General features: G+C 39.8%; 47 protein-coding genes (2 of these 47 only partly in view). 29 read left to right on the forward strand and 18 right to left on the reverse strand.

Annotation, left to right across the window (positions count from 1 at the left end; genetic code table 11):
• Positions 1 to 67: the start of an alpha/beta hydrolase gene (locus tag L5B83_RS00595; protein WP_265777225.1), read on the reverse strand. 620 nt of this gene lie to the left of the window's left edge; 67 of the gene's 687 nt are visible here — the first part of the coding sequence; it begins with the start codon at positions 65 to 67; its stop codon lies off the left edge, out of view.
• A 154-nt stretch (positions 68 to 221) separates the two neighbouring features.
• Complete coding sequence (locus tag L5B83_RS00600; protein ID WP_265777226.1) at positions 222 to 917, reverse strand: GNAT family N-acetyltransferase; 696 nt, start codon at positions 915 to 917, stop codon at positions 222 to 224.
• 95 nt (positions 918 to 1,012) lie between these two features.
• On the opposite strand from L5B83_RS00600, the gene L5B83_RS00605 reads away from it, so the two are divergent.
• The 12 genes from L5B83_RS00605 to hflX all read left to right on the forward strand — a co-directional run bounded on the left by L5B83_RS00605 (position 1,013) and on the right by hflX (position 12,478).
• Positions 1,013 to 1,378 (forward strand): MmcQ/YjbR family DNA-binding protein, encoded by a 366-nt coding sequence (locus tag L5B83_RS00605; protein WP_250350590.1) that lies wholly within the window; start codon positions 1,013 to 1,015, stop codon positions 1,376 to 1,378.
• A 180-nt stretch (positions 1,379 to 1,558) separates the two neighbouring features.
• Complete coding sequence (tyrS, locus tag L5B83_RS00610; protein WP_265777227.1) at positions 1,559 to 2,746, forward strand: tyrosine--tRNA ligase; 1,188 nt, start codon at positions 1,559 to 1,561, stop codon at positions 2,744 to 2,746.
• A 223-nt stretch (positions 2,747 to 2,969) separates the two neighbouring features.
• Positions 2,970 to 3,899: an aminoimidazole riboside kinase gene (locus L5B83_RS00615; protein ID WP_265777228.1), complete on the forward strand. Its 930-nt coding sequence runs from the start codon at positions 2,970 to 2,972 to the stop codon at positions 3,897 to 3,899.
• Positions 3,900 to 3,910: 11 nt separating this feature from the next.
• Entirely contained in the window at positions 3,911 to 5,362 is a 1,452-nt protein-coding gene (locus tag L5B83_RS00620; protein WP_265777229.1) for a glycoside hydrolase family 32 protein, read from the forward strand.
• Positions 5,363 to 5,421: 59 nt separating this feature from the next.
• Complete coding sequence (locus tag L5B83_RS00625; protein ID WP_250364335.1) at positions 5,422 to 5,670, forward strand: type II toxin-antitoxin system HicA family toxin; 249 nt, start codon at positions 5,422 to 5,424, stop codon at positions 5,668 to 5,670.
• Positions 5,667 to 6,008 carry a type II toxin-antitoxin system HicB family antitoxin gene (locus tag L5B83_RS00630; protein WP_250364334.1) on the forward strand — a complete coding sequence of 114 codons (342 nt, stop codon included), beginning with the start codon at positions 5,667 to 5,669 and terminating at the stop codon, positions 6,006 to 6,008. The genes L5B83_RS00625 and L5B83_RS00630 overlap by 4 nt, the downstream gene beginning before the upstream one ends.
• Positions 6,009 to 6,103: 95 nt before the next feature.
• Positions 6,104 to 6,598 carry a tRNA (adenosine(37)-N6)-threonylcarbamoyltransferase complex ATPase subunit type 1 TsaE gene (tsaE, locus tag L5B83_RS00635; RefSeq protein ID WP_265777230.1) on the forward strand — a complete coding sequence of 165 codons (495 nt, stop codon included), beginning with the start codon at positions 6,104 to 6,106 and terminating at the stop codon, positions 6,596 to 6,598.
• 9 nt (positions 6,599 to 6,607) lie between these two features.
• Positions 6,608 to 7,870 (forward strand): N-acetylmuramoyl-L-alanine amidase, encoded by a 1,263-nt coding sequence (locus L5B83_RS00640; RefSeq protein ID WP_265778351.1) that lies wholly within the window; start codon positions 6,608 to 6,610, stop codon positions 7,868 to 7,870.
• 8 nt (positions 7,871 to 7,878) lie between these two features.
• A complete protein-coding gene (gene mutL, locus L5B83_RS00645; protein ID WP_265777231.1) occupies positions 7,879 to 9,786 on the forward strand; it encodes a DNA mismatch repair endonuclease MutL in 1,908 nt (635 codons plus the stop codon).
• On the forward strand, positions 9,786 to 10,712 hold the full coding sequence (miaA, locus tag L5B83_RS00650) for a tRNA (adenosine(37)-N6)-dimethylallyltransferase MiaA (protein ID WP_265777232.1): 927 nt from the start codon (positions 9,786 to 9,788) through the stop codon (positions 10,710 to 10,712). The genes mutL and miaA overlap by 1 nt, the downstream gene beginning before the upstream one ends.
• 108 nt (positions 10,713 to 10,820) lie before the next feature.
• Complete coding sequence (gene hfq / locus L5B83_RS00655) at positions 10,821 to 11,114, forward strand: RNA chaperone Hfq (protein ID WP_250350597.1); 294 nt, start codon at positions 10,821 to 10,823, stop codon at positions 11,112 to 11,114.
• Between the two features lie 2 nt (positions 11,115 to 11,116).
• Positions 11,117 to 12,478 (forward strand): ribosome rescue GTPase HflX, encoded by a 1,362-nt coding sequence (hflX, locus tag L5B83_RS00660; protein ID WP_265777233.1) that lies wholly within the window; start codon positions 11,117 to 11,119, stop codon positions 12,476 to 12,478.
• 25 nt (positions 12,479 to 12,503) lie between these two features.
• On the opposite strand, the gene L5B83_RS00665 is transcribed toward hflX, so the two are convergent.
• Positions 12,504 to 13,448 (reverse strand): sigma 54-interacting transcriptional regulator, encoded by a 945-nt coding sequence (locus L5B83_RS00665; protein WP_250364330.1) that lies wholly within the window; start codon positions 13,446 to 13,448, stop codon positions 12,504 to 12,506.
• Between the two features lie 193 nt (positions 13,449 to 13,641).
• Here L5B83_RS00665 and L5B83_RS00670 point away from each other — a divergent pair, with 193 nt between their 5' ends.
• The 6 genes from L5B83_RS00670 (at position 13,642) to L5B83_RS00695 (ending at position 21,652) form a co-directional block, all read left to right on the forward strand.
• A complete protein-coding gene (locus tag L5B83_RS00670) occupies positions 13,642 to 14,406 on the forward strand; it encodes an ABC transporter ATP-binding protein (RefSeq protein ID WP_250364329.1) in 765 nt (254 codons plus the stop codon).
• Positions 14,407 to 14,415: 9 nt separating this feature from the next.
• On the forward strand, positions 14,416 to 15,285 hold the full coding sequence (locus tag L5B83_RS00675) for an ABC transporter substrate-binding protein (protein ID WP_326938222.1): 870 nt from the start codon (positions 14,416 to 14,418) through the stop codon (positions 15,283 to 15,285).
• Complete coding sequence (gene fhuB, locus L5B83_RS00680) at positions 15,279 to 17,192, forward strand: Fe(3+)-hydroxamate ABC transporter permease FhuB (RefSeq protein WP_265777234.1); 1,914 nt, start codon at positions 15,279 to 15,281, stop codon at positions 17,190 to 17,192. Before L5B83_RS00675 ends, fhuB begins: the two co-directional genes overlap by 7 nt.
• A 184-nt stretch (positions 17,193 to 17,376) precedes the next feature.
• Positions 17,377 to 18,171, forward strand: a complete 795-nt coding sequence (locus L5B83_RS00685; RefSeq protein ID WP_250350602.1) for a DUF4198 domain-containing protein — start codon at positions 17,377 to 17,379, stop codon at positions 18,169 to 18,171.
• Between the two features lie 48 nt (positions 18,172 to 18,219).
• On the forward strand, positions 18,220 to 20,304 hold the full coding sequence (locus L5B83_RS00690; protein ID WP_442780617.1) for a TonB-dependent siderophore receptor: 2,085 nt from the start codon (positions 18,220 to 18,222) through the stop codon (positions 20,302 to 20,304).
• Between the two features lie 94 nt (positions 20,305 to 20,398).
• Entirely contained in the window at positions 20,399 to 21,652 is a 1,254-nt protein-coding gene (locus L5B83_RS00695) for a DUF2254 domain-containing protein (protein WP_265777235.1), read from the forward strand.
• A gap of 76 nt (positions 21,653 to 21,728) precedes the next feature.
• Here L5B83_RS00695 and L5B83_RS00700 read toward each other — a convergent pair whose 3' ends face one another.
• Positions 21,729 to 22,283 (reverse strand): YtfJ family protein, encoded by a 555-nt coding sequence (locus tag L5B83_RS00700; protein WP_265777236.1) that lies wholly within the window; start codon positions 22,281 to 22,283, stop codon positions 21,729 to 21,731.
• Positions 22,284 to 22,452: 169 nt separating this feature from the next.
• Between L5B83_RS00700 and L5B83_RS00705 the strand changes: the two genes are divergently transcribed.
• Positions 22,453 to 22,782 (forward strand): zinc ribbon domain-containing protein YjdM, encoded by a 330-nt coding sequence (locus tag L5B83_RS00705; RefSeq protein ID WP_265777237.1) that lies wholly within the window; start codon positions 22,453 to 22,455, stop codon positions 22,780 to 22,782.
• A gap of 904 nt (positions 22,783 to 23,686) precedes the next feature.
• Here the strand turns inward: L5B83_RS00705 and L5B83_RS00710 are convergent.
• From L5B83_RS00710 to L5B83_RS00725, 4 genes are all read right to left on the reverse strand, one after another.
• A complete protein-coding gene (locus L5B83_RS00710) occupies positions 23,687 to 24,184 on the reverse strand; it encodes a hypothetical protein (RefSeq protein WP_265777238.1) in 498 nt (165 codons plus the stop codon).
• 397 nt (positions 24,185 to 24,581) lie between these two features.
• A complete protein-coding gene (locus L5B83_RS00715; RefSeq protein ID WP_265777239.1) occupies positions 24,582 to 24,827 on the reverse strand; it encodes a hypothetical protein in 246 nt (81 codons plus the stop codon).
• Entirely contained in the window at positions 24,805 to 34,488 is a 9,684-nt protein-coding gene (locus tag L5B83_RS00720) for a two-partner secretion domain-containing protein (RefSeq protein WP_265777240.1), read from the reverse strand. The genes L5B83_RS00715 and L5B83_RS00720 overlap by 23 nt, the downstream gene beginning before the upstream one ends.
• Positions 34,489 to 34,579: 91 nt before the next feature.
• On the reverse strand, positions 34,580 to 36,343 hold the full coding sequence (locus tag L5B83_RS00725) for a ShlB/FhaC/HecB family hemolysin secretion/activation protein (RefSeq protein WP_265777241.1): 1,764 nt from the start codon (positions 36,341 to 36,343) through the stop codon (positions 34,580 to 34,582).
• A gap of 366 nt (positions 36,344 to 36,709) precedes the next feature.
• Between L5B83_RS00725 and uhpT the strand changes: the two genes are divergently transcribed.
• The 4 genes from uhpT (at position 36,710) to uhpC (ending at position 41,600) form a co-directional block, all read left to right on the forward strand.
• A complete protein-coding gene (gene uhpT, locus L5B83_RS00730; protein ID WP_265777242.1) occupies positions 36,710 to 38,080 on the forward strand; it encodes a hexose-6-phosphate:phosphate antiporter in 1,371 nt (456 codons plus the stop codon).
• Between the two features lie 130 nt (positions 38,081 to 38,210).
• Positions 38,211 to 38,813 (forward strand): response regulator, encoded by a 603-nt coding sequence (locus L5B83_RS00735; RefSeq protein WP_265777243.1) that lies wholly within the window; start codon positions 38,211 to 38,213, stop codon positions 38,811 to 38,813.
• Between the two features lies 1 nt (position 38,814).
• Positions 38,815 to 40,326 carry a signal transduction histidine-protein kinase/phosphatase UhpB gene (gene uhpB / locus L5B83_RS00740; RefSeq protein WP_265777244.1) on the forward strand — a complete coding sequence of 504 codons (1,512 nt, stop codon included), beginning with the start codon at positions 38,815 to 38,817 and terminating at the stop codon, positions 40,324 to 40,326.
• On the forward strand, positions 40,326 to 41,600 hold the full coding sequence (gene uhpC, locus L5B83_RS00745; protein ID WP_265777245.1) for an MFS transporter family glucose-6-phosphate receptor UhpC: 1,275 nt from the start codon (positions 40,326 to 40,328) through the stop codon (positions 41,598 to 41,600). Before uhpB ends, uhpC begins: the two co-directional genes overlap by 1 nt.
• Before the next feature lie 65 nt (positions 41,601 to 41,665).
• Here uhpC and L5B83_RS00750 read toward each other — a convergent pair whose 3' ends face one another.
• The 4 genes from L5B83_RS00750 to dsbC all read right to left on the reverse strand — a co-directional run bounded on the left by L5B83_RS00750 (position 41,666) and on the right by dsbC (position 45,505).
• Positions 41,666 to 42,355 (reverse strand): 5'-methylthioadenosine/adenosylhomocysteine nucleosidase, encoded by a 690-nt coding sequence (locus tag L5B83_RS00750; RefSeq protein WP_265778353.1) that lies wholly within the window; start codon positions 42,353 to 42,355, stop codon positions 41,666 to 41,668.
• Complete coding sequence (locus tag L5B83_RS00755; RefSeq protein ID WP_250364316.1) at positions 42,355 to 43,014, reverse strand: thiol:disulfide interchange protein DsbA/DsbL; 660 nt, start codon at positions 43,012 to 43,014, stop codon at positions 42,355 to 42,357. Before L5B83_RS00755 ends, L5B83_RS00750 begins: the two co-directional genes overlap by 1 nt.
• 11 nt (positions 43,015 to 43,025) lie before the next feature.
• A complete protein-coding gene (gene recJ / locus L5B83_RS00760) occupies positions 43,026 to 44,747 on the reverse strand; it encodes a single-stranded-DNA-specific exonuclease RecJ (RefSeq protein WP_265762130.1) in 1,722 nt (573 codons plus the stop codon).
• 71 nt (positions 44,748 to 44,818) lie between these two features.
• Positions 44,819 to 45,505, reverse strand: a complete 687-nt coding sequence (dsbC, locus tag L5B83_RS00765) for a bifunctional protein-disulfide isomerase/oxidoreductase DsbC (RefSeq protein WP_250350631.1) — start codon at positions 45,503 to 45,505, stop codon at positions 44,819 to 44,821.
• Between the two features lie 161 nt (positions 45,506 to 45,666).
• On the opposite strand from dsbC, the gene prfB reads away from it, so the two are divergent.
• From prfB to ushA, 6 genes are all read left to right on the forward strand, one after another.
• A protein-coding gene (prfB, locus tag L5B83_RS00770; RefSeq protein ID WP_265762133.1) for a peptide chain release factor 2 occupies positions 45,667 to 46,765 on the forward strand; the annotation gives its coding sequence in 2 pieces (ribosomal slippage) (positions 45,667 to 45,741 and positions 45,743 to 46,765; 1,098 coding nt in all).
• 169 nt (positions 46,766 to 46,934) lie between these two features.
• The gene (lysS, locus tag L5B83_RS00775) at positions 46,935 to 48,443 is read left to right on the forward strand and encodes a lysine--tRNA ligase (protein WP_265777246.1); all 1,509 of its coding nucleotides are present in this window, start codon (positions 46,935 to 46,937) and stop codon (positions 48,441 to 48,443) included.
• A 65-nt stretch (positions 48,444 to 48,508) separates the two neighbouring features.
• Positions 48,509 to 49,264, forward strand: coding sequence for a Nif3-like dinuclear metal center hexameric protein (locus tag L5B83_RS00780; RefSeq protein ID WP_250364311.1), 756 nt, complete (start codon positions 48,509 to 48,511; stop codon positions 49,262 to 49,264).
• A gap of 186 nt (positions 49,265 to 49,450) precedes the next feature.
• On the forward strand, positions 49,451 to 50,239 hold the full coding sequence (locus L5B83_RS00785; RefSeq protein ID WP_250364310.1) for an SDR family oxidoreductase: 789 nt from the start codon (positions 49,451 to 49,453) through the stop codon (positions 50,237 to 50,239).
• Positions 50,240 to 50,308: 69 nt separating this feature from the next.
• Positions 50,309 to 52,285, forward strand: a complete 1,977-nt coding sequence (rnb, locus tag L5B83_RS00790; RefSeq protein WP_265777247.1) for an exoribonuclease II — start codon at positions 50,309 to 50,311, stop codon at positions 52,283 to 52,285.
• A gap of 372 nt (positions 52,286 to 52,657) precedes the next feature.
• Positions 52,658 to 54,316 (forward strand): bifunctional UDP-sugar hydrolase/5'-nucleotidase UshA, encoded by a 1,659-nt coding sequence (ushA, locus tag L5B83_RS00795; RefSeq protein WP_265777248.1) that lies wholly within the window; start codon positions 52,658 to 52,660, stop codon positions 54,314 to 54,316.
• Positions 54,317 to 54,411: 95 nt separating this feature from the next.
• Here the strand turns inward: ushA and murA are convergent, their stop codons facing one another.
• The 6 genes from murA to mlaE form a co-directional block, all read right to left on the reverse strand.
• The gene (gene murA, locus L5B83_RS00800) at positions 54,412 to 55,689 is read right to left on the reverse strand and encodes a UDP-N-acetylglucosamine 1-carboxyvinyltransferase (protein ID WP_265777249.1); all 1,278 of its coding nucleotides are present in this window, start codon (positions 55,687 to 55,689) and stop codon (positions 54,412 to 54,414) included.
• Positions 55,690 to 55,705: 16 nt separating this feature from the next.
• Positions 55,706 to 55,963, reverse strand: coding sequence for a BolA family protein (locus L5B83_RS00805; protein WP_250350651.1), 258 nt, complete (start codon positions 55,961 to 55,963; stop codon positions 55,706 to 55,708).
• Positions 55,963 to 56,325 (reverse strand): STAS domain-containing protein, encoded by a 363-nt coding sequence (locus L5B83_RS00810; protein ID WP_250364299.1) that lies wholly within the window; start codon positions 56,323 to 56,325, stop codon positions 55,963 to 55,965. Before L5B83_RS00810 ends, L5B83_RS00805 begins: the two co-directional genes overlap by 1 nt.
• Positions 56,326 to 56,328: 3 nt before the next feature.
• A complete protein-coding gene (gene mlaC / locus L5B83_RS00815; protein ID WP_250364298.1) occupies positions 56,329 to 56,967 on the reverse strand; it encodes a phospholipid-binding protein MlaC in 639 nt (212 codons plus the stop codon).
• A 28-nt stretch (positions 56,968 to 56,995) separates the two neighbouring features.
• Entirely contained in the window at positions 56,996 to 57,499 is a 504-nt protein-coding gene (mlaD, locus tag L5B83_RS00820) for an outer membrane lipid asymmetry maintenance protein MlaD (RefSeq protein ID WP_265777251.1), read from the reverse strand.
• Positions 57,500 to 57,581: 82 nt separating this feature from the next.
• Positions 57,582 to 57,671, reverse strand: the 3' portion of a protein-coding gene (mlaE, locus tag L5B83_RS00825; RefSeq protein ID WP_265777253.1) for a lipid asymmetry maintenance ABC transporter permease subunit MlaE. 696 nt of this gene lie beyond the right edge of the window; 90 of the gene's 786 nt are visible here — the last part of the coding sequence; its start codon lies beyond the right edge, outside the window; it ends in the stop codon at positions 57,582 to 57,584.

Raw genomic sequence — 57,671 nt, forward strand, 5'->3', positions numbered from 1 at the left:
GTACAAGGTTCCAATGACTTGCCCCTCCCCAAAATCCATGCACTAAAACAATCGCTGGTTTTTCCATTTTGGGCTCCTAAATTTGTATAAAAGTTGTAATAAATCTTGCGCGATTATACGCTTGGCATATCTAAAGACAATCAGCGGTAATAGGATTATCCCTCTAAATTTAATAGGTTCTATCAATTAAAAACAATAAAAACACCATTTTTATAGCCATCTTAGCAATCATTTAATGAACGTAATTGCTTTCCTTCATCATCAAAATTATCCGCTGCAAGCCAACGTTCAAATTTCGGTTTCATTCTCTGCCATTCTTCTTTTAGCATTGAAAGCCACGCGGTATCACGATTACGCTCTTTATAAACTGCAGCACGTCTAAAAATCCCTTCAAACTGAAAACCAAGGCGTTTTGCCGCATTAAATGAGGCTTGATTTAAACTATCACATTTCCATTCATAACGACGATATTTGAGTTTATCAAACACATATTGCATTGCGAGATATTGTGCTTCCGTTGCCACGCGAGAATGTTTTAGCAAGTTAGAATAAATCACCCAGCCCATTTCGATAGTGCGATTTTGTGGGTCAATGCGCATTAACGAAAATATTCCCACTACCTTTTGGCTCGCCTTATCAATAATCGCTAAATAATAAGGATCAGCACTGTTCGCCCATTCTTGCAGAAGCTGTTGTGCGGCTTGCTCATTAGGTTGTGCGGAAATAGGCAGATAAGTCCATTGGCTTTCTGGGCTATCTGGCCCAATAAACTTATAAATATCCTTAAAATGACGATCGGCACAAAGGCGTTGCAAACAACAATATAGCCCTTCTATTAGATGAATATTTGGCAATTCCCCCCGCGTAAAATCGACAATAGGCTCTCCAATAGGCTGATTGAGATGATTAAGCGGCATTATTTTCTCCCTATAAAATTGCATATATCTTGCATAAAAAATAACATAAAATACAAGTGCGGTCAGATTTTTCACCATTTTTACAAGGACATTTAATGATAACGCCAAGCCAGATTATCCAATACATTGCCAAACATTATCAGGTTAATCCCGCCTATTTGTGGGCAAAATTTCCTGAGTATGGGGTTTTTCGCCACCTAAATAGCGGTAAATGGTTTGCCATTTTAATGAATATCCCCGGCAATAAAATTGGCTTATCTCATACAGAAACCATTTGGATTATAAATGTTAAAGCCCAGCCTGAAATGATTGGTGCGTTACGTATGATAAAAGGGGTTTATCCCGCCTATCATATGAATAAAGAACATTGGATGAGTCTCCATTTAGCGGAAATTTCCCCTTCATTATTATGGGAATGTATTCAAGACAGTTTTTCTTTAACTCAACAGAAAAAACGATAAACCAGCGCGTTATTCCGTTGAAAAAAACATCATAAAAAATGACCGCACTTTAAATATCGCGAAAATTTGCCATCATATTCTTTTTTCTTCAAAATTTCTCACCAATATTGCCTTTTCATTTGGCTAATATTATCTATAATAACCCACACATTACAGGATTATTTATTATAGGATACATCAATGACAGATCTCACAACTCAACTGGCTGAGCTGAAACGCGGCACGGATCAAATTTTTTCAGAACAAGATTTAATTGAAAAACTTAAAGAAAATCGTCCTTTACGCGTAAAATTGGGGGCTGATCCTACTGCGCCAGATATTCACTTGGGGCATACCGTGGTGCTAAATAAATTACGCCAATTCCAGAACTTTGGCCATCACGTGATGTTTTTAATCGGCGATTTCACCGCCACAGTGGGCGATCCATCAGGTAAAAACGCAACGCGTCCACCGCTTTCTCGTGAAGATGTACTACGCAATGCGGAAACCTATAAAGAACAAATTTTCAAAATTTTAGATCCCGAAAAAACTGAAATTGTGTTCAATTCTGATTGGTTAGGTGAATTAGGTACGGTTGGAATGATCCGTTTAGCCTCAAATTATACGGTAGCTCGAATGTTAGAACGTGATGATTTCAAAAAACGTTTTAGTAATAACCAACCTATTGCCATTCACGAATTTATCTACCCATTATTGCAAGGTTATGACTCGGTCCATTTGAAAGCCGATGTGGAATTAGGCGGGACAGACCAAACCTTTAACTTGCTAATTGGGCGTGAATTGCAAAAATCAGATGGGCAAAAACCACAAGTGGCGATCACACTTCCGTTACTCGTGGGCTTAGACGGTGAGAAAAAAATGTCAAAATCACTTGGCAACTACATTGGGGTAAACGAAGCACCAAATGAAATGTTCGGTAAAGTGATGTCTATTTCCGATCAATTAATGTGGGATTGGTATGATTTGCTTTCTTTCCGCCCATTAAGCGAAATTGCACAATTTAAGCAAGATGTGGCTAACGGACGTAATCCACGTGATATTAAAGTATTACTGGCAAAAGAAATTACTGCCCGTTTCCATTCCGAAGCCGACGCCAACGCCGCAGAACAAGCATTTATTAACCGTTTCCAAAAGGGGGCAATACCTGATGAAATGCCTGAATTTACCTTTGAGGGCGAAATTGGTTTAGCCAATTTATTAAAAGAGGCAGGGCTTGTAAGTTCCACCTCTGAAGCGATGCGTATGGTGCAACAAGGTGGGGTAAAAATTGATGGTGAAAAGGTAGAAAATGCCAAAGCCATTATTTATGCCTCCAGCGCTGTATATCAAGTAGGTAAACGCAAATTTGCACGCGTTACGGTAAAATAATAGGGCAAGATGTTAGGCGTATGAAAATACGCCTTCTTTTTTATCAATCCGCTAAATGGATTTTGCTATCAGTAAATAGCGATCTTTCATTTTAAAATTAAACACCGACAAATAACATTTCGCCTCATAGCAAAACATTATGCTAGTAATATGTGCTACATATTGGGCAAGGTTATTTATTGATGAAATTAACAAGATTTTATAAGACAAGAAAGGTGAAAAAATGTCAGAAAAAGTTTGGGTATTAGGTGATGCCGTTGTGGATTTAATCCCTGATGGCGAACAACATTATTTACGTTGTGCTGGTGGTGCGCCAGCCAATGTTGCTGTTGGTATCGCCCGTTTAGGCGGTGAAAGTGGTTTTATTGGTAAGGTAGGAAAAGATCCCCTGGGTGAATTTATGCAACAGACCTTGCAACAAGAAAAGGTGGACACCACGTTTATGACCTTAGATCCCACACAACGCACTTCAACAGTTGTGGTTGGTTTAGATCAAGGTGAACGTAGTTTTACCTTTATGGTAAACCCAAGTGCGGATCAATTTTTGCACGTTTCGGAACTTCCCACTTTCACTCAAGGACAATGGCTACACTGCTGTTCTATTGCGTTAATTAACGATCCTTCCCGCACGGCGACCTTCACCGCAATGAAAAATATTCATCAGGCGAAAGGCTATGTCTCTTTCGATCCCAATTTGCGTGAAAGCCTATGGCAAAGCCTTGATGAAATGCGTGAAGTGGTAATGCAAGCAGTCGCTTTAGCTGATGTGCTGAAATTTTCGGAAGAAGAACTCACCTTTCTAACAGAAACAGACAGCCTTGAAAAAGCCTTTGAAAAAATTACCGCACTTTATCCACAAAAGCTGATTATTGTTACGCTAGGCAAAGAAGGCGCACTTTATCATTTCAATGGCACAAAAGAAATTATTGCAGGTAAAGCCTTACAGCCTGTTGATACTACGGGGGCAGGCGATGCCTTTGTTGGTGGATTACTGGCTGGGCTTTCGCAAAAACCAAATTGGGACACAGATAAGGCAACATTAGTAGAAATTTTACGTCAAGCCAATGCTTGTGGTGCTTTAGCAACCACCGCAAAAGGCGCAATGTCTGCCCTGCCAAATCAAGCGCAATTAATCCATTTTTTAAATCAATAAGGAGAACGCTGATGATAATTTTCAACGAAGGAAAATACAAAAGCCTCTATGCTGCCGAACAAGGTGAGTTAGCAAAAATTGCTCAAACGGTCGCACAAGATCAGGATTTTCGCCCAGTTTATCATCTTGCTCCGCCAACAGGATTACTTAATGATCCAAATGGCTTGATTTTTGACGGAGAAAAATATCATCTTTTTTATCAATGGTATCCTTTTGATGCCCTTCACGGAATGAAGCATTGGCAACATTTTACCACACAAGATTTTCAACAATTCACCCAAGCCGATCTCCTTATACCCTGTGAATTGTATGAAAGCCACGGCTGTTATTCTGGTGGTGCGCTATTAATTGACGGCAACATTGCCGTGTTCTACACAGGCAATACCAGACGCCCAAGTGATAATCAACGTGTGCCTTACCAAAATCTTGCAATTTTCAGCAAAGCAGGAAAATTGTTGAGTAAACGCCCCCTGATTGACCAAGCACCAAAAGGTTATACCGAACACGTACGCGATCCAAAACCATTCCTAACCAAAGAGGGCAAAATCCGCTTTATTTGTGGCGCGCAACGGGAAAATCTGACGGGTACTGCACTGGTATTTGAAATGGATAATTTAGCTGATACCCCACGTTTATTAGGTGAACTTGCCCTGCCTGACTTTGACAATCAAGGCGTATTTATGTGGGAATGCCCTGACTTATCGCAAATTGGCGATCAATCCCTGTTTATCTGGTCGCCCCAAGGCAAAGCCCGTGAAAGCGAGCAATATCAAAATAATTATCACGCCGTCTATGCACTGGGCAATATTAACGATCGCCAATTCCACGCCGAACACATTGCTGAATTGGATCAAGGCTTTGATTTCTATGCACCACAAACCTTTTCTGGCACGCAAACGATGCTGTTCGGCTGGGTTGGATTACCTGATTTAAGCTACCCTACGGATTGCTACAAATGGCATTCAATGCTTTCATTGCCACGCCAATTACGTTTACAAAACGGTAAAATCTATCAGCAACCCATTGAAAATATTTATAAAAATATTACCGCACTTCAATCTACTCACGTTCAAAAAGAGACTGTTATTGCAAATTTAGATCGTGCTTATATCAAATTTGATGCTGAAGCTCAGCCATTCACATTAAACTTTTTTACTAATGCACAAAATCAGCATTTAACCTTAAGTTATGATGGCAAAGTGCTATGCCTAGATCGTCGCCAAACTGAACAAACCGATTCGATGAAATCCTTTGGCGACACGCGTTATTGCCGTATTGAAGGCTTGCATCAAGTGGAAATATTCTTTGATCGCTCGGTGATTGAAATTTTTCTTAATCAAGGTGAAAAAACAATGACTTCACGCTTCTTTATTTGTGCTAGAGAAAATCTAATCCGTACAAATAGACCGCTTGCATTACAAGTGGGCTATCCAAAGAAAATTGACGTAAATTATACAAAATAGAAAATAGATCTGTTTTTTTAGATTTATGTAACTATAATTAGTACCAAAAGAGCAAAACAATGGGAAAATCGAAAAAGCTATTAGAAAAATTAACTAATGCTAAAAATACCTTTATTTGGAGCGACTTGCTTACCTTGTTAGCGCAATTAGGCTATGAAAAACGTGAAATGGCAGGCTCTCGTGTCAGATTTTACCACGCAGAGCTTAATCACTTAATCTTGTTACATAAACCTCACCCAGAAAATTATATCAAAGGTGGGGCGTTAAAATCAGTGAAAGACGGATTAAAAGGAGTAGGATTACTATGACATTACTCAAATATAAAGGCTATGTAGGTACGATAGAAGCAGATTTAGAAAATAATGTGCTATTTGGAAAATTAGCATATATTCGAGATGTGGTTACCTACGAGGCAGAAACATTACCGCAGTTAGAGAAAGAATTTCAAACATCTGTAGATCTATATTTGCAAGACTGCCAAGAACTTGGGCGAACACCAGATAAACCGTTCAAAGGGGTATTTAATGTGAGAGTTAGTGAGGAACTGCATCGCAATGCTGTGCTCGCAGCAGGAGCTCTCAGCCTTAATGCGTTTGTTGCCGAAGCCATTAAAGAAAAAATCGAACGCACTGGGATAACAAATTAATACTATCTCGCATCATTCCCCTACAAAACAAAACAAAAGTGCGGTACAATTCCGCACTTATTTTTATCTAAAATTAACCAATCGCCGAGAAAATAATGGAAGCATTTAATCAATATATTCCTGATGAAATCACGATGTGTCGTTTTGGGGCAAAATTAATGCAAATTGCAAGCAATATCCCGACAGATAACGGCATTATTATTTATTTAAACGGCGATCTTGGGGCAGGCAAAACCACGTTAAGCCGTGGGATGATTCAAGGGCTAGGTTATTCAGGCAAGGTAAAAAGCCCCACTTATACGTTAGTTGAGGAATATCATTTAACGGAAAAATCAATTTATCATTTTGATTTATATCGTTTAAGTGATCCCGAAGAATTGGAGTTTATGGGCATTCGTGATTATTTTAATGCCCAAAGTATTTGCTTGATCGAATGGTCGGAAAAAGGGCGAGGTCTATTACCGCCAGCCGATCTCATTATCAATATTGACTATGTTGATGATGCACGTAATGTTGCACTCCTTCCCAACTCCAGAGAAGGTAAACAAATTTTACAATTAATGAAACAAATTATTTCGTCACCCAGTTAAATAAAAATGATGAAAAAATATTATTTATTTCTTACCGCACTTTGTTCCTGTGTATTGCTCACTACACCGGCATTTGCTGCTGCGTGGACTATTGCTATCGATCCCGGCCACGGTGGAAAAGATCCGGGAGCAATCAGCCGTACACAGAAAATCTATGAGAAAAATGTTACGCTTTCTATTGCCAGAGAGCTAAAAGCCTTATTGGATAAAGATCCCAATTTCCGTGCAGTTCTCACTCGCAAAGGCGACTATTATATTTCTGTCCCTGAACGTTCTGAAATTGCACGTAAATACAAAGCAAACTATTTGGTTTCTATTCACGCAGATTCCTCCGTTTCACCAGATTTACGCGGTGCTTCCGTGTGGGTGCTGTCTAATCGTCGTGCAAACAGTGAAATGGGGCAATGGTTGGAAGATCACGAAAAGCGTTCCGAGCTATTAGGTGGCGCAGGCTCAGTGCTTGCTTCACATAAAGAGAAATATTTAGATCAAACGGTGCTTGATTTACAATTTGGTCATAGCCAACGTGTGGGCTATGAATTGGGTTCGATTGTGTTACGCCGTTTTGCTCAAATCACGACGTTAAGCCGTAGCACGCCACAACACGCGAGTCTTGGGGTATTGCGTTCGCCAGATATTCCTTCGATCTTAGTGGAAACGGGTTTTTTATCTAACCCTGATGAAGAAAAAAAACTTAATTCTCTTGCATATCGCAAAAAATTAGCCCGTGTTATTTATGATAGTCTGGTTGATTTTCGTCGCCGTAATGTCAAAACGGAAATCAATGTGGCTAAAACGCCTAGTACAGAAAGTGCGGTCAAAAATACGCGTGAAACCACTAGCAACTTACCAAAAGATAGCGGTATTCGCCATAAAGTGAAAAATGGTGAAAGTCTTGGGGGATTAGCAAACAAATATAATGTCAAGATGAATGACATTATTGCATTAAATCAGCTTAAACGCCGTGAGCTTTGGATTGGTGAAACCATTAAAATCCCTGATAATGGTAAAAATAGCAAAACAGAAAACACCAAGTCGAACAGTACAAATACAGATAGCAGAAAAACAGATAAAACGGCGAATAAAAATACAAAAACTGAGAATAAAGGAAAAGATAAAACAACACCGAAATTCCATACAGTGAAAAAAGACCAAACCCTGTATGCGATTTCTCGTGAGTATAATATTCCTGTGCCTACCTTATTGAAATTAAACCCAAAACTCAAAGATGGGAAAGTAAAAACAGGACAAAAAATTCAGCTAAGGAATTAGGAAAAACAATGCCAATAAAAATTCTGCCACCTCAGCTTGCTAATCAAATCGCCGCTGGTGAAGTTGTTGAACGTCCCGCGTCAGTCGTCAAAGAACTGGTAGAAAACAGCCTTGATGCTGGCGCAACAAAAATTCAGGTAGATATTGAAAATGGCGGTGCCAATTTAATTCGTATTCGAGACGATGGTATCGGTATCGCAAAAGATGAACTCGCCTTAGCCCTTGCTCGTCACGCCACGAGCAAAATCGCCAGTCTTGAGGATTTAGAGGCCATTTTAAGTTTAGGCTTCCGCGGTGAGGCGTTAGCAAGTATTAGTTCCGTTTCTCGCCTGACCCTGACTTCTCGTACCGAACAACAAAAAGAAGCGTGGCAGGTTTATGCGCAAGGGCGAGATATGGAAACCACCATCAAACCAGCTTCACACCCAGTGGGAACAACGGTTGAAGTGGCTAATTTATTTTTTAATACGCCAGCAAGACGCAAATTTTTACGCACTGATAAAACTGAATTTTCTCATATTGATGAAGTGATCCGTCGTATCGCCTTAGCAAAACCACATATTGCCTTTACGCTTACCCATAATGGGAAAACAGTGCGTCAATACAAAAGTGCGGGGAATTTTTCGCAAAAATTAAAACGAATTGCAGCGATTTGTGGGGAAGAATTTGTTCAACACGCCTTACATATTGATTGGAAACACGATGATCTCCATCTTTCAGGCTGGGTTGCCGATCCTTTCTTTAAGCATACCCAAAATGATTTAAACTATTGTTATGTAAATGGCAGAATGGTACGCGATAAAGTGATCACTCACGCCATACGCCAAGCCTATGCTGAACATTTAGAAAGCAATGAATATCCTGCTTATATTCTTTTTATTGATATTAATCCCAATGATGTAGATGTTAATGTTCATCCAACAAAGCACGAAGTGCGCTTCCAGCAAGCTCGCCTTGTTCACGATTTTATCTACCAAGGCATACAAAATGCCCTGCTTACAAGCCTAGAACTCGGCGGAAAAATGCTTAATGCTGAACATAAACTAACGCAACAACCGCTCTCGTCTGAACTCAGCGAACAAGCTACATCACAAGTGCAAGAACCTGATGGGGTATGGCAACCTAATGTTGGAAAACTTAATCGTAGTGCAGCAGGAAGAAATATTTTTCAACCAACGGACTATTCGGCTTCCCCCTCGCTGAATAAAGAAAAAGCGACAAATCATCCCGCTATTCCACCAGCAGGTTATAGCAAGCCAAAGAGCGAAATCACTAAAACAGAAAGTCAGGCTTATGGCGAATTACTTCGCCCAGCCTCACCGACACAGGGAGAAAACCCAGTTTTAACCGTTCAAGCGACGCAAGAAAGTTCACTGCCAACTAGCCGAATGTTACGCGCATTAGCCTTAGTGCAAAATCAAGCGCTACTTTTACAGCAAGAGCAGGAATTTTATTTATTACCAATCAAAAAATTACAACAAATGCAAACGATGTTGTCTTTACAAGAAAAAGATATTGCCCAGCAAGCATTATTAATTCCTATACTCTTCCGTTTAGATGAAAAACAGCAATCGGCTTGGGAAAAACAACACACCTTTTTCGCTCAAATCGGTTTTCACTTTAATGAAAATCTTACTCAACATCGAATTAGCCTGATTAAGGTGCCTACCTGCTTACGCCAGCATAATTTACAGCAATGTGTAGGGAACTTACTCAATCAACAAAACGAAAATATGCACCAATTTTTGACCGCACTTTGTCAACAGCTTGATTATAAAACGATAGACGTATTTGGAGATGCGGTAAATTTACTCAATGAAACCGAACAATTATTACATCGACAGCCAAATCAATCGCTTTCTCAGCTATTTATTCCTATTGATTGGCAAATCTATTTAGGAAAGGAAAATAGCTAATGCACACAAAGCCACGAGCCATTTTCTTAATGGGGCCAACTGCTTCAGGGAAAACAGACTTAGCGATCAAATTACGCCAACATTTCCCAGTTGAAGTCATCAGCGTCGATTCTGCCTTAATTTATCGGGGAATGGATATTGGCACTGCAAAACCGAATGCGGCTGAACTTGCCCTCGCTCCGCATCGTTTAATTGATATAAAAGATCCCAGTGAAAGCTATTCGGCGGCAAATTTTCGCCACGATGCCTTACTGGAAATGGAAAACATCAGTAAACAGGGTAAAATCCCCTTGTTAGTCGGTGGTACAATGCTCTATTACAAAGCCTTGCTAGAAGGGCTTTCACCATTACCTTCGGCAGATGAACGTTTACGCCAAGAAATTGAGCAAAAAGCAGTGCAAATCGGTTGGAATGGCTTACACCAAGAGTTAGCAAAAATCGATCCTATTTCTGCGCAACGTATTAACCCGAATGACAGCCAACGGATCAACCGTGCGTTAGAAGTGTTTTATCTCACGGGGAAATCGCTCACTGAACTCACTGAGCAAAAAGGTGAGGCGCTGCCTTATGACATCACACAATTTGCCATCGCCCCACAAGAACGCCAAGTATTACACCAACGTATTGAACTGCGTTTTCATAAAATGATTGAACAAGGTTTTCAACAAGAAGTCGAAAAACTTTATCAACGTGGTGATTTACACGCTGATTTACCTTCTATTCGCTGTGTTGGCTACCGCCAAATGTGGGATTATTTGCAGGGTGATTACGATCATCAAGAAATGGTATTTCGTGGGATCTGTGCAACTCGCCAGCTGGCTAAGCGTCAGCTTACTTGGTTACGTGGCTGGAAATCACCGATAACTTGGTTAGACAGTCTCAGCCCTGATAAATCCTTTATGCAAATCGCGCAAACGTTAAAATAATTGAGGCATAGTGATGACATCTGTCAAGATTATTGCTATATTGGCTCACGGAGACGATTTTTGTTCCCCATAAAAAACCCTATAACTAATATAAGAAGGAAAATAACAATGGCAAAAGGACAATCATTACAAGATCCTTACTTAAACGCATTACGTCGCGAACGTATTCCTGTATCCATTTATTTAGTCAATGGCATTAAATTACAAGGACAAATTGAGTCTTTCGATCAATTCGTCATTTTATTAAAAAACACTGTAAATCAAATGGTTTACAAACACGCAATTTCAACTGTTGTGCCTGCTCGTGCAGTTTCTCATCATAATAATCAAGCTCACCAGCAACAACATAACGCAACGCAAGAAATGGCAACAGAAACCTCAGCAGAATCGCAGACTGAATAATTTTGGATCATTTAGCTTTTCCAAGTGCGGTGAAAAATTCAGATGAAATTTCTACCGCACTTTTTTCATCATCACAAAACCACTCGCAACGGGCTATTTCGCAAGATCGAGGCATTATTGTACAAGCCTTTTTTTCTGCTGATAAAAATCTTGATGACTTAACTGAATTCCAGTTGCTTGCTGAATCTGCGCAAGTAGATATTGCCACCATTATCACCACAAGCCGTGCCACGCCACAAGCGAAGTATTTCATTGGACAAGGCAAAGCAGAAGAAATTGCCCAAGCAGTAAAAGATCACAACGCCAATGTGATTTTGATCAATCATTGTTTGACACCCGCACAAACGCGTAATTTAGAAAGCCTATGTGAATGTCGTGTCGTAGATCGCACAGGGTTAATTTTAGATATTTTCGCCCAGCGCGCACGCTCTCACGAAGGGAAATTACAAGTCGAATTAGCCCAATTAAAACATCTTGCCACTCGTTTAATTCGGCGCAAAACAGGCTTGGATCAACAAAAAGGCGCGGTAGGCTTACGAGGGCCGGGAGAAACCCAATTAGAAAGCGATCGACGATTGATTAAAGTTCGTATTGCACAATTGCAACATCGCTTAAATAAAGTGGAAAAGCAACGTCATCAAAATCGTCAGACAAGAAAGAAAGCAGATATTGCCACGATTTCATTGGTCGGCTATACCAATGCGGGTAAATCCACCTTGTTTAATTTGCTCACCAAGGCAGAGGTTTATGCGGCGGATCAACTTTTTGCTACCCTTGATCCTACCCTACGCCGTTTAAACATTCCAGATATTGGCAACACAATTTTAGCAGACACGGTAGGCTTTATTCGAGATCTACCACACGATCTGGTTTCCGCGTTCAAATCCACCTTACAAGAAACCAGCGAGGCAAGCCTGTTATTACACGTTGTGGATTGCGCTGATGTACGAAAACGAGAAAATATTGATGCGGTAAATGAGGTTTTGCAACAAATCCAAGCCAATCAAGTCCCGACATTACTGGTTTATAACAAAATTGATCAAGTGGAAAACCTTGTTCCACATATTGAATATGATGATCAAAATCGTCCAGTGGGTGTGTATATTTCTGCCCATTTACAACAAGGTATTCCCTTATTATTTGAAGCCATTCGACAAAAATTAAGCAAAAGGATTGTGCAATTACAACTTTGTTTGCCACCACAAGCAGGCAAAATCCGTCATTGGCTGTATGAAATGGATTGTATTCGTGAAGAAAAAATCAGTGAGCAAGGGGAATTTTTACTCAAGGTAAATATTGAGCAAAGCGAATGGCAAAAATTATTAAAAAAACAACCGCTCTTAGCAAACTACCAAGATGAATAAAAGTTGCTTTTGCGGTATTTCTCCCTTATTTTCCTATGCCATATTGTTTTAATTTATTGGCGATGGCAGTATGCGAAACGCCTAATCTTGAAGCCAGTTTTCTGGTGCTAGGATATTCCTCATAAAATTTCTGCAACACCATTGCCTCAAAATTATTCATAATTTCATCAAGGGTTTGATTAGCAAATTGCTCTATACTTGGTAATGCAATTTCCTGTTCCACTAAGTGCAAATCCGCAATAGCAAGCTGATTATTCTCAGCCAAAGAACAAGCTCGATATAACGCATTGTGCAATTCTCGTACATTCCCCGCCCAAGTATAATGGGCAAGATAATTTAAAAATGCACCATCAAAATGGGGGACGGAAATCCCTAACTGTTGGCTAATTTGTTGGACAAATAATGTGGTAAGTTGTGGAATATCTTCTTTACGTTCACGTAGCGCTGGAATATTAAGACTTAATACATTAAGGCGATGAAATAAATCTTCACGCATTTTGCCTTTTTCTACATAATGACTAAGGGGAACTTGTGAGGTACAAATCACACGAACATTAGCATAATGCTCTTTTTCCTCGCCCACACGGCGAAAAGTACCATCATTTAAAAAACGTAATAATTTTGCCTGTAAACTAAGTGGCAACTCTGCCACGCTATCTAATAATACGCTCCCCCCATTCGCATATTCAAAAAAGCCTTGATTTACCGTTTCCCCATAAGCTCGCCCGAACATTTCACTTTCTGCATCTTCACTCGGTAAACCGGCACAATTGACCGCAATAAACTTATTTTCTCTTCTTTGACTAGAAAAATGGCAAGCTTTGGCGATAAGATCTTTCCCCGTACCGGTTTCACCTTGAATAAGCAAAGGCGCATCAAGCAGAGCAAATTTTTTGGCTTTTTCCACCACCTCTTGCATTTTGCGACTTTGTGTAACCACTTGTGAAAAAAGATTTTTTTCTGCTGGCATTACTGGCTTTCCATCCCATTTTTCTGATAAAACTGGCAAACATTGTAAACTTTTCCGTAAAAATGGAAAGAAAAATTTACAATCTTAATCGTCTTTTAAGGTAGCCGTTTATTTTTAAGAATAGACCTATTGAAATGATAACGGTTATCAATTAAAATCTTTCCCCTTTATTTATTCGCTCATAGGAAATATCGTGTTTGAATTAAACGCAGTGTCGTTCGCCTTGCCTGAAAAAGTGTTGTTGCACCCTATATCACTGCAATTTAACACGGGAAAAATCTATGGCATTATTGGACCAAACGGATCGGGAAAATCAACCTTAATCAAACTTCTCGCTCGCCAACAAATGCCAACCAGTGGGCAACTCAAATTTAATCAACGTGTCATTCAGCAATGGAAACATAGAGCCTTTGCGCGCGAAGTTGCCTATCTGCCACAATATTTGCCACAGGCAAATAACCTAACCACCAGAGGGCTGCTACAAATGGGGCGTTATGCGTGGAATGGACTATTAGGGCGTAACCTCAAACAAGACGAACAAGCCATTCAAAATGCGCTTGAATGGACAAATATGCAAAGCTACGCCGATCAATTTGTCGATACCCTTTCAGGGGGCGAACGTTCTCGTGTATGGCTTGCAATGTTACTGGCTCAACAAAGCCGTTTTTTATTATTAGATGAACCGTTAGCGGCATTGGATATTGCACATCAAGTGGAAGTGATGCAACTCATTCAAAAACTGGTGAAAAACTTAAATCTAGGGGTGATTATTGTGATCCACGACATCAATCTTGCCGCACGTTTTTGTGATAAGCTAATCGCCTTGCAGTCGGGCAAATTATTAATGCAAGGCTCCCCACAAAACATAATGACACCACAAGCCTTAGCACAGATTTATCATATTCATTTACAGGTGCAAGCTCATCCCATTGATCACATTCCTGTTGCATTTTTTTAAGGGGAAATAGTGAAAATACTGGCTTATTTCTTACACATTTTTCTACTTATTTTTACGACACCTGTGCTTGCTAGTGCGAAAGTAGCAACATTAGACTGGACCATTGCCGAAACCCTATTAGGGCTAGGTGTTTCCCCGACTGCGGTTGGTGATAAGCAAAGTTACCAAAATTGGGTGAATGAACCCAGCTTGCCTGCTACAACGATTGATTTAGGAACAAGATTGCAACCGAATAAAGAATTGCTTGCACAACTTGATATTAATGCCTTTCCTAATAGCGATATGTATCTTGCGACGGCACAGGCTAATTTACCTTATTTACGCAATATCAATAACATCCCCTTAGTCAATTTCTATAAAACAGGAGATTTTTGGCAGAACCAACTACAAGCAACACGCCAACTTGCACAAGTAATCAATGTTGATCCCACCGCCTTGATTACACAAACATTAACTACGTTTGCAAGCCAGAAAGCTACACTTCAAGAGGTGCGAGATCGTCCTTTATTAATCGTACAATTTATTGATGGTCGTCATCTGCGGGTGTATGGCAAACAAAGCCTACCGGGTGTCGTTCTAACACAACTCGGTCTCCAAAATGCGTGGCAAGGGCAGGTAAACTTATGGGGATTTAGCCTAATTAGCCTCAATCAACTGGCTCAATTTGCGCAAGCTAAACTGGTGATTATCAAGCCTTATCCCCAAAATGTTCCGAAAGAGTTAGCGAATAATAGCCTATGGCAAACGCTTCCTTTAGCGAAAGATCCTCTCATTCTTCCTGCCATTTGGACATTCGGAGCATTACCATCTGCACAGCGTTTAGCCATTGCATTAAGCCAAGGATTACGCCAACCACAAGGGGAACAAGCAAAATGGTAACACGCCGTTTAATGCCAAGCCTTGCTGTCATCGTAGTGATTTTATTTGTTCTCGTGCTTTTTCAACAACTCGGGCAAAGCGACACGAGTCAGCTACTCGTCTTTAATTTTACCTTGCCAAGAGTGTTAATGGCGATTTTATCTGGCGTGAGTTTAGGGATTGCTTCGTTGCTCTTACAACAAATAATGAATAATTCACTTGCTTCAGACAGCACACTTGCCGTCAGTGCGGGGGCGCAATTTAGCCTTTTTGTGGTAACACTATTTTTCCCTAGTCTATTACAATGGGGGGCCACACCCATCGCCTTTATTGGCGCATTATTTGCACTCAGCTTAGTCTTACTCCTCGCTTGGCGAAAAATGGTTTCCCCTTTGTTGATTGTCCTTGCTGGACTTGTCGTGAACTTTTATCTCGGCGCATTTTCCTCTTTACTCATTCTTTTTTATCCTGAGGAAAGTCGTGGTTTACTCCTGTGGGGAAGTGGCTCATTAGTTCAAGAAAGCTGGTATGATAGCCTCACTCTATTGCCATTACTGGCGCCAGCCATTTTGGCTGTCATCTTACTTAGCCCCGCTTTACAAGCATTACAACTCGAAGAAAGCAATGCACAAAGTTTAGGCGTGAATGTAAAAAAAATTCGCGTTATTGGTATTTTGCTCGCGGCTTATTTGGTTGCTATCGTGGTCAGCCGTGTTGGTATGCTTGCCTTTATTGGCTTAGCCGCAACTACGCTTGCTCGCCAATTCCCAGATTACCGCATTAAAACCTTATTATGGCGAAGTGCCTATTTTGCCAGCAGTTTATTACTTATCGCCGATCTCAGCCTGCAATTACTCGAAAAATGGCAAATGATGACCTTACCAACAGGCTCAATTACCGCCCTGCTCGGCACACCGTTATTATTATGGCTCGTCTTTAAACATCGCCAACAATATGGACGCGTACAAGAAAATGCCATAACGTGGAAAAATACGCCGCAAAAAAGCACCGCACTTTATTTACCTTTACTTTTACTGGCTGCGCTATCCTGTTCCTTATGGCTAGCGCAAGGAATAGATGGCTGGCAAATCTATTTGGACAATAACCTGTTTACCTTGCGTTTTCCTCGCATTGCCTATGCATTTTGTGCGGGAATAATGCTTGCCGTAGCTGGAACCCTATTACAACGACTAAGCCACAACCCAATGGCAAGCCCTGAATTGCTTGGCATTACCTCTGGGGTAAGCTTTGGTGTATTGCTTGCCATTTTTATCACCGGCACCACCTTACTCAGCCAATATGCCCTATGGGGAGGATTGGGAGCGTGCTTCATTGTCTGGCTGATTTGGATAATCAATCGCCGTAATGGTTTACAGCCCGATCAAGTATTACTCACAGGAATAAGCATTTCAGCCTTATTTGAAGCGGTACAACGAATACTGGTTGCAAGCGGTGATCCGCGAGCTTGGCAATTATTAAATTGGGGATCAGGTTCAACCTATTACGCAACAAATGATGTGGCGATCCCAATGCTGTTTATCGCGATTATCCTCTTTTTATTCTGCTTTATTTTCGTCCGTTGGCTAGATTTATTTGCACTAAATAGCATCATTGCCCAATCTCTTGGGGTAAATATACTCAAGGCACGCGGTATTTTATTTGCTTTTGCCATTTTACTCACGCTATTTGCTACCTTGCTCATTGGTGCATTAAGTTTTATCGGCTTGCTTGCGCCCCATTTAGCCTATCACCTAGGCTTTCGTCATAGTAAAAACCAACTCCTCGCCGCAGGATTATTAGGCGGAACCATTATGGTTATTGCCGATTGGCTAGGACGCCAACTGCTATTTCCCTATGAAATTCCAGCAGGCTTGATTGTAACCTTACTCGGTGGCAGCTATTTTTTATGGCTAATGAGAAAAATATAACGAATTTTACGGAAAATTCATAAGATGTTGTTACAGAGTTTTCCTCCCTTAAGTAAGCACATTACTTAAGTAATCCCTCGCCAAGGGCGAATTTGGAGGAATTTTATACCGCACTAAAAATAAGCCGTTATAAAGTGCGGTCAAAAAATTCCAATTTTTTGATGATAAAGATAGGAGAAATCCAATGAAAAAACTCACACAACTTACCTTAATTTGCGGACTTGCTTTGCCTTTTGCCAGCCAAGCACACGATCTATGGGCTTATGCCCAACAAGCCGAAGCGGGCAAAGATTTGCTTGCGGTACTTGGCTATGGCGATCACTTTCCTGAAGGAGAAAAAATTGCCGAGGGACGTTTAAATATCTTAAATCCGTTGGTGTTACACCGTGCGGACGGCACAAGCACAACCCTAACCCAAAAGGGCGAAAATTACCATTATGTTACCACCAGCCCATTGGCGAAAGCAGAATACAAAATTTCAGGTAGCTACAAACCAACCTTCTGGTCAAAAAATGACAATGGTTGGAAACGTGAAAACCTCAGTCAAATGAAAGATGCCAATTACTGTGAAGAATCCAGTATGTTTTCATCTACCTATGTGAATACAGGGGTTGAGGTTAGCGACTTTGCCATCAAACCTGTTGGGTTAGATTTAGAAATTGTTCCCTTAGTTGATCCAACCACCTTAAGTCCAATGGAAGTTTTCCCTGTACAGGTGCTATATAAAGGGCAACCAGCCAAAGGGATTACGGTGATTGGAACGACAAACGAATTTACCAAACTTGATGAAAAAGCGGTTTATGATCACCGTGAACCACAAGCATTTTCAGGTAAAACGGATTCACAAGGAAAAGTGAATTTTATTCCAGCCCTAAAAGGCACTTGGAAAATCAAGGCAATTTATGAAATGGATTACCCAGATCAAAAAATCTGCCAAAAACGTAAATTGTATAGCACTTATACATTTAGCATTAAATAATAAACGATCAGGCTAGCTCATCTTGCTAGCCTTTTACTCGGAGCTTTTATGACAAAAAAATTTTTTAAATTATCACTTATTTCCACCGCACTTTTCGCTACAAGTCAAATGGCTTTCGCGGACGACGTGGAACAGTTGGAAGAAATTCAAGTTAATGGCGGTTCAATGTACCGTATGGGTGAAGTGCCTATTTATCAAGCAAAATCGGCAGTGGCACTGAATGCGGAACAACTAGCCCAACAAAACATTACCAAGGCTGATGAAATTGGTCGCTACCAAGCGGGATTTTCTACCCAAGTTTTTGGTGAAGATACAAATACAAACTGGTTTCGAGTAAGAGGTGCTGAAGTCACTCAAGCGCTGAATGGTTTACCATTGACGTCTTACGGATTTTTTACCCCTTATGTCAATACATTTGCATTAGAAGCCGTGGAAATCACCAAAGGCGCTGATGCAATGACATTTGGTGCCGCCAATTCAGGTGGTTTACTCAACTATGTCACAAAACGTCCACATAAAGATCAAATTGGCAAAGGTGAATTTAAGCTTAACGCGGGAAATCATCATCAATATGGTATTGGAATTGATTACACTGATCGCATTGGAAATAATGATGATCTCCGTTACCGTTTAGTGAGCGCATTTTCCTCTAAAAATGGGCAATGGGATGCCACAAAAAATAAAACCGTTTATTTCGCCCCAACTTTAGAATGGGATATTTCTGACCATACTCGTTTAACCCTTTTAACCAGCTATCAATTTGATAAAGGTGTACCAAGTTCTAATTTCTTGCCACAAGAAGGTTCACTTGTACCTTTCCCAGATGGCAGTTATATTAGCCGTTCCACCAACCTTGGCGATCCAGTCAATGATCGGGAATACAATCGTCAATACAATATTGGCTATGAATTTAGCCATCAATTTGATAATAATTTAAGTTTTGATAGTAGCTATCGTTATACCTATGTCAATAATTATCACCGAGGTTCTTATGTCTACCCTTCTGCTTATAATGCAGATGGGTCACCCAAAGCACCGAGTGCAGCAAATTATGATCTAGCTAGTAACGTAGTATTTAACGATGGAACATCCATTTCTCATACGCTTGATAATCATTTCAGTTGGAAATATGGCAATGATTGGGTGAAAAATACCTTAGTGCTAGGAACAGATTATCGCCACCAAAAAGTGAAAGCGTACTATATCTTATCTGATAAGAGAATCACTTCTACGGTGAATTTAAAACAGGTTCGGTCAGGCTATAATCAAGCACAAAATATTAATGCACCTTATACCTATATCACCGCACGCCAACTTGGGCTTTATTTACAAAATCAAAGCCGTTTTATAGATAGTCTTGTACTAAACCTTGGTGTACGCCACGATCGTGCGAAACAAGATGAATACACTTCTTCACAAAAAATCAGCAATACGTCCTATTCAGCCTCATTAATGTATGAAGCCCCATTCGGTTTAAATCCATACATTAGTTACAGCGAATCCTTTAACTTACCAGTGGGATTAAGTGGCGAAAAAAAACTTTATGATCCAAATATCACACATCAATATGAAGTGGGGATCAAATATTTGCCTGATTGGTTAAATGGGTCAATCACTGTTGCGGCTTTCAAAGCCAAAGATAAAGGGGCATTGGTGTCAAATGGATTGGGTAAAACAGTAAGTAATACTGCTCCTATTTATCGTAAAGGTGTCGAAGTACAAGCTGATGTCAATATTATAAATAACTGGAATATGGGCTTAGCTTATACTTACTTAAAATCTATTACTCGTACAGATAATGGCGATGTGCGTAACCCGTTAATTGCAAAACATACTTTCGCTATGAAAACCGATTACACCTTTGCTAACGGTGCATTAAATGGGTTAACGCTGGGCGCGGGTATTCGCTATATTGGTAAAAGTGTTACCTCTCAAGGTTCACTTTATTCAGGCAAGGAAGTTCCATCTGCTACCGTGGTAGATTTAATGGCACGTTACACGTTTGACTCCAACTGGATCGCGCAATTAAATGTTGAGAATGTAGGCAACCGCCGTTATATCGCAGGCTGTGATTACAACTGCTACTATGGCGCAGAGCGTAATATCAATGCATCGGTGTCTTATAAGTTCTAATTTAAAATAATCTCAGGGCTGAGCAACTCAGCCCTTTTTCTTTCTACAAAAAATCTGCTATGGTAAGCTCTTCTCTCTCAATATAGGAAAACCGATGTTAAGCTATCTTAAAGAGCATTTTTTCATCCTAATTCTATGGTTAAAAAAACCAAGTAACGCCTTATGGCTCACCCCTATTTTAGGGGCATTATTTGCTGTCTTTCTGGCACTTTTCTCTGCATTGATTGAAAACAAAGCATTGCCGATAGAGATTATGCCTGACGTTAGCGAAGAATTACTCAATGACATTCTCAGCATTATGGCATCGAGTATGTTAGCGGTGAGTACCTTTTCCCTTTCTATTATGGTTTCGGCTTTTTCTTCTGCTTCTAACGGGGCAACGCCAAGAGCGACCGAATTAGTAATGGGAGATAACACCACGCGTCTTGCGATTTCAAGTTTTATTTCAGCCTTTGTTTATGCGGTGATTGCCAAAATAACCTTAGGAATGGGTTATTACAACGAGGCGGGGCGATTTGTGCTATTTATTGGGACGATTTGTGTACTCATTTATTTAATTACCACCTTGATTACGTGGGTGAGTGCGTTATCACAGCTTGGGTTATTAAATAATACCTTAGAAAAGATTGAAACTGCCTCACAGCAAGCCTTAAACAATTATTGGCAACAGCCAAATATGGGGGCAAAATCCCTTGAGAAAATTCAATTTTCCTACGCAATTCACGCGCATAAAACAGGCTATTTGAGCCATATAAATATGCAAAATTTACAAGATTTTGCTGATAATAATGATTGCGAAATTGAAATTGCCATTCAACCCGGAAAATTGGTTTATACGAATATGCCAATTGCCTATGTCAATAAGCCCATTGAACACATCGCTCAACTGCAAGAAAATTTTATCATCGAAAACAACCGCTCTTATGCGCAAGATCCTAAATTTGGTTTGATTGTATTAAGCGAAGTGGCGCAACGTGCCTTATCGCAAGCGGTGAACGATCCCGGCACAGCAATTAAAGTGATTAGCGTTTTATTACGCTTACTACTTGATAGCAAAGCAGAAAAACAAGCCGTGAAATATCATCGTCTGGCAATGTTAAATCTCAACGAACAAGAACTCGTTTTACAATCCTTCACCCCTATTTGTCGTGATGGTAGCGCAATGTTAGAAATTCACATTAAAGTACAAAAAGCACTCGCCATACTGTGGAGGCAATCAGATAATCAAGCCATTTGTAACGCCGCATTCAAACAAGCAAAAATAGATTTAGATTATGCCCTAAACGGACTTTCACTGGAAAGCGAAAAGGCACAAATCAACGCCTTACATCAAGCGCTTTTCCATTAAAAAAGTGCCGATTATTCGGCACTTCCTTTATTACTCGGTTTGAATATTCCGCATTCTGTTATTCAGACGATACGTTTTATAGCAAATTCTTAACTAAGGCTAAAATTTCATTGATTTGTGCAGAAGAGAGTTTCCCTTCGTGAACAAACTTCACTTTTGCCTCTTTATCCAACACCACAATCAGACTTTCTTTCTCTTTTAATTTCCACGCATTTTTCACCGCACTTTGATTATCTAACACAATCTGGCTGTGAGCATTTTCTTTTTTCGCCTTTTCAGCACTACTGCGCACAAAAGGCCCCGTGCCAAAAATCGCATCATCTGCATTAATAATATTTGTGGTTTGATATTGTGCGCCATTAAAATGCTGTGCTTTGATAGCTTCCATTAAAGGATAATTTTTCTCCTTTACCGAGCTACGCCCTGCAATATGCTGCAACACACGAACCTTACCTTTAAGCTGGGTAGATTGCCAAGGCTTTGCACTAATCTCTTGATTTTTAACGATAAGCTCACCTTTATCTGCGACGGTTACCGCTGGTAGGGTTGCATTAAGTTGCAAGTTATGGGCTTGGCTGTAAGCACTGCTTAGTAATGCACTGATCCCAAGTAATAAAACTGTTTTTCTCATTTTGTTCCCCTCTAAAAGCCGCTAGTTTAGCGGAAATTCTCTTTTATGGCATCTTTAAAAATCATTACAGTGAAAGAGATTTGTTTGATATACTTCGCTCGCATTACTACTATTCAATCAAAAAAAATGTAACTGATTGTTTATATTGAAATTTAGATAAGAGGAAAAAATGGAACAAACAACTTGTCCAAAATACCAAGGTGAATATGTTTATCACGACGGTTTAAATTTTGTTTGCCCTGACTGCGCTTATGAATGGTCTGGCGATGAAGAAAATGAGACCGAACAAAAAGTGGTAAAAGACAGCAACGGTAATCCACTACAAGATGGCGATAATGTCATTTTAATTAAAGATTTGAAAGTGAAAGGCTCATCTATTGTATTGAAAAAAGGCACAAAAGCGAAAAACATTCGCTTAGTTGATGGCGATCACGATGTAGATTGCAAAATTGACGGCCAAAGTTTCTCATTAAAATCAGCGTTTTTGAAAAAAGCTTAATAAATAGAGCTTAAGCATTATAATATTTAGCTATTAGGGAGAGTATTTTATTTCTCCCTTTTATCAATTTCTGAAAAAATCATACCCCCACCAACTTCCCAGAATGACATTTTCCGCTACATATAACCCCACCATAAAATGGCATAATTTCCCAAAGTTCTAGTTATCGCCCCAAATGCATAACCATAATCCTCAGAATTTTCACTTGCCATTGTACTAATTCCAACATTAATACTTAATTGCTGTCCTAACGTTTTCCCACTCGTTAAAATGGTTGATAATTCAGATTGCAATAGGCTATAAGGATCATAAGGTTTGTCTTGAGCTAATTGATAACCTGTATTCGCTAGTGCTGTCGCACTAACATCAGTAAGTAATGGATATTTTTCTGCCGTTATTCCAATTCGTTTACCTACTGGACCTAGCTTATTAATAAGATTTAAACTAGATCCTGTTAGTAGTTTTTAAATTATCATATTAAAAAAACAGCTCCTCTACATATATTCTTATCATAAAAAGGATATACTTTAAGAAAAAAAGAGAATACAGAAAAATAAAATATATAACACATGAAATATAAAAATTATTTCTTCTCATATCCTACCTTGTAAATATTATTAAACTATTTTTTAATTGTTCTATATCACTTAATACTTCACTTGTAAATCCTGATGAAAGAGAACTTAAAAATAGATTTTTAAACCAACTTTATTTGGTTGCAGGATTCTACGGTGTTCCTGTTATTTCGCTAAATACATTCCAACTATAACCCTCCATATTTTGAGTTGTTATTGTGTTCACCACTACATTCACATCTTACTTCTTGTTTTTTCCATATTTATATTTCAACCAATTTAGGAGTAGAGTAAGAGGAGCTATACAAATCCATGCTTTGAATGCTTTTTTAAAAGAGAAGTTTATATAAAAAATCATATTTAATATATACATATATAGTTATAAGCAAATCATAAACCAAAAAAAGCACATATGATAAGATGGCAAAAATCAAGCAGTCCAAATAGAATTTATTTTTTTCTTTCATTAATATGTTCCTCTGCTTTGTTAAGGTGCTTTTTATGTTTTTATACTCTCCAAAATACTCACTAGCGTAATTAGAATAAATAGAGGTGTAAATTAGATTGTTATATTTTCCTCCAATCTGACCAATAAATTTTGAACTCAATGTTCCCGTTACAGCCCCTAACGCGTTTTTACCATAATCCTCAGGTTTCTCTGTCGTTACTGTATTGAGAATAATATTTGTGCTAAGTTGTTGACCTAACGTTCTCCCTCTTGTCAAAACCGTTGATAATTCCGATTTTATTAAGCTATTCACATCATAATTATTTTCATGAATGAGTTGATAGCCTGTATTCTCACTTCTTATATTTCTCACTGTCATATTTATATAAAATCCAATATATAATTAAGTAGGAGATATAGATAGATAATGTTACTGTTAAAGCTTCGTAGAAGAAAGTATTCCTAAAAAACAATACATTGTCCTTTATATAAATATAAATCATAAAAAATACATATTTAGAAAAACCATACAATACATAAGGCAGAATATCTTAATGCTGGATAAATAAAAAATCTTATTCTTTGACATTTTCAATTTTAATTTCCTTTATATCATTATTTTTATAAAACATACTATCACAGTATGTTTTTGGTATTTATTTAAACTATTATAGAAGCCGTTTTCTCCATATAATCTTGTTATAAAATGAACATACTTAAAAACAAAGATATAGTAGATAAAAGCATTATCCTTTCCTTTATTCTATCTAATTTCTTTATTCCTTATATTTTCCATTTCCATACTTATACAAAAGCCAATGAATAATAAAAACAGGAATACAAAGGGCTAAAGTTTCTCTTAAGTTCTCATACAAGAAAGCCCATTGCCAATAAACAACTCCATCATCAATATAAACACGAGCCATAAAAAAAATATATTTAAAAAGATGCAGAAAATATATTCCAATATAAAACCCAGCCCAAGATTTATAAAAATTATTATTTTTTAAAAGGTTCATCATTAGTCCCCTTTATATTTTTATATTGTTCTTTTAAACTATTAGAATCGCCAATCCTTTCTGCTATGGCCCCAGTAATAACTGATTTTAAAAATTTATTATTATTTTCATTAAATTTAATTTTACTCATAGTCCTCATTCCCACTGTTCCAGTTATCGCTCCCAAAGCATTCCAGCCATAATCCTCAGAATTTTCACTTGCCATTGTGCTTATTCCTACATTGATGCTTAATTGTTGTCCTAAATTCTTTCCTCTAGTCAAAATAGTTGATAATTCAGATTGCAATAGGCTATAAGGATCATAAGGTTTGTCTTGAGCTAATTGATAACCTGTATTCGCTAGTGCTGTTGCACTAACATCGGTGAGTAATGGATATTTTTCTGCCGTTATTCCAATTTGTTTACCTACTGGACCTAGCTTATTAATAAGATTTAAACTAGCTCCTGTTAAGACATTTCCTGTATATAGCGTTGCAGCCAACTCCAATCCCTCTTTCGTTGATTCTGCTACTCTCCCATCAAATGATTCTCTTAATGTTCTTGGATTTTGGATATATTTTGCATTAAAGCGCTCATATATTCTTTCTTCTTCCGATTTATCTGAATCGGAAATGAACCAACGACTTGGCAAAGATGAACGATATTTTTCATCTAACGCATAAGCATAACCGTAGCCTTTATAATAGTTTCCCGTAAGAATTTCTTTGAGGCTACGCTCAATATTTTTAGGAATGTCTCGGTTTTGTATGCTTTCTGAAACGTAACGTTTTGCGTAATTTTCATATTCAGCCCATTCTTGCGGTGTCATCTCCTCTGGGCGATAACGCGCTTTATCCACTAAATAATCACTTGTTTGATCATCTTTTTCATATTGAAGATATTCTACGATCTCTTTTTTAGTCGCATTGCCATTTTTAATTTTCTCTCTAATGTCATCACGTCTTTTTTGAGAAAGTACACTGAGATAATTATTCTCCACCGCCCGTTTCCCAATCTCACCACCTAATGCTGCGGCATTAAGTGTACTAACCGTGTTGGTCGCTGAGCCGTTTTGTTGGGCGGTTAAGCCTGACGCAAGGCTGCCTGCAAGGGTGCTTAAGGCGGTAACAGTTTGGCGTTCCTCGGCACTGAGTTGGTTCGGGTTATCTTTGCCAAGAGCTTTGGTGATGGCAGGGGCAGCAAGTTCACTGGCGGAAGCGGCAACTGCGCCTGCGGTGATATTGCCTTTAGCTGCCGCCGCTTCTACCGCACCCAGTACCGCGTGAGCAAGGGTGTTAGTAAGAACATTCACCTCGCCATTGCTGTCTGTAGTGAGTTCCTTAATTTTTTCATTTAAAGTCGGCGAGGCAAGGGTCGTGGCAATCTGTGCGCCGCTTTGTCCTGCCAATATCCCACCTGCAATAGTGGTGAGGTTATCAAGGTTGCGTTTGTATTCGCCTTTCTCACTCCACTTTTCTTGTCTTTCTAACGTATTAGCAAGTGCGGTGGTTTTTTCTGCAATTTTTTGTTTATCTTGCGTTGCCTGTGGTTTGCTTTGCGCTTGCGCTAGCTCTTGTTGCAAGCGGTCAGCTTCCAGCTGTGCGGCTTTCGCTTGATTGGCGGCATAAGTGGAGGATGCCGATTGCAACTGGCTTACTGCTTCTCTCACAACTTTTTGCTCTTTTAGCTGCCCTTGAGTATCCCTTGGTTTTTCCACTTGTGGATTGGCATTATCAAGTGCGGTGCTAAAATGCAAGGTTTTTGCCAACGCGGTGGCTGTGCTGTGGATAGGCTGGCTATCTTTATTTAAGGTAATCTTGCCCTCGGTAATGGTTGCCTTGGTGAGGCTGCTGTCACGATGGCTTTCATACATCGGCATACTTGGGTTAAAGCCACTTGAATTTTTCTCATCCACCCATCTGAGGTTATCGGCAGTTTGGTTGTTTGCGGGTGCCTCAACCACTTTGCCTGTGCCTTTTTCTTCATAATGTCCCTCTTGATGACTAAAGCCATAGCTTAATCCACCACTCATTGCTTGGCTTGAGGAATGGTTTTGAAGATGCTCGACGGTCAGTTGATTGGTGGCAAGCTCACTGTTATTGGCATTTTGGCTTGCAATCGCACCGCCTTTGAGGTGAACCTGATTTGCCTCAACGTGATAGCCTCCCTCTTCCGCAAATAATCCCGATTGTTCCGTTACTTGACGATAATGTTCGCTACTACTGTCCGCATTAAAGCCGATATTGCCACCCCACGCATTGCCAAAGCTGATACTCACACTTAAACCTGCTTGATTGCTTTTACTTTTAAGGTGTTGTTCATCTTGCATACTTTCAATCTGTAACTTACCACCCACATTGGCATCAATACGATTGGCTTTCGCCGTTGCCCCTTTGAGTGTCAGGTCATTTTGGTTATTAAAGGTTATCTGCGCACTGTCTAAATGGCTGTTGTGATACATTGTGCGTTCCGCATCCCTTTTTTGGCTGCCTCCACCCACAGTGGCATATACCCCAACGCCCGTTTGTGGTCCTGCTTGGGCAAACATCCCCACTTCAACACCCACATTTTGACCGCGCATTTTTTCTTTGCTATGGCTTTTACCTGCTTGTAATTGCGTGTCATACGCCGTCAACGTAATATGGCTATCTGCAAGGCGTTTGCCTTGTTCATCGTGGCTAGTTAAATCACTGTGCTCAAGATGAATATTACCGCGCTTTTGCTCCCCATTGGCAAGCGTTTCCCCTGTGCCTGTAGCCGTCAAGTCAATCTGTTTGGCGTTAAACACATTACCTTGGCTAATTTGCGCTTGGCGTTCTTGTGATTGACGGCTATGTGCCACGCCCGTGCCTGATTCTACGCGAATTAAATAGGCTAAACCGTCTTGCTGGGTAACCGTTTTCGCAATAGTGTCTGCCACCTGATAACCTTGCGCGGCAAGGGTAACCGCATTGGCAGCATTTACACGGTCTGACGCATGTTTATTTTTCACCGTGCGCTCCACGGTTTGGATTAAATCAATAATCGGCGATTTAACACGGGTAAATTGTCCGATTTTTAAATCACTTTGACTTTGAGATTGATTGTCGGTATTTAACGCGGCATCCGCATAAATGTTTTGGGCAATGATTCGTAGCTTATCTTTAGCTAGCACCACACTGCTGGTTTGGTGATAATCCTTACCTGCGTCAATCTCAACATTGCCTTGCAAACTCAGGATACGGCTGCCTGTGTGCGTGGTATTGTCGCCTGCTTGATTATGCCGTTCACGGTGATAACCAAAAAATCGCTCTGTATCCGAGGTGGCGACTTCACCAATTGAATGGCTCATTGCTTTTTGACTTTGGTTATAAAGGGTTTTCGCCGTATCTAATACCACATTGTCTTTGGCTGTAAGGTGGGTATTGCCCTCATTAATCAGCGTTAAGCCTTTGCCTGTAATATCGCCACCTTGCGCAATAACACGGGTCTCTGCCCCTGTGGTTATTAACGTCCCTCGCTCTTCTCGGCGGGTTTGATTGCCATCTTCATGGCTAACGCCCATCCCAGCAATATATTTATTTAAGCCATTTAGCTCAAAGCCTTTCGCACGCTTTTCTGCATTTTGCGAATAAATGTCTGTTGCCACATCAAAATTCACTGAACCACTGGCAATAAATTCCGCCCCTTTTTCTGCATTAATTTGACTGCCTTGCGTGGTGATATCCCCCGCGCTAGCAATAACCTGCAATTTCCCTTCTGTATTAATGGACGCGCTTTTCGCTAAGGTTTGATGCGTATTTTTATATGCCTCATTTTGTTGATGTTTGAGATAAGGGCTTACACCACGCCCCACCATTTCAGCGGTGTCTGCAATGGATTCGGCGCGAGAAATCTCATCGCCGACAAAAGTATCTGCCATACCAGAATCTTTACGGCTTTGGTATTTATTACGCCCCACGGTTAATGGGTCATAAACCATATTAATCCCCACACCTGACATTTTACGAACGTATTCTGATTCACCATAATGCTGCTCATCTGCCGCATTAAGCGCCACTTGTTTGGATTGTAGATGAGTGTCTTTACCGCTTTGAATTTCTACCGCGGTGGCAGTCAAATGTTCCCCTGCATTAAGTATCACATCACCTTGTTGAGTTTTAATACTTGCCCCTTTTACTGTTTCATCATAGCTCGTATTCTGCTGACGCACTTTTTCTTTGTGGTAGCCCACCGCCGCAATGCCTCCCTCAAGGCTGCTTGTAATGCCTGATTTTTTGTGTTTTTCCCATTGGGTATGGGCATAAGTATCTGTAACGGCATTTGCATTCAGTTCATTACCAGCACGGGCAATGACAGATTGATCAGCATTTATTTGTGTACCTTCAAATGCTATATCGTGATTGGCACTTAGCTCAATTTGTCCAGCTGTTAAATGCGTAACTTTGTGTGTATTTGCGAGACGATGGGAATAATTCTCAGAAGCTCTTGACGACAAAACACCTCGCCGCTGAACTTTATGATATTCCTCAACTTCTCGTGCTGTGCCTACACTGCTTAGCACAATGTTATTTTCTGCCAATGCCATAAGCTTTGCCTCGCTTTCTAGCTTAGCACCTTCTGCGGTAATATCTCGCCCACTTAACAATACATTTCCTTTGCCTTTTATCGTGCTTACCACAGCATCTTGCACTTTTTCATTACGGTAATGATTGCCTTTGCCCATTTTTTCTTCAAAACCAACAGAAAGTGCGGTCAAATTTAGTCCATTTTTTGCCTTAACAATCGTATTACCTTGTCCCTCATTAATAATATCGGCCCCTTGACTCAAGATATTATTGGCATTTAAGTGCAATACCCCTTCTTTGTCTTTGACATAAAGTAAGGCTTTGCGAGCGAGGGTAGTTTCATTGCGTTTGAAATGAGATAGCTCCACTTCTGTGGTATGGGCAGTGCTTTGGTGGGTAAAATCCCCGCCTACATCAATGAATAGCCCTTGTTCGGCTTCGACTTTCCCACCAATATTCTCAACATTACCGGTGGTTTTAATGCCAACTTTTCCTCCTAGGATATTTCCTTCGTTGCGTAATGTGTCTGTGTTTAACAAGGCGATTTTTCGCCCTGCAATCGTACCAAGGTTGTTTAAATGTGAAGTGCGTAAATCAACCACATTCGCAGAGATTAATGCCCCTTCACCATTTAAATCACCTTTTTTCGCCACCACGTAAACGCGTGGTGCAATCACATCAACCTTTTTACCGCTTGGTAAGGTGACGGTTTGCGGTTCAAACCAAACAATATCCGAGGTGAGTGCAGCCACTTGATCGGCACTCAAGGCAATACCCGGGGTTAAATTAAATTGCTTAGCAAAAGAAATCCCTTTATCCATCAAGGCCTTATATTGATTTTCAAGATCTTGCTGATTATCCAAGAACATTCGTCCTGTAAGTTGGTTAATTTGATCTCGAACCATACGCTGTTCATAATAACCATCACCTAAGCGTTTCAAGATATTTTGCGGTTCACTGCGTAGAGCATTGAACATATAATCTGAGCTAAGCCATTTTTTGCGATTGGTAAATTGCGGATCGGTTTCAATTAATACCTTTTGTCCCTCTGGATTGATCCGATAAAGGCTTGAGGTTGGCAAACTGGTGTTAGCTTGAATGTGCCTAATTTCATTCTCATTTTGTTGCAGCAAGCTATGATCAGCGGCATTACCCACTTGTTGATGAGAAGTAAGTGCGACATTATTTAATGTGACATTGGCATTTTCTGCTTCTGGGGTGAATGTGGTATGAGATTCCACGCTAGCTTGATTTAATGCCAGTGGGGTTTCTGTACGTCTCATATGGCCATAACGTCCCGTCCATTCTCGCTGATGATAGCGTTTAAATCCACCACGCCAACGAGAGTATGTCCATTCTTGATTGCCAATATCATTAATTTGGGTAATCCCAATTTCTTCAATATTGTTAATTGGGTTGGTGGTATCATTAGTGTTTTTAATGACTCCCGCTGCGATGATTTGACTACGATTATTTTCAACCTCACCGGAAAAACCAATATCGCCCCCACTGAGAATTTTTCCTGGGTGAGTTTCTTTCACTTTAGTTTGGTGTTCAATGCGTCGCGTTACATAAACATCCCAAAAATCTGCAAACTCACGTCCAAGTAAACTTGCGTTATGTTTTTGGATTGCCGTATCAAGTTGTTCAAATTTTTCCGCATTGGCATTAACCCAATCAAGATAAGGTTTCATCTCGGCAGAATAGGCAATAAGCTTGACTTCATATTCCGCCATCGCTTTACGGTATTCCACCATTTTTTCTTCATATTCTTTGAGTTCCTGCTCATACCTATTGCGATTAAAAAAATGTCTGCGTGGTTTAGTCGGCTCAACAGGCTCTTTTAACGTTGGATCAAGCCCTGATAAATCAGGCAATTCAGGGGCCGGCGTTTCTGGTGGGGTGATATTGAACGCTGCCCAAACAGGATCTTGATTGGTATAAATTGCTTGCGGAACAGGAGCGCACCCTATACGTGTCTGCTCATTCGCACAGGCTTCTTCATTAGGAGCTGGGAGTATATAACCGGCAATACCACCATCTTTCGGACGTGATGGAATCGCTTGATTTTTATAAACCACTCTCCCTGCTCGGCTAAAAGGACGCCAACGGAGTTGATCGAAATTAATCCGTTCCCCAATTTGAGGATCATCAACAATTAAGTAATGTTCATTAACCGCTTGGTTGGTGACTTCGTCAAGGTTGGTGCGTAAGCGAGCATTCTCATTTTTCAATTGTTTTACACCAAACTGAATCCCATTTCCTTCAATTAATCCGCCGCGGTTGATTAAGGTTTCGCTTAATCCTTGAGCATGATGATTGGCGTCAAGGTTTTTTCCGAAAATAATTTGTCCTTCTGATATCAATGTGCCACCAATGCCATTAAACGCCCAATCTTGCGTAAAGGTATTTTTTGTATTTTCAATCACTGGCGCAGCAATGTCTAAACGTTGAGTAGCAGCAATCACCGCAGATTTTATCGAGCCATCCGCTTGTAATTCATCACTATTTATGATTTTGTTTGCTTGCAGTGCGGTGTGACCACCATAGATACGCCCTGTACCAATATTACTCAGGGTTTGCCCTGCTTTAATAATATTTTCTTCGCTGCCTTTAATTAGACCGCGATTGGTTAAATTTTCCGAGACAGTCAGTGCGGTAGATTTTCCTTGAATTTCTGCGTGATTTTGATTATCAATATTTGCCGCTTGAATGACGGTATTTCCCTCAGAATAAAGCCCTGCTTGATTGATGAGATTACCCAATGTTGAAAGGATGAGGCTTGAACGCCCGATAATATCGTTTTCAGCGTGAAAATCTTGTTTTAGCCGGAGAGAGGTATGGTCTGCCTCAATATCCCCATCACCAGATAAGCCATTTGCCTCAATAATTAAATTTGTCGAAGCCGAGATCACACCTTCCGCATTTTCGATCCCTGCATTTGTCCCGTTAATGGTTAAATTGCCCAGTGAGAGTATTTCGCCCTGTTGATTGTGTAATTGCTGAGCGACATTTAAGGTCGTATTTTCAACACTATAAATGCCTCCTTGTTGATTATTAAGATTTTGAGCATTCAGTTCAATCTTTTTCGCAATCACACCTTGTTGCGGTGTGGCGTTGTCCACTGGTTTGGTATTGGTGTTATTGAAAGATGGTGCGGTAAGGGTTAAGGTATTTTTCGCCTGAATTAACGACCCTGTTTCCGCTATTTTTTGATTTTGAATTGATGTTGTTAGGGTTAATGCCGCGTTATTCTCCGCACTCAAAATACCTGCTCGATTATCTAATTGTTGTGCGTTGATTTGTAATGAGCCTGCACTGAATAACCGCCCATATTGATTATTCAATGCTGCTGATGGTTGCTCAAGGATAAAATCCCCACCAATTAACATTAATCCCGATTGATTGTTTAAGCCTTTATTAAGCGCTAAATTCACTGCACGATCGCTTAAGCTCGCCCAATGTCCTTGCTGATTATTAATTTGTATAGCTCGCGTATCAATCCAATTCGCTTTAACATCAGCTTGCTGGGTAGAAAGCAGAGCAGGCGTTCGCCATTGCAGATCGCCTGCGGCGGTGAGGGTTGCTGAATCGGCCTTAATGCCTTGCTGTTTAGCATTGATGCGAAGCGTATACCCTGTGGTTTGGCTATGACTAATATCTACTTCACTGGCATCAATTTGCATCTTGCCCGCAGCGAGATTTTGCCCTTGCAGTGTGGTTTTTTCGCGACTGGTAATATGAATCGAGCTGCCTTGTTCAGAAGGCGTTTCAAGGGTTCGGACTTCTTTACCATTTTGATCTGAAATCATTACTCCCGCAGCAATGACCGCCCCTTTACTTGCATTGACACGCTCAGCGTTATAGCGAATATGCCCTTTGCTAAGGGTTTCTCCTCGCTGTGTTATCGCCTTTTTCGCGGTGGCTTGAATATTACCTTGACGAGCAACCACAGTACCCATTTGTTGGATATTGGATTGGCTGTTAAAGCGAATTTCCCCTTGAAGGTTTTCAATTTTTCCTTGGTTTTCAAAATCATTGGCAGTAGTTAGGCTGATCGTTTGGTTTGCATTGAGCGTTCCCGCATTAACAATCCGCCCCTGACTATCAATGTGCACTTCCCCTACAGAAGCCCCAATATGCCCTGCATTTCGCACACCAAGCCCTGTACCGTTATCCACTAATTGAATGCGTTCCGCATACATTCCGCCAAGCTGCCCCACATCGACACGATATTCTTGCCCTTCATTTAAAGTGCGGTCATTTTTTTCATTATTTTTATTGCCGACATAAACGACGGCATCATTCGTACGGTTTACCTTATTCTTGCCAGTGGTAACTTTAAGTTGTTTTGCCCAAACGCCACCATCAAGCTGCACTTTCTCAGCGATAATGTCGGTATAATCCGCTTGGCGATTATCTAACCCTTTGCCTGTTACGCTAACTTTTCCGCCTTTGACTTGGTATCCTTTTAATTCGCCATTGGCAATATCAGGCTTACCCGTTGTCCAGGTTGAACGCCCCGCATTAATCACGCCACAGCCATCACAATGAATCCCTGAAGGGTTGGCGATCACCACATCGGCTTTTTTACCTGCAACTTCAATATAACCTTTGAGATGACTAGGATTGTTGGAATTCACTTCATTAAGAATAACTTTAGCTTCCCCCGTGGCTAAATTAGGGTTGCCTTGTACCCAGCCTGCAAGTTGGGTTTGCGTTGCTTTGCGCGCATTATTCAGTACAGCCCCTTTCTCGGCGACATCAAATTGAGAATAAGTATTACGCGAAACGCCTGCTTGGCTTGGCGTTTGAATATTAACTTGCGGTAAACCATTGGCTGTTTTCAAAATGGTTGCTTGTTGATTAGCCGGTGCTGATTTATCTGCACGAATTACCATTTCATTGGCAAACGCCGGGGTTGAAAAATAGACATACCCCAACGCCACCATCATACTAAATTGCACAGGTTTCATCACCCAACTAAACTGAGAACAAAGTGCGGTGAGATTTTGCGATGTTTTTTCAGCTCCCACATTTTCGCTTGTCGCTTTTCCCTGTGTTCTAGCTAACTCTGATACGACAATAAGCTGATTAAGCGTTTTGCTAAAAATAACGCGATAAGATTGTTTATTCATCCTTGTTTCCTTTGATTCCTTATTGCAAGTATGGATGATTTCGCCTTATTTTCATCCATATTCCTCTTGGTTTACTCGCAGTACTGCTTATTTAAAAACGGTAATTTAAAGCAAAACCTGTTGTTAAGTGGCTGGTTCTGAACCCTTCAGGTTTTCTAATTGGGATGCCAATAAAATAATCATAGTTTAATCCCCATAAACGACCTCGTAAACCCAGTACACCGCCAGTGAGGCTCTCTCCCAGTTGCAGTTCTTCTTGGGAGGATCTAACAATACCTCGATCAATACCGAGATATAATTCTTGTCCTTTATTGGCAATGTTCCAAGCAAGTTCATTACGCCATACCCAACCACGCTCTCCTGAAAGAGATAACTCACCATCAAATCCTCGTACAGTATAACGCCCACCAATGCTTAATTTATCCTGTTGAACCAGTGGTGTTTGATTCCATTGAGCATTCCAATGGGTATTGAAGCGAAAAGGTTGAGAACCTAAGGTAAAGGGGTAATTTAGGTCAATAGAGGCGGTGATGATCTGCATTCTAGAGGTGCCTTCATCAAATTTTTCCTCAGGCGCTGGCAAGGCACGATTAGCGCCTGTACCGCGTTTATAATTAGCCGAAAGTTGTAATGTTGCATTACCGATATAATGTGTGTGATTAATGCCCATTTCCCAACCTGCGGTACGGCGACGTTGTACCTGTATTTCTGTATCGTTAATATAGTTGGAGGATTGTCTTGTCCATAACGAAACATTGAGATAAGTTTTAGAACCGCTATTGCGCCATAGCAAACGACTTAAATTAGCGTGTATTTGACGACTTTCTCCCGAATATTCATAGGATTCAAAAGCCCCTGCAATAGTTTGATGATATTGGTATCTTGAGCCAGAAAGGCTGAGCAAATAATTTTTCCACGGAATCGAGTAATAAAGACTGTAATTTTTACTACCATAATCTCCTTCCACATCATCACTATGGCGCTTAAAACTTTTTGTTGCACTGAAATAAAACATATCATTCAGTGTGGTCACATTATCCCAAGAAAAAGTGGCGGAACCCTGTAAACGCCCTGTGGCTTTTGTCCCTGAATCGTCTACCCCTAAGGTGAAATGAAAAGGGAATTTTTGTTTATAGGCAATGATAATATCCGATTCACCGATATTTTCTGTCGCTTGTAATTCAATATTCGCATCAGCACTTGGCACACGTTTGAAGTTTTCTAATCCCTGTTCAATATCTCGCACATTCAAAATATCCCCTTGTTTTATTGGCATCGCAAACCAAAGCGTACCTCTCGTAGCAAAGGGAATTGCACTTTGATCTTGTAGCTGGATATGTCCTACTTTACCCGGTATGAGGGTAAGAATTAACATCTCAGAACGCAAATCTTGTGGCTCAACAACTACTCGAGTAGTTATATAGCCAAAATCAATTAAGCGATTTTGAATACGGCGTAAAAGTGTATTAATCCCTTGTGAGCCAATGCAAGCAGGTAGGGAGAAATCCCCCTCTGTATAAATCGCATTTAATGCCCAAGAAAATTGACTTGGTTGAATAAATTCAGGGTTTTCTTCGTTAGCGTTAATATCAGTTAGCACAATTTGCTTGATAGGAAAACATTGCGCTTCACTCTGTGGAAAACCTTGTTTTTCAATTCTGTCGCTTTGTAAACGAATATGAGGCGGCTGAATTTGTTGAGACTGAATTGCGGAATTAAGGTTATTTTGTTGCTGTTGTTGCGTTGCATTAATTTGTTTTTCCTCAGGTGTTTCCACACGTTCCGTGACAGCCCTGCAAAGTAGAGGAAAAAAACAATAAGTCGCTAAAAAAGTAAAATAAAAGAATCTAAACATCAGTTTTTATATAGAAAAGCTAAATGGAATAATTGTAAGCCTAGCCAATAGCAAACGTTTTTGCAAGGTAAAATACGAAATTAACTACGTCTGTTACTTTAGTAGTAGCAATATATGAAATAAGCCCTCAATAAAAAGAAAAGCCTCATTTCACAACAATGTTATACACATAGTACAACCTCTTTTTTGCTAATTTCTCCGCAATTCTTTTAAGTCGTAGCAAAAATGTGATCTATCTCACAAAAATCTTCAAAACAGCGTAAAACTAAGAAATTTTCCTAATTCATCTAAGCGCTCATCTCAAGGCAGAAAAGCAAAATCTTATTAAAATTTAACCGCACTTTTTTACTTTATATTGAGGAAATTATGTTCAAATTTTTACAACAGGTACGAAAACCTGTACTCAATCTTCCCGTGGAAGAACGCCGCAAAATGTGGTTTAAACCCTTTATGCAATCTTATTTGGTTGTCTTTATTGGCTATATGGCAATGTATTTGATTCGTAAGAATTTTAACGTTGCACAAAATGATATGATCGAAACCTACGGACTAACTAAAACTGAACTCGGTATGATTGGGTTAGGTTTTTCTGTGGCATACGGGATTGGGAAAACCCTTGTTTCTTATTATGCGGACGGCAAAAATACAAAACAGTTTGTTCCTTTTATGCTCATTCTTTCTGCGCTTTGTATGATCGGCTTTAGTGCGAGTATGGGCGGGGGTAGTGTCGCATTATTTTTAATGGTTGCATTTTATGCACTCAGTGGCTTCTTCCAAAGTACAGGTGGCTCTTCAAGTTATTCCACCATTACCAAATGGACTCCGCGTAAAAAACGTGGCTCGTTCCTTGGTTTTTGGAATTTATCGCACAACGTAGGGGGCGCAGCTGCCGCTGGGGTGGCATTATTTGGGGCGAACGTGTTATTTGATGGACACGTTATCGGAATGTTTATTTTCCCTTCTATTATTGCGTTGATCGTGGGATTTGTAGGGTTACGCTATGGTTCAGATTCTCCTGAAGCTTATGGACTAGGTACAGCAGAAGAATTATTTGGCGAAGAAATTAGTGAAGAAGATCGTGATGCCGAAGCGCAACAGCTCACTAAATGGCAAATTTTCGTGCGTTATATCTTAAAAAATAAGGTGATTTGGTTACTTTGCTTTGCCAATATTTTCCTTTATATCGTACGCATTGGTATCGATCAATGGTCGCCTGTTTATGCCTACCAAGAATTAGGGTTCTCAAAAGATGCCGCTATTTCTGGTTTTGCGCTATTTGAAGTGGGGGCATTAGTCGGCACATTTTTATGGGGATATTTATCTGATTTAGCTAATGGAAGACGTGGATTAACTGCTTGTATTGCGTTGATTTTAATTGTCTTTACCCTTGAGTTTTATCAATTTGCAACCAACGAATATATGTACTTAATCTCATTATTCGTACTTGGTTTCTTGGTATTTGGACCGCAATTATTGATCGGCGTTGCAGCGGTCGGCTTTGTGCCGAAAAAAGCGATTGCGGTTGCGGATGGAGTTAAAGGTACCTTTGCTTATCTGATTGGCGATAGCTTTGCAAAACTCGGTTTGGGTATGATCGCAGATGGTACCCCTATCTTTGGTTTAACCGGCTGGGCTGGAACCTTTGCCGCGTTAAATACCTCTGCGATTGTATGTATGGTATTGCTTGCTTTTGTGGCAATTGCAGAAGAGAAGAAAATTCGTCGCTTGAAAAAATAGCATAATTTTTCACCGCACTTTCTCTTTTCACAACAATATTAATTATGCAGTGTAATTTTCACTGCATAATTTTTTTATTGGAGTACAATGCTCTCCCGCTTTGCTTAATACCTTATGGCTAGGATACAAAATGATTAATATCGTGTTAGTTGATGATCATCTCGTGGTGCGTTCAGGCTTCTCGCAACTGCTTTCTTTAGAACCAGATATGCGTATTGTCGGTGAATTTGGTTCAGCAAAAGAAACCCGTCAAAATTTACCACGCCTCAAACCTGATGTGTGCATTATGGATATTTCTATGCCTGATGAAGGTGGGTTAGAATTATTAGCTGATATTCCACAAGGCATTCACTGCATTATGCTCAGCGTCAATGATTCAGAATTTATTGTTAAAAAAGCCCTTGAATTAGGTGCAAAAGGCTATTTAAGCAAGCGTTGTAGCCCAGACGAATTAATCCAATCGGTACGCACCGTTTATGCTGGAGGGGTATATTTAATGCCAGAATTAACCTTGAAACTGCTCTCTACGCCAACTCAGCATCCTCTGGCACACTTGACCAAACGGGAACAACAAGTCTGTGAATTACTTGCCGAGGGGCGTAATGTAAAAGACATTGCGATCCATTTATCCCTGAGTATAAAAACAGTTCACGTTCATCGTGCCAATGCGATGAGTAAATTAAATGTTAAAAATAATGTTGAATTAGCCAATTTATTCCGTAGTAAAGGATAAAATGAATACCCTTTTCTCTTTTATATATAGCTGGTTTTTTGTTGCCCCAGCCTATTTTTGCTTATGGATTATTTCTAATTATTTATTAGATGATCCACTGCTCTCTTTTTTATTTTTTCCTTTTGCGTTACGCATTGGTATTCTCATTCACACACAACTAAAATATTGGATTGCTATTTATCTTGCTGAATATAGCATTTTACTCTTACTCTCTATTGCTTTTCCTGCCAATAATTATGTTTCTATTGTCTTACTAGGGTTATTGAATATACCTATCTTGTTTATATTTAAGAAATACTATTTTGGAAGTCAATTACGCTGTCTATTATTACAAGGTTTATTAATTACCTTACTCAGCCTAATCAACGCACTCTACTTTATGAGTACAGCGCATTTTTATTTCACCTTTCTTGTCAGTTTCTCAAGTGCGGTGCTAATTATTCCAATTTGTTATTTAATTTATTATTTTCTTTTTGAAATAAAATGGTTACCTTTAACCTCAAGCCTTATCCGAAAACCCATCAGTTTAAGATCGAAACCTATTATTATTTATTTGTTATTATTCCTCTTAAATATTTATATCCAGACTGATTTACCTGAATCTTTTAATCGTTTTTCACTCTTTTTCTTAGCCATACCCATTATTTTGCTGGCTTTTCGTTATGGTTGGCAAGGCGCTTTGCTAGGGATCTTATTGAATAGTTTGGCGCTGATTAGTACAACTCACCATTTTTCTAATGTAGAATTAACCGATTTATTGCTCACCCTTTCTGCCCAAACCATTACAGGCATTTTCCTTGGCTTAGGCATTCAACATCAACGAGATTTAAATCAGCATTTAAGCCAAGAATTGCTGAGAAACCAATATTTAACCCAGCAATTAATTCATCGTGAAGAAGAAATTAGGAAGGAAATCTCACGAGAATTACACGATGAAATTGGACAAAATATCACGGCTATTAGAACACAAGCGAGTATTTTAAAACGGATAGGAAAAACACCAGAATACGAAAAACTCTCACAGATTATTGAGCAATTATCCTTAAATATTTACGATAGTATTAAAGGACTTATTAATAAAATCCGTCCACGTATCTTAGATGACCTCAACTTACAAGAAGCCTTACAAAATCTTTTTATTGAATTAGATTTTGCAAGCCAAAATACGCATATTTATTTGCATTGTCATAATCCGAAAAATCGCGTGATTTCTCATTTACTTGAAATTACGTTATATCGTTTATGTCAAGAAGCATTAAATAATATAAAAAAATATGCGGGTGCAACAAAAATCACTATTAATGTGAACATTGATGAAAAAATCACATTACATATTCAAGACAACGGCATTGGTTTTGATTTATCTAAAATCAACCACAGTGGATTAGGTATAAAAGGAATGAAAGAACGTGTTGCAATGTTAGGCGGAAAATTTGAGATTCATTCTGTAAAATGGACAAAACACCAGCAGAGTGGCACAGGTATTTTTGTAGAATTACCTTGGATTAACTAATGAATAAAGAAACACTGCAACAAATCAACCAACGTTACCAATATTGGCGCATTCATTTAATGTTTGTGATGTATATTGGCTATGCCGGTTTTTATTTTACTCGAAAAAGTTTTAACTATGCTGTTCCTGCATTGATTTCTGATTTAGGCATTGATAAAAATGATATTGGAATGATGACCACCGCCTTTTATATTACTTATGGCATTTCTAAATTTTTATCTGGTATGTTTTCTGATCGCACTAATCCACGCTATTTTATGGCAATTGGTCTCTTTTTTAGTGGCGTTATAAATATCTTTTTTGGATTATCAAGTTCACTCTTCGTGTTTATGAGCTTATGGATTCTCAATGCGTGGTTTCAAGGCTGGGGTTGGCCTGCTTGTTCTAAATTGCTCACCACTTGGTATTCTCGTACAGAACGGGGCGCTTGGTGGTCGGTATGGAACACTGCACACAATGTGGGTGGGGCATTAATCCCTTTAATTATTGGCTATGTTACCTTGCATTATAGTTGGCGTTATGGATTCATTATTGCTGGGATCATCACGCTTTTTATTGCCCTATTCCTTGCCCTGCGGTTACGAGGTACCCCTGAATCTCTTGGTCTACCTAGCATTGGGCAATGGCGAAAGGATCAATTAGAATTAATTCAAGAACAAGAAGGAAAAGATCTTTGCTGGCAACAAATATTATATCGCTACGTTTTGTTAAATAAATATATTTGGCTTTTGGCACTCAGTTATACCCTCGTCTATATTGTCAGAACAGCCATTAACGACTGGGGAAATATTTATTTAACTGAAAAATATCATTATGATTTGGTGTCTGCCAACAGTGTTATTTCGCTATTTGAAATTGGCGGTATTTTGGGTTCGTTAGTTGCTGGTTGGGGATCTGATAAATTATTTTCTAGCAATCGTGGCCCTATGGCTCTGTTATTTGCGATTGGTATTTTCTTTTCTATTTTAGCATTGTGGTTAATGGTGCAAGAAAAGTTTATTTTGCAAAGTGCGGTGTTTTTTTCTATCGGATTTTTTGTATTTGGTCCACAAATGCTCATTGGAATGGCAGCGGCGGAATGTTCCCATAAAAAACTGGCTGGCACCGCTACGGGGTTTATTGGTTTATTTGCTTATTTAGGGGCGGCATTATCGGGCTATCCTTTAGCCATTATTATGCAACACTTTCATTGGAACGGTTTTTTTGTGGTGATTTCCTGTTGCGCCTTTCTTATTGCCTTATTACTCTTGCCATTTTTAAAAGCACAGAATTAAAAAAGCCTTAGCATATAAAAATACTAAGGCTTCTTACTGTCGTCTTTCTGTTATGGCTTAAATGATTACAAGTCATCAATCATCGCCACAACCATTGCGGAAGATTGCTTGGCGGCGAGAGGAAGGAATTCTTCAAAGGACATACTCGCTTCCCCATCGCCACTATCAGAAATTGCACGAACCACCACAAAAGGGACGTTGAAAGCGTGGCACACTTGGGCAATGGCGGCGGCTTCCATTTCTACCGCTGTTACATCAGCAAAATGTTGTTTAATTTGTGCGAGAGGCTCTCCGCCGTGGATAAAACTATCACCTGAACAAATTAAGCCTTTATGCACTTTTTGCCCTTGCGCAAGTGCCACTTTTTCCGCAAGTGCGGTGAGATTTTCGTCAGAATTAAAACGTGCGGGGCAATTAGGTAGCTGACCTTTGACATAGCCAAATGCGGTAACGTCCGCATCGTGGTGAGCTGTTTGGGTAGAAATCACTACATCGCCCACCTTTAATCCCGCTGCAACCCCACCTGCCGAGCCTGTGTTGATAATCACATCGGGGTTAGCAAGTTGCAACAGCGCAGTGGTTCCCATTGCAGCTGCCACTTTTCCTATACCTGATTGCAATAAGGCAATGTTTTTGCCATTAATTATACCTTGATAAATGGTTGCGCCACCAATTTGCGTTGTCGTTTGGTTTTCCATTAGGGCAGATAAATACGCCACTTCTTGTGCCATTGCACCGACAATTCCAATTTTCATCATTGTTTCTCTTGTAATAATTTGTTAATTAAAAAATCTAACACGGCAAAGCTATAATCATCGTTATAAAGGGTGCTTGCGGTCAGCACATAACGGCCATTAATGATGGCATAAGGATAAGTAAATACCCCATATTCTTCCGTCAGTTGAATGGCATCTTTTACTTGTAAACGGACATTAACCGAATGATACAATTTAGTAAATTCTTCTGTATCAATATGTTGTTGTGCAAGCCATTTTAAGAAAGTAGGAAAATGAGCTAATTCGGTATAACGTTTTTTTTCAGAACTTTCAAACAACAATAAATCAGAAACATTCTCTGCATTCATTTGCTGTAAGGTGTAAAAAATATTTGCCGTTAAGTTCGCTTTTGTTGTAGCAACGGGAATCTCCGTGAGTACAATATGATCACGATTGATTTGGCTATATAAATTAAGAATATCCTGCGCCACAGAACAAACACGGCAATCATAATCAAAGAAAAATTGAATTAAAATCTTATGATCAGCACGAGCGGGAATCACTAATGGCTCCTGATAAGAAAAATAATCACGCCCTTCTTCAAATTGGCTGATATGTAACTTAGGCTGTTCAAGGGGTTCAGCCCAACTTATTTGGCTCACACCAAGCATCATAAAGAAAAAAAGTAGCCGCCACATTTTATACACCATCAATCTGCCAATGGCTCAATATAATCCACCAAGAGCTGAATATTACGCTGCCCACGGTATTCATTAACATCTAATTTATAGGCGAGTTTCACTTTTTTTAATGAAAGATCAGGGTAATAACGGGTATCTACGTTAAATGCAATGGCATCAAATAAAGCTCCACCATTGATTGGTTCAACCATCATTTTTAAATGCTTTTCGCCCACTAAACGCTGTTGTAAGAGTTTAAATTCACCATCAAAGACAGGCTCAGGGAAAGCTTGACCCCAAGGCCCTGATTGCTTGAGTAGCTCTGCCGTATCTAAATTCATAAATTGTGGCTCAAGTTCGCCGTCCGTCCACACGACACCTTGCAGATCTTTCTCATCTAAACATTCCGTTACAACTTCATTAAATAGTCGTTGGAAATCACTAAATTTTTCTTCTTGAATGCTCAGCCCTGCTGCCATTGCGTGTCCGCCAAATTTGATAATCATATCTGGATGGCGAGAATGTAAGCGCTCCAATAAATCACGAATATGTAATCCTTCAATAGAACGCGCTGAGCCTTTAAGAATGCCTTCCTGATCTTGGGCAAAAGCAATCACGGGGCGATGAAACTGATCTTTTAGTCTTGACGCTAAAATGCCCAGCACACCTTGATGCCAATCTGCTTGATAAAGCACGATACCTGTTGGCAATGGCGGAGTAAGTGCGGTCAATTTTCGGCAAATTTCTAGCGCCTCTAATTTCATTCCTTGTTCAATTTCTTTACGTGTTTGGTTAAGCCCATCTAACTCTAATGCCAATGCCCGTGCAGAAGGCATATCTTGTGCTAAAAGTAATTCGACCCCGACTGACATATTATCTAACCGACCCGCTGCATTTAAACGAGGCGCGATAGCAAAGCCTAAATCTGATGCACTAAATCGGCTCATATCACGATTAGCCACTTCTGCTAAGGCTTGGATACCGTAGCGACAACGTCCTGCACGAATACGTTGCAAGCCTTGATAAGCGAGAATACGATTATTTTGATCTAATGGCACCACATCAGCAATGGTGCCAAGCGCCACCAAATCAAGCAACTCAGTAAAATTGGGTTGGCTTTTGTTATCAAATATGCCTTGTTCACGTAACTTGGCGCGCAACGCCAACATCACATAAAAAGCAACCCCAACGCCTGCTAAAGATTTAGACGGGAAATCACATTGTGATAAATTAGGATTTACAATGGCATCAGCTTCCGGCAAGGTTTCGCTAGGTAAATGGTGATCGGTTACCACCACTTGTACGCCCTGTGCTTTTAAAAAGGCGACGCCTTCAAAGGAAGAAATGCCATTATCTACGGTGATAAGTACCTCTACCTGTTTTTCCAAAGCTAATTTCGCCACCTCAACACTTAAGCCATAACCTTGTTCAAAACGGTTCGGCACAAGATAATCTACTTGCTGAAAGCCAAGCTGACGTAACGCCACAACGGTTAATGCTGTACTGGTTGCACCATCCGCATCAAAATCCCCAACGATGACCACCTTTTTTTGCGCTTCCCGAGCCTGTGCCAACACATTTACCGCGTGTTGCATACCAAATAACCTGTGGGGAGAAAGCATTGAATTTAAAGTGCGGTCTAATTGTTGCGAATTTTTTATTTGACGCGCACGATAAAGGCGATCAAGCAAAGGATGATCGCTAATAGGCTGTTCTGAGCTAATAGGACGGCGTTGGATTGTTTTGTTCATATCAAATTAATGGATTTCACTCTTGCTATTTTGGGGGAATACATAGCCCCCAACAAAAAATTTTACCGCGCTTATTCTTCTTGCAACGCGTTTAATAATTCTTTTGGTGGTAAATAGCCCCCAATCAGCTCGCCTGTCGGCGTAACAATGCTAGGCGTACCGCGCACACCAAATTGTACACCAAGCTCATAGTGTTTTTTTACTCTATCCACATTCTTCAAGGTTTTCGGCAAATTGCCTTTTTCTGCTTCATTTAAGGCATACACAGGATCTTTCGCCTGCCAAATGGCTTCCATTTGTTTTGCCGTGTTATTATTCAATCCACCACGAGGAAACGCGAGGTAACGCACGGTAATGCCTAAATCATTATATTGCTGAATTTGCTGATGCAATAAATGACAATAATGGCAAGTGATATCCATAAATACAGTTACCGCATATTTTTCATTTTTTGCTGGATAAACAATCATTTCATCTTTATAACTGTTTAATTTATCAAGTAAAAATTTTCCTGTTAAATCTACTGGACCTTTATCAGTGAGTTGGTATAGTTGCCCTTGTAGCACATATTTGCCATCTTCAGAGGTATAAAAAATGCCTTCATTACTGATGACTGTTTTAATTCCTGAAAGCGGAGAAGATTTGATCTCCATTTGCGAAATCCCCAATTTTTTTAATTGGCTTTCAATTTGAGCATCGTTAGCCAGCGCATAAGCAGACAAAGTCGCTAACGAAAGTGCGGTAATTATTTTCTTCATTTTTTGTTTCCTGATATTCATTCCTTGCGAACGGCAGATTTTATCACAAGCCCCATTAACAAGCTAATAGGAAAAGGCTTTCAACATAATTGACCTACCAAATTGGGCTAAAATAGCATATAATTCGGCTCTTATATTAAAAATCATATAGAACTGAATTTATGTTTGAAATTAACCCAATCAAAAATAAAATTGCCGATCTTGCTGAACGTACGGCAACCCTTAGGGGGTATCTTTGACGTTGATAGCAAAATCGAACGTTTAGAAGAAGTCAATGCAGAGCTAGAACAGCCCGATGTATGGAATGAGCCAGAAAAAGCCCAAGCGCTAGGCAAAGAACGTGCGAGCTTAGAGGCAGTGGTTGATACCATTAAACATTTAACACAAGGCTTGGAAGATGTAGAGGGCTTGTTAGAACTTGCCATTGAAGCTGAAGATGAAGACACCTTCAATGAGGCGGTGGCAGAACTCGATGAATTAGAACAAAAATTAGCCGCACTTGAGTTTCGCCGTATGTTTAGTGGCGCAAATGATGCGGCAGATTGCTATGTCGATCTTCAAGCAGGCTCTGGCGGAACAGAAGCACAAGACTGGACAGAAATGTTATTACGTATGTATTTACGTTGGGCTGAAAGTAAAGGCTTTAAAACCGAATTGATGGAAGTTTCTGACGGTGATGTCGCGGGGATAAAATCCGCAACGATCCGTGTTTCAGGCGAATATGCTTTCGGCTGGCTGAGAACAGAAACGGGCATTCATCGTCTCGTACGTAAAAGTCCATTTGATTCGAATAATCGTCGTCATACTTCTTTTAGCGCCGCTTTTGTTTATCCTGAAATTGATGACAACATTGATATTGATATCAATCCTGCGGATTTACGCATTGATGTCTATCGCGCCTCTGGTGCTGGCGGACAACACGTGAACAAAACAGAAAGTGCGGTACGAATTACCCATATTCCAAGTGGTATTGTGGTGCAATGTCAAAATGATCGTTCGCAACATAAGAATAAAGATCAAGCAATGAAACAGCTTAAAGCCAAATTGTACGAACTTGAATTGCAAAAACAAAATGCCGAAAAACAGGCTATGGAGGATAATAAATCCGACATTGGTTGGGGCAGCCAAATTCGTTCTTATGTGCTTGATGATGCACGAATTAAAGATTTACGTACAGGGGTTGAAAACCGCAACACGCAAGCCGTGTTAGATGGTGATTTAGATAAATTTATTGAGGCAAGCTTAAAAGCTGGTTTGTAATCGTTAGATAAAAAATCAAGATCTTTTCTGACATCACCAATGCTCAGGTTTTTCTTATTAAAAAAGAAAGAAACATCTGATTATTCACAAAACTAGATTGACTAAACGATTTTAACCTTGCCTCATAAACGGTTGTGTAGATAACAATAAAATTTAAAGGTAAAACAAAATGACAGAACAAACTCAAGAATTAGATTTAAATGGTGAAATGCGAGTTCGCCGTGAAAAATTGACCGCATTGCGTAAAAAAGGCAATGCGTTTCCCAATACCTTCCGCCGTGATGCGCTCGCACAGGATTTGCATCAACAATATGATGAAGTAGAAGGCGAAGCACTAAAAGCCCAAAATGTGGAAGTGAAAGTGGCAGGGCGCATTATGACACGCCGCATTATGGGTAAAGCGACCTTTGTTACCTTGCAAGATATGAGCGGACGCATTCAACTTTATATCGCTCGTGATAATTTGCCAGAAGGCGTCTATGCTGATGATGTCGGTAACTGGGATTTAGGCGATATTGTTGGGGTTAAAGGCACATTATTTAAAACCAAAACCAATGAACTGACCGTTCGCGCCTCAGAAGTACAACTTTTAACCAAAGCACTACGCCCATTACCCGATAAATTCCACGGTTTAGCCGATCAAGAAATGCGTTATCGCCAACGCTACTTGGATCTGATTTCTAATGAAGAATCACGCCGCACTTTCATTATTCGCTCAAAAGTGATTGCTGGAATGCGTGAGTATTTCATCAGCAAAGGCTTTATTGAAGTAGAAACGCCTATGCTACAAGTGATCCCTGGTGGTGCTGCTGCCCGTCCATTTGTTACCCATCACAATGCATTAGATATTGATATGTATCTACGTATTGCCCCAGAACTTTATTTAAAACGCCTTGTTGTAGGTGGGTTTGAACGTGTATTTGAATTAAATCGTAACTTCCGTAATGAAGGGGTTTCTGTACGTCATAATCCAGAATTTACGATGATCGAATATTATCAAGCCTATGCGGATTACCACGATTTAATGGATAACACCGAAGAATTATTACGCAAACTCGCCCTAGACATTCTCGGTACCACAATTGTTCCTTATGGCGACTATGAATTTGATTTCGGTAAGCCATTCGAGCGTATCACTATGCACGAAGCAATTTTAAAATACGGTGCGGATAAAGGCATTGAGAAAGAAGATCTTTATGATTTCGATCGCGCTAAGGTATTGGCAACCAAACTTGGCATTGAAGTACAAAAATCTTGGGGCTTAGGTTCTATCGTAAACGCAATTTTTGAAGAAGTGGCAGAACATCACTTAATTCAACCAACTTTCTTAATGGCTCATCCAGCGGAAATTTCACCATTAGCACGTCGTAATGATGAAAACCCAGAGGTTACCGATCGTTTTGAATTATTTATTGGCGGACGTGAAATTGGTAACGGTTTCTCAGAATTAAATGATGCCGAAGATCAAGCTGAACGCTTTGATGCACAGGTTGCCGCAAAAGAAGCCGGTGATGACGAAGCGATGTTTAAAGATGACGATTTTGTTACCGCACTTGAACACGGCTTGCCACCAACGGCTGGAGAAGGTCTTGGCATTGACCGTTTAGCAATGCTCTTCGCCAATGCACCATCAATCCGTGATGTAATTCTCTTCCCTGCAATGAAACATAAAGGGTAAAGATAAATTAATAAAGGAAAGATAGCTTAAGGCTGTCTTTTCTTTTTCATAGTGAATAATAAATAATGAACAATTTAACATTAGAACAATTAATCAATCAAAAACTAGATTCTACTAGCATCACCGACTATGCACCGAATGGTTTACAAATACAAGGTAAAGATGAGGTTAAAAAGATCATCACTGGCGTAACAGCAAGCCAAGCGTTAATTGATTATGCGATTGAACAAAATGCCGATGCCATTTTGGTTCATCACGGCTATTTTTGGAAAAGCGAAAATCCTTGTATTCGAGGAATGAAAGGTAAGCGAATTAAGGCATTATTGCAAAATGATATTAATCTTTATGCCTATCATTTACCCCTTGATGTTCACCCTGAGCTTGGCAATAACGCACAACTTGCCGCCTTGCTTGGTATTGAGGATCTCCAACCATTGGAACAAGGAAGATTCAGCATTCCCGTTTACGGGACGTTAAAAACACCAATCAGTGGTGAAGAATTGGCACAACGCATTGAACAGCAATTACAACGCAAACCACTTTTTTGTTTGGAAAATGCACCGCACTTCATTCACACGGTGGGCATTTGTACGGGGGGCGGTCAAGGCTATATTGATCTTGCCGCTCAACAAGGCATTGATGCGTTTATTACGGGTGAAGTTTCGGAGCAAACAATCCATTCAGCGCGAGAACAAGGGATTAATTTCTTCGCCGCTGGGCATCATTGCACTGAACGTTATGGTGTCAAAGCCTTAGGAGAATGGCTGGCGAAAAACTACGATGTTGATGTGGCGTTCAAAGATATTTACAATCCAGCGTAGTTAATATCAAGGGAATAGTATTCAGTAAGGCAACATTAACGCTAAATCAACGCCAGTAAAAAAGCAAAGTGCGGTGTAAATTTTGCTAAAATTCAGGTCAGCTTTGTATAAGCGCAACTTTTCCCTTATACTAAGCACAATTTTTCACAATACCTAATTCATTAGGTTCATAAAAAGGAATAAAAAATGGGTTTCTTAACAGGTAAACGTATTTTAATTACAGGTTTGGCGAGCAATCGTTCTATTGCTTATGGTATTGCTGCAGCAATGAAACGTGAAGGTGCAGAGCTTGCATTCACTTATTTGAATGACAAATTAAAACCTCGCGTAGAAGAATTTGCCAAAGAATTTGGTTCAGACATTATTCTTCCTCTTGATGTTGCCAGCGATGAAAATATCACCAACTGTTTTACGGAATTAAGTAAACACTGGGAAAAATTTGATGGTTTTGTCCACGCAATCGCGTTCGCACCGGGCGATCAATTAGATGGTGATTATGTTAATGCGGCGACACGTGAAGGCTTTCGCATTGCACACGACATCAGCGCATACAGCTTTGTCGCAATGGCACAAGCAGCACGCCCTATGCTTAACCCAAATTCAGGCTTGGTTACCCTCACCTACTTAGGCGCTGAACGCGCTATTCCAAACTACAATGTGATGTGCTTAGCAAAAGCCTCTCTTGAAGCAAGTACCCGCGTTATGGCAGCCGATCTAGGTAAAGACGGCATCCGTGTCAATGCGATTTCCGCCGGCCCAATTCGCACATTAGCGGCATCCGGCATTAAAAACTTCAAGAAAATGTTGGCAACCTTTGAAAACACTGCGCCATTACGTCGTACAGTAACCATCGAAGATGTAGGTAATTCCGCCGCTTTCTTATGCTCTGATTTAGCTTCTGGAGTAACTGGCGAAGTATTGCACGTTGATGCAGGCTTTAGCATTACTGCAATGAGCGAATTAGGTGCAGAATAAATTTAACCTCGAACAAAATAAGGCAGACCTATAACGTCTGCCTTTTGTCGTTTATTAAGAAGAAATGATATGTTTCAAAATAATCCCCTATTATCTCAATTAAAACAACAAATTCGTGACAGCAAACCTGTCGTTGAAGGTGTGGTACGCGGTTCAGACAAAGCATTTGGTTTTTTAGAAACGGACAAAAAAAGCTACTTCATTCCTCCTGCGGCAATGAAAAAAGTGATGCACGGCGATAAAATCAAAGCACGCATTGAAACGGTCGGCGATAAAGAACAAGCCGAGCCAGAAGAACTGATCGAGCCAATGCTCACTCGTTTTATCGCTAAAGTGCGGTTCAATAAAGACAAAAAATTGCAAGTCTTGGTGGATCATCCACAAATCAATCAACCTATTGGTGCGAATAAAATTAAAGCGGTTACCGAAGACTTACAAGAAGGCGATTGGGTGGTGGCTGAATTGAAAACCCACCCATTACGCGATGACCGTTTTTTATTTGCTCAAATCACTCAATTTATTTGCTCACAACGTGATGAATTTGCCCCTTGGTGGGTAACCTTAGCGCGCCATCAACAGTCTCGCTACCCTGTTCAGGGACAAGATCATTATGAAATGCTTGATAAACAACTACGTGAAGATTTGACCGCACTTCATTTTGTTACGATTGATAGCGAAAGCACCCAAGATATGGATGATGCGCTTTATATTGAACAGCTTGATGAAAACGGGCAACAAGTCGGCTGGAAATTAGTGGTTGCCATTGCCGATCCTACTGCTTATATTGATGAAAATTCAATCATTGAACAAGAAGCCAAGCAACGCTGTTTCACCAATTACCTTCCGGGTTTTAACATTCCAATGTTGCCGAGAGAGCTTTCAGATGAACTCTGTTCACTGATGGAAAATGAAGTGCGTCCTGCATTAGTTTGTCATATTGAAATTGATTTACAAGGCAATCTCCGTAGCAAACCTCTTTTCCAATCCGCTCAGATCCAGTCAAAAGCAAAATTAGCCTATAATAATGTGTCGGATTACTTAGAACAGCAAGACAATGCTTGGCAACCAAATGACGAAGCCACCAAAAATCAAATCGATCTACTTCATCAATTTACCTTAGCTCGAATCCAATGGCGTAAAACCAATGCCTTGCTGTTTAAAGAAAAGCCTGATTACAGCTTTAAATTGGCTGAAAATGGAAAAGTTGAGGCAATCGTTGCCGAATATCGCCGTATTGCCAATCAAATTGTCGAAGAAGCAATGATCCTCGCGAATATCTGTGCGGCGCATTATCTTAATGAAACAGCACAATGTGGTATTTTTAATACCCATTCAGGCTTTGATAGCAAAAACCTAACTTCCGCACAACAGTTTCTCCTTTCTCAGTTAGCAAATGAAGAGAGTGAAGCCGAACTAAAAACACGTTATTCCACTGAAAACCTCGCAACACTTGAGGGCTATTGTCGTATGCGACACGATATTGAACCGATTGAGGGAGATTATCTAGAGCTACGCTTACGCCGCTACCTCACCTTTGCGGAATTTAAAGCAGAATTAGCACCGCACTTTGGTTTAGGGCTAGAAGGCTATGCGACTTGGACATCTCCAATTCGTAAATACTGTGATATGGTGAATCACCGCCTCATCAAAGCAAGCCTAACAACGCAGCAATATCAAAAACCGACTGATGCAGTACTACAACGCTTACAAGAGGCACGCCGGCAAAATCGTTTGATCGAGCGTGATATTGCGGATTGGCTATACTGCCGTTATTTGGCCGACAAAGTAGAAAGCAAACCGCAATTTGACGCTGAAATTCAAGATGTAATGCGTAGCGGATTGCGTGTGTTATTGTTAGAAAATGGCGCGTCAATGTTTATCCCCGCTTCCACCATTCACAATAATAAGGAAGAAATACAAGTCAACCCTGACGAAATCGCCCTTTATATCAAAGGTGAAAAAGCTTATAAAATTGGCGACAAAATACAAGTGATACTCACCGAAGTGAAAGAAGAAACTCGGAGTATTATTGGACAAATACGATAACCCTCTGGGTTTAAAATAACACTCACCTTCCAATCTGCACCTAAACACTGAAAATCGCTACACAGTATAAGGTGCAGATTTTTCCTTATTTAAATTTGTAACCATCTAACTCTAAAGTAAAAAGCCACGATTAAAAACAGCATAAATAGCATTGTTTAATGCTAAATATAAGAGAAAAAAGCCAAATACAGTATAAATATAAATTCTTTTGATATAAGGACTTATGTATGCAATCACAAACCTTTATTCATTCACGTTATTTTTACCACTAATATTTTTATCCTTTCAATCTTATATTCATAAATAAATGATCTCTTTTTGCACAACTTCCGTTAAAATAAATCCGCTAATTAACCAACTAGGAGAATGACAATGAAATTAGCCTCATTATTTAAATGTTCTGCTTTAACCTCCCTATTTACACTATCTTCTTTTGCTTACGCTTATCAGCCTAATCAAACTTACCATTTTACTGTATTGCATACGAACGACTTACATGGCCATTATTGGCAAAATAAGAATGGTGAATATGGTCTCGCGGCACAGAAAACGTTGATTGATCGTATTCGTGCAGAAGTAGAGAAAAAAGGTGGCTCAGTAATTTTATTGAATGCTGGAGATTTTAATACAGGTGTACCTGAATCCGATTTGCAAAATGCAAAACCCGATATTGAAGCATTAAATTTAATGGGCTATGAGGCATTAACGTTAGGTAATCACGAATTTGATAACCCGTTGCAATTACTTGAGATACAAGAAAAATGGGCAAAATTTCCATTTTTAGCTGCAAATGTCTTTTATCAAAAAACGGGAGAGCCGCTTGTTCATCCTTACACGATGTTAGACAAACAAGGCTTAAAAGTAGCGGTTGTTGGTTTAACGACTGAAGATACTGCGAAATTAGGAAATCCAGAGTTTATTTCAGCGGTGAAATTTGAACGCCCTGCTGAAAGTGCTAAAAAAGTGTTAGCACAATTAGATAAAAATGAACAACCCGATCTTAAAATTGCGCTGACTCATATGGGATTTTATCCTAATGCGAAATATGGTTCTAATGCTCCGGGTGATGTTTCAATGGTGCGTGAATTACCTGCTGGCGCATTTGATATTGTTATTGGCGGACATACCCACGACACCCTTTGTATGAATGAAGATGGCTCATTTAATGATAAATTTAAACCGGGCGATAACTGTAAACCTTTACTTGAGAAAAATACTTGGATTATGCAAGCAGGTGAATGGGGCAAATATTTAGGGCGAGCGGATTTTACCTTTAAAGATGGCAAACTCACTTTAGAAAACTATCAATTAATACCAATTAATTTGAAAAAGAAAGTGAAAAAAGAAGACGGTACCAGTGAATATGTGTTATATCAAGAAAAAATTCCGGCCGATCCTGCCTTGCTAGCACATCTTAAAACTTATCAAGATCAAGGTGATAAATTGCTTGGTCAAGTGGTGGGAAAAGTAGATGATCGCTTAGTGGGAGATCGCGATATTGTACGCTTCCATCAAACAAATTTAGGGCAACTTATTGCTCGCTCGCAAGCGGAACGTGTAAAAGCGGATGTTGGTATTATGAATTCTGGTGGAATTCGTGCTTCTATTGATAGTGGTGATGTAACTTATAAAGATATTCTGACTGTACAGCCTTTTGGTAATATCATCAGTTATTTTGAAATGAAAGGCAAAGATTTGCTCAATTACCTTGATGTCGTGGCATTGAAAGAAGTTGATTCTGGGGCTTACCCGCAGTTTTACGGTATTACAATGACGGTAGATCGCCAAGCCAAAAAAGTCTCTGATGTAAAAATTCAAGGAAAACCAATCGATCTCAATAAAGTGTATCGTGTTTCTTTACCAAGTTATTGTGCAGCTGGGGGAGATGGCTATCCTGTCGTTACTGATAATCCAACCTATGTTAATACAGGATTTGTTGATGCAGATAGCTTAAAAGAATATTTCCAAGAACATTCACCAATTAAAGCCGCTGATTTTGAGGCAAATAAAGGAATTATTTATAAAGAATAGTTTTTATCGAGGAAAAAAATAGCCAACGCATTGTTGGCTATTTTATTAATTTGATAATGGAAAGAAGTCATCCTTACAGGATATTTGCTTCTTTTTTATGCTGAAATATCCTTTTCTGTAAAACGCTCAATTTTTGCGCCTAACCCACGTAATTTCTCTTCAATATGTTCGTAACCACGATCGATATGATAAATACGATCTACAATGGTTTCACCACTGGCAATACAGCCAGCAAGCACTAAACTGATTGAAGCGCGTAAATCCGTTGCCATTACTTCCGCACCTGAAAGGCTTTCTACACCGTGGCAAATAGCCGTATGGCCTTCAATCTCAGCCTTACCGCCCATGCGGATAAGTTCTGGAATGTGCATAAAACGGTTTTCAAAAATAGTTTCCGTAATTTTACTTGTCCCTTCTGCCACCATATTTAAGAGGGTGAATTGCGCTTGCATATCCGTTGGGAAACCAGGATGTGGCATCGTGCGAATATTAACCGCTTTTGGGCGTTTTCCTTTCATATCTAACGTGATGGTATCTTCAGTAATTTCAATTTCTGCACCTGCTTCACGTAATTTATCGATCACCGCATCTAAAGTATCTGCTTTCGTGTTATGGCATACAATACGCCCTCCCGAAATAGCACCAGCAACAAGGAAAGTACCTGTTTCAATGCGATCGGCAACCACGGCGTGTTCACATCCTGTAAGACGTTCAACTCCTTCAATGGTAATCGTATCCGAGCCTGCCCCACTAATTTTTGCCCCCATTTTATTTAAAAATACGGCAGTATCTACAATCTCAGGTTCACGAGCGGCATTTTCAATAATTGTTGTCCCAGTTGCCAATGTTGCCGCGGTCATAATAGAAAGGGTTGCCCCTACGCTAACCTTTTCCATCACAATGCGTGTTCCACTCAAACGCCCATTAGTATGTGCTTTTACATAACCGTCTTCCAGTTTAATCTCTGCCCCTAAGCGTTCTAAACCGCTGATATGTAAATCCACCGGGCGAGCACCAATGGCACAACCACCGGGAAGTGAAACCTGTCCTTGATGGAAACGTGCAACAAGCGGTGCTAATGCCCAAATAGAGGCACGCATTGTTTTCACCAATTCATAAGGTGCAACAAAATGATCAATGTTTGAACCATCTAAACACACCACGCCACCTGTTTTCTGTTCAACTTTCATCCCTAGCTGGCGTAAAATTTTCAGCGTTGTTTCAATATCTTTTAATTCAGGTACATTGGTTAAGGTAACGGGTTCTTCCGCTAAAATAGCGGCAAATAAAATAGGTAATGCGGCATTTTTTGCCCCTGAGATTTTGACATCTCCGCTTAAACGAGATTGCCCATAAACACGAAATTTTTGCATAACAACGTCCTAAAAATTAATTAATGGGATTAAGTAAACGCTCACGCTTCCACTTTTCTTGGGTAAAGGTTTTGATAGTTAATGCGTGAATTTCCCCCGAGGAAAAATATTGCATTAGCGGCGCATAAATGGTTTGTTGCTGCTTTAATCTTGATAATCCTGCAATTTCATCATCAATCACAATCACCCCAAAATGAGCATTCTCGCCTTGTACATAAATTTCTTCAAGCCCTAAAGCCTCTTTTAAAATTTGTTCAATTTCTTGCGTTTCCATTAATTTTTTCCATTCTGTTGTAAAAACGGGTCAATCCATTTTGATAACCCAAAAAGATCAGCCAACGTGAGAAATTGCTCAGGTGCATTTTGAATGATTTGCATCTGTGCTTGCGTTTGGCAATGATGAAGAAAATCACATAATAATGCAAAACCTGCGCTGTCAATTCGCGTTAAATCGGCAAGTTCCCAAATAACTTGCTGGCGTGCGATTTTATCTGCTGATAAAAAAGAATAACGTTGTTCCCATAACGGCAACAACGTTTTTCTGGATAACGCCCCAGTCAAGCGGAGCGTTATCTTATCATCATTTTGTTCAAATGCCCAAGTTAAACTTGAGGTTAAACCTGATGTGTTGTGCATTGATTATTTACCCAATGTAACAGGCACATTCGCCGCTTTTTGCACTTGTTGGGTTAGTGCTTCGATCCCATCTTTGCGTAAAGTCGCACTCCATTCTTGCTTTTTAGTATTAACCATACTCACGCCTTCCGCAGCCATATCATAGACTTGCCATTGACCTGTTTTGCTATTTTTACGCCAAAAGAAGTTTAAATTAATCGGCTGCGCATTACCATTTTGTACCACTTTCACCCGAATGCTCATTTGGTTATCAGAAACATTTTTAGGTTTTTCAATGTCAATTTTTTGGTTTTTATACAGCGTTAAAACTTGTGCATAAGATTGCTCAATAAATTGATCAAACGCAGCGAAAAATTTTGTACGCTGTTCTGGTGTGGTCGTTTTAAAATACTGCCCTAACACCAATGAACCGGCATAATTCACGTGTACATAAGGCATTAAATCTTGACGCACAATAGTTCTTAAATAATTTGGATTCTGCTTAATCTGACTTTGGCTGTTAGCAATATCGCTAAACAATTTGTCTGATGCTTTTTGCATTAAGTCATATGGGGTATCATCCGCCATTGCGTGCAGTGCAAAAAGTGCGGTGAAAATAACTAATGTTTTTCTTAACCAGTTTGTCATTGTTTGTTTTAACATCGATTCCTCCGTAAAACGAAAAAAGAAATTATTGTTGCGTTTCAGGTTTGCTGTCATCAGATTTATTCTTATCGCCATATAGGAATTGACCCACTAAATCTTCTAACACCATTGCCGATTTGGTATCCACAATTTTGCTCCCTTGTTTGAGCATTTTAGTGGTTTCCCCATCGTCAAATCCAATACTTAACGCGATATACTGTTCGCCTAATAAACCTGAGGTTTTAATTGATAATGAACTATTATCAGGAATTTCATTATATTCTTGATTAATTGCTATCTTTACCACAGGCAAATAAGTTTGTGGATCAAGCTCAATATCGGTCACTCGCCCAATTACCACGCCGCCCACTTTTAATGGCGCACGCACTTTTAGTCCACCAATATTGTCAAAAGTTGCACTAACTTGATAAGATTTTGTTTGGCTAAATCCTTGCACATTCGCTACCTTTAAACCTAAAAAGACCAAGGCGCCAATGGCAAGCAATAAAAATAACCCTACCCAAAATTCATACTTTGCTGTTTGTCGCATAAAAACTACCTTAATTTTACACCGCACTTTAATATTGTACGGATTTTCTGAATGAAACGAAATCATTCGGTGAGTCAAATAATTAACTTCCACCGAACATCATTGCAGTTAAAATAAAATCTAACCCTAGCACAACCAAAGACGCATTCACCACGGTTTTGGTAGTCGCTTT

The organism is Avibacterium sp. 21-599 (assembly GCF_026226765.1).
Lineage (GTDB): Bacteria > Pseudomonadota > Gammaproteobacteria > Enterobacterales > Pasteurellaceae > Avibacterium.

Coding starts and splice junctions, on each gene's coding strand:
- L5B83_RS00600 (WP_265777226.1), bottom strand. CDS start 917: ATGCCGCTTAATCATCTCAATCAGCCTATTGGAGAGCCTATTGTCGAT.
- L5B83_RS00605 (WP_250350590.1), top strand. CDS start 1,013: ATGATAACGCCAAGCCAGATTATCCAATACATTGCCAAACATTATCAG.
- tyrS (WP_265777227.1), top strand. CDS start 1,559: ATGACAGATCTCACAACTCAACTGGCTGAGCTGAAACGCGGCACGGAT.
- L5B83_RS00615 (WP_265777228.1), top strand. CDS start 2,970: ATGTCAGAAAAAGTTTGGGTATTAGGTGATGCCGTTGTGGATTTAATC.
- L5B83_RS00620 (WP_265777229.1), top strand. CDS start 3,911: ATGATAATTTTCAACGAAGGAAAATACAAAAGCCTCTATGCTGCCGAA.
- L5B83_RS00625 (WP_250364335.1), top strand. CDS start 5,422: ATGGGAAAATCGAAAAAGCTATTAGAAAAATTAACTAATGCTAAAAAT.
- L5B83_RS00630 (WP_250364334.1), top strand. CDS start 5,667: ATGACATTACTCAAATATAAAGGCTATGTAGGTACGATAGAAGCAGAT.
- tsaE (WP_265777230.1), top strand. CDS start 6,104: ATGGAAGCATTTAATCAATATATTCCTGATGAAATCACGATGTGTCGT.
- L5B83_RS00640 (WP_265778351.1), top strand. CDS start 6,608: ATGAAAAAATATTATTTATTTCTTACCGCACTTTGTTCCTGTGTATTG.
- mutL (WP_265777231.1), top strand. CDS start 7,879: ATGCCAATAAAAATTCTGCCACCTCAGCTTGCTAATCAAATCGCCGCT.
- miaA (WP_265777232.1), top strand. CDS start 9,786: ATGCACACAAAGCCACGAGCCATTTTCTTAATGGGGCCAACTGCTTCA.
- hfq (WP_250350597.1), top strand. CDS start 10,821: ATGGCAAAAGGACAATCATTACAAGATCCTTACTTAAACGCATTACGT.
- L5B83_RS00665 (WP_250364330.1), bottom strand. CDS start 13,448: ATGCCAGCAGAAAAAAATCTTTTTTCACAAGTGGTTACACAAAGTCGC.
- fhuB (WP_265777234.1), top strand. CDS start 15,279: ATGGTAACACGCCGTTTAATGCCAAGCCTTGCTGTCATCGTAGTGATT.
- L5B83_RS00685 (WP_250350602.1), top strand. CDS start 17,377: ATGAAAAAACTCACACAACTTACCTTAATTTGCGGACTTGCTTTGCCT.
- L5B83_RS00690 (WP_442780617.1), top strand. CDS start 18,220: ATGACAAAAAAATTTTTTAAATTATCACTTATTTCCACCGCACTTTTC.
- L5B83_RS00695 (WP_265777235.1), top strand. CDS start 20,399: ATGTTAAGCTATCTTAAAGAGCATTTTTTCATCCTAATTCTATGGTTA.
- L5B83_RS00700 (WP_265777236.1), bottom strand. CDS start 22,283: ATGAGAAAAACAGTTTTATTACTTGGGATCAGTGCATTACTAAGCAGT.
- L5B83_RS00705 (WP_265777237.1), top strand. CDS start 22,453: ATGGAACAAACAACTTGTCCAAAATACCAAGGTGAATATGTTTATCAC.
- L5B83_RS00710 (WP_265777238.1), bottom strand. CDS start 24,184: ATGACAGTGAGAAATATAAGAAGTGAGAATACAGGCTATCAACTCATT.
- L5B83_RS00715 (WP_265777239.1), bottom strand. CDS start 24,827: ATGATGAACCTTTTAAAAAATAATAATTTTTATAAATCTTGGGCTGGG.
- L5B83_RS00720 (WP_265777240.1), bottom strand. CDS start 34,488: ATGAATAAACAATCTTATCGCGTTATTTTTAGCAAAACGCTTAATCAG.
- L5B83_RS00725 (WP_265777241.1), bottom strand. CDS start 36,343: ATGTTTAGATTCTTTTATTTTACTTTTTTAGCGACTTATTGTTTTTTT.
- uhpT (WP_265777242.1), top strand. CDS start 36,710: ATGTTCAAATTTTTACAACAGGTACGAAAACCTGTACTCAATCTTCCC.
- L5B83_RS00735 (WP_265777243.1), top strand. CDS start 38,211: ATGATTAATATCGTGTTAGTTGATGATCATCTCGTGGTGCGTTCAGGC.
- uhpB (WP_265777244.1), top strand. CDS start 38,815: ATGAATACCCTTTTCTCTTTTATATATAGCTGGTTTTTTGTTGCCCCA.
- uhpC (WP_265777245.1), top strand. CDS start 40,326: ATGAATAAAGAAACACTGCAACAAATCAACCAACGTTACCAATATTGG.
- L5B83_RS00750 (WP_265778353.1), bottom strand. CDS start 42,355: ATGAAAATTGGAATTGTCGGTGCAATGGCACAAGAAGTGGCGTATTTA.
- L5B83_RS00755 (WP_250364316.1), bottom strand. CDS start 43,014: ATGTGGCGGCTACTTTTTTTCTTTATGATGCTTGGTGTGAGCCAAATA.
- recJ (WP_265762130.1), bottom strand. CDS start 44,747: ATGAACAAAACAATCCAACGCCGTCCTATTAGCTCAGAACAGCCTATT.
- dsbC (WP_250350631.1), bottom strand. CDS start 45,505: ATGAAGAAAATAATTACCGCACTTTCGTTAGCGACTTTGTCTGCTTAT.
- lysS (WP_265777246.1), top strand. CDS start 46,935: ATGACAGAACAAACTCAAGAATTAGATTTAAATGGTGAAATGCGAGTT.
- L5B83_RS00780 (WP_250364311.1), top strand. CDS start 48,509: ATGAACAATTTAACATTAGAACAATTAATCAATCAAAAACTAGATTCT.
- L5B83_RS00785 (WP_250364310.1), top strand. CDS start 49,451: ATGGGTTTCTTAACAGGTAAACGTATTTTAATTACAGGTTTGGCGAGC.
- rnb (WP_265777247.1), top strand. CDS start 50,309: ATGTTTCAAAATAATCCCCTATTATCTCAATTAAAACAACAAATTCGT.
- ushA (WP_265777248.1), top strand. CDS start 52,658: ATGAAATTAGCCTCATTATTTAAATGTTCTGCTTTAACCTCCCTATTT.
- murA (WP_265777249.1), bottom strand. CDS start 55,689: ATGCAAAAATTTCGTGTTTATGGGCAATCTCGTTTAAGCGGAGATGTC.
- L5B83_RS00805 (WP_250350651.1), bottom strand. CDS start 55,963: ATGGAAACGCAAGAAATTGAACAAATTTTAAAAGAGGCTTTAGGGCTT.
- L5B83_RS00810 (WP_250364299.1), bottom strand. CDS start 56,325: ATGCACAACACATCAGGTTTAACCTCAAGTTTAACTTGGGCATTTGAA.
- mlaC (WP_250364298.1), bottom strand. CDS start 56,967: ATGTTAAAACAAACAATGACAAACTGGTTAAGAAAAACATTAGTTATT.
- mlaD (WP_265777251.1), bottom strand. CDS start 57,499: ATGCGACAAACAGCAAAGTATGAATTTTGGGTAGGGTTATTTTTATTG.